Annotated in this window: 62 protein-coding genes (2 of these 62 cut by a window edge); 30 read left to right on the top strand and 32 right to left on the bottom strand. The window is 63.2% G+C overall.

The features are described 5' to 3' along the window. The 6 genes in view from F1609_RS18075 to F1609_RS18050 are tightly spaced (at most 29 nt apart) and all read left to right on the top strand, a layout consistent with a single transcriptional unit that may run on beyond the window. Positions 1-630 carry the end of an EAL domain-containing protein gene (locus F1609_RS18075; protein ID WP_167077789.1) on the top strand. 1,899 nt of this gene lie to the left of the window's left edge, so the window shows 630 of its 2,529 coding nt (coding positions 1,900-2,529); its start codon lies beyond the left edge, outside the window; it ends in the stop codon at positions 628-630. Further along, on the top strand, positions 627-977 hold the full coding sequence (locus F1609_RS18070; RefSeq protein ID WP_167077788.1) for a hypothetical protein: 351 nt from the start codon (positions 627-629) through the stop codon (positions 975-977). The genes F1609_RS18075 and F1609_RS18070 overlap by 4 nt, the downstream gene beginning before the upstream one ends. Continuing rightward, positions 974-1,837 carry an HDOD domain-containing protein gene (locus F1609_RS18065; protein WP_229421935.1) on the top strand — a complete coding sequence of 288 codons (864 nt, stop codon included), beginning with the start codon at positions 974-976 and terminating at the stop codon, positions 1,835-1,837. The genes F1609_RS18070 and F1609_RS18065 overlap by 4 nt, the downstream gene beginning before the upstream one ends. A gap of 29 nt (positions 1,838-1,866) precedes the next feature. After that, positions 1,867-3,330, top strand: a complete 1,464-nt coding sequence (locus F1609_RS18060; RefSeq protein WP_167077787.1) for a PAS domain-containing sensor histidine kinase — start codon at positions 1,867-1,869, stop codon at positions 3,328-3,330. After that, positions 3,327-4,658, top strand: a complete 1,332-nt coding sequence (gene nosR, locus F1609_RS18055) for a response regulator c-di-GMP phosphodiesterase, NosR family (protein ID WP_167077786.1) — start codon at positions 3,327-3,329, stop codon at positions 4,656-4,658. Before F1609_RS18060 ends, nosR begins: the two co-directional genes overlap by 4 nt. A 1-nt stretch (position 4,659) precedes the next feature. Continuing rightward, on the top strand, positions 4,660-5,187 hold the full coding sequence (locus F1609_RS18050; RefSeq protein WP_167077785.1) for a response regulator: 528 nt from the start codon (positions 4,660-4,662) through the stop codon (positions 5,185-5,187). A 247-nt stretch (positions 5,188-5,434) separates the two neighbouring features. Here F1609_RS18050 and F1609_RS18045 read toward each other — a convergent pair whose 3' ends face one another. The 4 genes from F1609_RS18045 to F1609_RS18030 form a co-directional block, all read right to left on the bottom strand. Continuing rightward, positions 5,435-6,754, bottom strand: a complete 1,320-nt coding sequence (locus F1609_RS18045; protein ID WP_167077879.1) for an ATP-binding protein — start codon at positions 6,752-6,754, stop codon at positions 5,435-5,437. A 68-nt stretch (positions 6,755-6,822) separates the two neighbouring features. Beyond that, positions 6,823-7,719, bottom strand: coding sequence for a M90 family metallopeptidase (locus F1609_RS18040; RefSeq protein ID WP_167077784.1), 897 nt, complete (start codon positions 7,717-7,719; stop codon positions 6,823-6,825). Positions 7,720-7,807: 88 nt separating this feature from the next. Beyond that, entirely contained in the window at positions 7,808-8,560 is a 753-nt protein-coding gene (locus F1609_RS18035) for a glutathione peroxidase (RefSeq protein WP_167077783.1), read from the bottom strand. 361 nt (positions 8,561-8,921) lie between these two features. Beyond that, complete coding sequence (locus F1609_RS18030; RefSeq protein WP_229421934.1) at positions 8,922-9,533, bottom strand: winged helix-turn-helix domain-containing protein; 612 nt, start codon at positions 9,531-9,533, stop codon at positions 8,922-8,924. Positions 9,534-9,871: 338 nt separating this feature from the next. On the opposite strand from F1609_RS18030, the gene F1609_RS18025 reads away from it, so the two are divergent. The 4 genes from F1609_RS18025 (at position 9,872) to F1609_RS18010 (ending at position 12,811) form a co-directional block, all read left to right on the top strand. Then, positions 9,872-10,189, top strand: coding sequence for a collagen-like protein (locus F1609_RS18025; RefSeq protein ID WP_167077782.1), 318 nt, complete (start codon positions 9,872-9,874; stop codon positions 10,187-10,189). Between the two features lie 238 nt (positions 10,190-10,427). Beyond that, the gene (locus F1609_RS18020; protein WP_167077878.1) at positions 10,428-11,450 is read left to right on the top strand and encodes an OmpA family protein; all 1,023 of its coding nucleotides are present in this window, start codon (positions 10,428-10,430) and stop codon (positions 11,448-11,450) included. A 61-nt stretch (positions 11,451-11,511) separates the two neighbouring features. Further along, a complete protein-coding gene (locus F1609_RS18015; protein WP_167077877.1) occupies positions 11,512-12,441 on the top strand; it encodes a YihY/virulence factor BrkB family protein in 930 nt (309 codons plus the stop codon). Positions 12,442-12,451: 10 nt separating this feature from the next. Next, positions 12,452-12,811 (top strand): hypothetical protein, encoded by a 360-nt coding sequence (locus tag F1609_RS18010; RefSeq protein ID WP_167077781.1) that lies wholly within the window; start codon positions 12,452-12,454, stop codon positions 12,809-12,811. A 20-nt stretch (positions 12,812-12,831) separates the two neighbouring features. On the opposite strand, the gene F1609_RS18005 is transcribed toward F1609_RS18010, so the two are convergent. The 8 genes from F1609_RS18005 to F1609_RS17970 form a co-directional block, all read right to left on the bottom strand. Further along, entirely contained in the window at positions 12,832-13,263 is a 432-nt protein-coding gene (locus tag F1609_RS18005; protein WP_167077780.1) for a hypothetical protein, read from the bottom strand. After that, positions 13,256-13,600 carry a hypothetical protein gene (locus tag F1609_RS18000; protein ID WP_167077779.1) on the bottom strand — a complete coding sequence of 115 codons (345 nt, stop codon included), beginning with the start codon at positions 13,598-13,600 and terminating at the stop codon, positions 13,256-13,258. The genes F1609_RS18005 and F1609_RS18000 overlap by 8 nt, the downstream gene beginning before the upstream one ends. A gap of 50 nt (positions 13,601-13,650) precedes the next feature. Further along, positions 13,651-13,983: a hypothetical protein gene (locus F1609_RS17995; protein ID WP_167077778.1), complete on the bottom strand. Its 333-nt coding sequence runs from the start codon at positions 13,981-13,983 to the stop codon at positions 13,651-13,653. A gap of 36 nt (positions 13,984-14,019) precedes the next feature. Then, positions 14,020-15,279, bottom strand: a complete 1,260-nt coding sequence (locus F1609_RS17990) for a lipoprotein-releasing ABC transporter permease subunit (protein ID WP_167077777.1) — start codon at positions 15,277-15,279, stop codon at positions 14,020-14,022. 6 nt (positions 15,280-15,285) lie between these two features. Further along, positions 15,286-16,233, bottom strand: a complete 948-nt coding sequence (locus F1609_RS17985; RefSeq protein WP_167077776.1) for a polysaccharide deacetylase family protein — start codon at positions 16,231-16,233, stop codon at positions 15,286-15,288. Positions 16,234-16,336: 103 nt separating this feature from the next. Then, positions 16,337-17,587, bottom strand: a complete 1,251-nt coding sequence (locus F1609_RS17980) for an AI-2E family transporter (RefSeq protein ID WP_167077775.1) — start codon at positions 17,585-17,587, stop codon at positions 16,337-16,339. A gap of 69 nt (positions 17,588-17,656) precedes the next feature. Then, positions 17,657-17,971 (bottom strand): BON domain-containing protein, encoded by a 315-nt coding sequence (locus F1609_RS17975; RefSeq protein WP_166880422.1) that lies wholly within the window; start codon positions 17,969-17,971, stop codon positions 17,657-17,659. 72 nt (positions 17,972-18,043) lie between these two features. Further along, positions 18,044-18,592, bottom strand: coding sequence for a hypothetical protein (locus tag F1609_RS17970; protein ID WP_167077774.1), 549 nt, complete (start codon positions 18,590-18,592; stop codon positions 18,044-18,046). Positions 18,593-18,800: 208 nt separating this feature from the next. Between F1609_RS17970 and F1609_RS17965 the strand changes: the two genes are divergently transcribed. The 3 genes from F1609_RS17965 (at position 18,801) to F1609_RS17955 (ending at position 19,953) form a co-directional block, all read left to right on the top strand. Further along, entirely contained in the window at positions 18,801-19,262 is a 462-nt protein-coding gene (locus F1609_RS17965) for an outer membrane lipoprotein (RefSeq protein WP_167077773.1), read from the top strand. 74 nt (positions 19,263-19,336) lie between these two features. Continuing rightward, positions 19,337-19,489 carry a DUF3309 family protein gene (locus F1609_RS17960; protein ID WP_166880428.1) on the top strand — a complete coding sequence of 51 codons (153 nt, stop codon included), beginning with the start codon at positions 19,337-19,339 and terminating at the stop codon, positions 19,487-19,489. Between the two features lie 71 nt (positions 19,490-19,560). Continuing rightward, on the top strand, positions 19,561-19,953 hold the full coding sequence (locus tag F1609_RS17955) for a hypothetical protein (protein ID WP_229421933.1): 393 nt from the start codon (positions 19,561-19,563) through the stop codon (positions 19,951-19,953). 57 nt (positions 19,954-20,010) lie between these two features. On the opposite strand, the gene F1609_RS17950 is transcribed toward F1609_RS17955, so the two are convergent. From F1609_RS17950 to F1609_RS17920, 7 genes are all read right to left on the bottom strand, one after another. Next, a complete protein-coding gene (locus F1609_RS17950) occupies positions 20,011-21,162 on the bottom strand; it encodes a patatin-like phospholipase family protein (protein ID WP_167077772.1) in 1,152 nt (383 codons plus the stop codon). Between the two features lie 220 nt (positions 21,163-21,382). After that, positions 21,383-21,775, bottom strand: a complete 393-nt coding sequence (locus tag F1609_RS17945; RefSeq protein WP_187363052.1) for a hypothetical protein — start codon at positions 21,773-21,775, stop codon at positions 21,383-21,385. A gap of 26 nt (positions 21,776-21,801) precedes the next feature. Continuing rightward, positions 21,802-22,188 (bottom strand): phage holin family protein, encoded by a 387-nt coding sequence (locus F1609_RS17940; protein WP_167077771.1) that lies wholly within the window; start codon positions 22,186-22,188, stop codon positions 21,802-21,804. A gap of 18 nt (positions 22,189-22,206) precedes the next feature. Next, a complete protein-coding gene (locus tag F1609_RS17935; protein WP_167077770.1) occupies positions 22,207-22,545 on the bottom strand; it encodes an ElaB/YgaM/YqjD family protein in 339 nt (112 codons plus the stop codon). 55 nt (positions 22,546-22,600) lie between these two features. After that, positions 22,601-23,140, bottom strand: coding sequence for a ferritin-like domain-containing protein (locus tag F1609_RS17930; protein WP_166880439.1), 540 nt, complete (start codon positions 23,138-23,140; stop codon positions 22,601-22,603). A 45-nt stretch (positions 23,141-23,185) separates the two neighbouring features. Then, positions 23,186-24,121, bottom strand: coding sequence for an OmpA family protein (locus F1609_RS17925; protein WP_167077769.1), 936 nt, complete (start codon positions 24,119-24,121; stop codon positions 23,186-23,188). Between the two features lie 150 nt (positions 24,122-24,271). Further along, entirely contained in the window at positions 24,272-24,664 is a 393-nt protein-coding gene (locus F1609_RS17920) for a DUF4398 domain-containing protein (RefSeq protein WP_166880443.1), read from the bottom strand. A gap of 185 nt (positions 24,665-24,849) precedes the next feature. Between F1609_RS17920 and F1609_RS17915 the strand changes: the two genes are divergently transcribed. The 3 genes from F1609_RS17915 (at position 24,850) to F1609_RS17905 (ending at position 27,636) form a co-directional block, all read left to right on the top strand. Next, the gene (locus F1609_RS17915) at positions 24,850-26,934 is read left to right on the top strand and encodes an AsmA family protein (RefSeq protein ID WP_167077768.1); all 2,085 of its coding nucleotides are present in this window, start codon (positions 24,850-24,852) and stop codon (positions 26,932-26,934) included. Positions 26,935-27,077: 143 nt separating this feature from the next. After that, on the top strand, positions 27,078-27,389 hold the full coding sequence (locus F1609_RS17910; RefSeq protein WP_167077767.1) for a BON domain-containing protein: 312 nt from the start codon (positions 27,078-27,080) through the stop codon (positions 27,387-27,389). Positions 27,390-27,414: 25 nt separating this feature from the next. Continuing rightward, positions 27,415-27,636, top strand: a complete 222-nt coding sequence (locus F1609_RS17905; protein ID WP_099881030.1) for a YMGG-like glycine zipper-containing protein — start codon at positions 27,415-27,417, stop codon at positions 27,634-27,636. An 85-nt stretch (positions 27,637-27,721) separates the two neighbouring features. On the opposite strand, the gene F1609_RS17900 is transcribed toward F1609_RS17905, so the two are convergent. Continuing rightward, positions 27,722-28,279, bottom strand: coding sequence for a hypothetical protein (locus tag F1609_RS17900; RefSeq protein ID WP_167077766.1), 558 nt, complete (start codon positions 28,277-28,279; stop codon positions 27,722-27,724). Between the two features lie 118 nt (positions 28,280-28,397). Next, entirely contained in the window at positions 28,398-29,129 is a 732-nt protein-coding gene (locus tag F1609_RS17895) for a Crp/Fnr family transcriptional regulator (protein WP_126075729.1), read from the bottom strand. Between the two features lie 237 nt (positions 29,130-29,366). Here F1609_RS17895 and F1609_RS17890 point away from each other — a divergent pair, with 237 nt between their 5' ends. The 4 genes from F1609_RS17890 (at position 29,367) to F1609_RS17875 (ending at position 31,638) form a co-directional block, all read left to right on the top strand. After that, the gene (locus tag F1609_RS17890) at positions 29,367-30,224 is read left to right on the top strand and encodes a glycine zipper 2TM domain-containing protein (protein WP_167077765.1); all 858 of its coding nucleotides are present in this window, start codon (positions 29,367-29,369) and stop codon (positions 30,222-30,224) included. Between the two features lie 171 nt (positions 30,225-30,395). Then, positions 30,396-30,626, top strand: a complete 231-nt coding sequence (locus F1609_RS17885; protein ID WP_166896042.1) for a hypothetical protein — start codon at positions 30,396-30,398, stop codon at positions 30,624-30,626. Between the two features lie 91 nt (positions 30,627-30,717). Then, complete coding sequence (locus tag F1609_RS17880) at positions 30,718-30,864, top strand: lmo0937 family membrane protein (protein ID WP_103170603.1); 147 nt, start codon at positions 30,718-30,720, stop codon at positions 30,862-30,864. Positions 30,865-30,972: 108 nt separating this feature from the next. Next, complete coding sequence (locus F1609_RS17875; RefSeq protein WP_167077764.1) at positions 30,973-31,638, top strand: YiaD family glycine zipper/OmpA-like lipoprotein; 666 nt, start codon at positions 30,973-30,975, stop codon at positions 31,636-31,638. Between the two features lie 288 nt (positions 31,639-31,926). Here the strand turns inward: F1609_RS17875 and F1609_RS17870 are convergent, their stop codons facing one another. From F1609_RS17870 to F1609_RS35370, 3 genes are all read right to left on the bottom strand, one after another. Further along, positions 31,927-32,910: a hypothetical protein gene (locus F1609_RS17870; protein ID WP_167077763.1), complete on the bottom strand. Its 984-nt coding sequence runs from the start codon at positions 32,908-32,910 to the stop codon at positions 31,927-31,929. Positions 32,911-33,216: 306 nt separating this feature from the next. Then, complete coding sequence (locus tag F1609_RS17865; protein ID WP_370661640.1) at positions 33,217-33,447, bottom strand: response regulator transcription factor; 231 nt, start codon at positions 33,445-33,447, stop codon at positions 33,217-33,219. Then, the gene (locus F1609_RS35370; RefSeq protein ID WP_167077761.1) at positions 33,393-33,665 is read right to left on the bottom strand and encodes a response regulator transcription factor; all 273 of its coding nucleotides are present in this window, start codon (positions 33,663-33,665) and stop codon (positions 33,393-33,395) included. Before F1609_RS35370 ends, F1609_RS17865 begins: the two co-directional genes overlap by 55 nt. Positions 33,666-34,137: 472 nt before the next feature. On the opposite strand from F1609_RS35370, the gene F1609_RS17855 reads away from it, so the two are divergent. After that, positions 34,138-34,269, top strand: a complete 132-nt coding sequence (locus tag F1609_RS17855) for a transposase domain-containing protein (RefSeq protein WP_167077760.1) — start codon at positions 34,138-34,140, stop codon at positions 34,267-34,269. Between the two features lie 302 nt (positions 34,270-34,571). On the opposite strand, the gene F1609_RS17850 is transcribed toward F1609_RS17855, so the two are convergent. After that, the gene (locus F1609_RS17850) at positions 34,572-35,345 is read right to left on the bottom strand and encodes a DeoR/GlpR family DNA-binding transcription regulator (protein ID WP_167077759.1); all 774 of its coding nucleotides are present in this window, start codon (positions 35,343-35,345) and stop codon (positions 34,572-34,574) included. Positions 35,346-35,430: 85 nt separating this feature from the next. On the opposite strand from F1609_RS17850, the gene F1609_RS17845 reads away from it, so the two are divergent. From F1609_RS17845 to F1609_RS17835, 3 genes are all read left to right on the top strand, one after another. After that, a complete protein-coding gene (locus F1609_RS17845) occupies positions 35,431-36,012 on the top strand; it encodes an NUDIX domain-containing protein (RefSeq protein WP_167077758.1) in 582 nt (193 codons plus the stop codon). Positions 36,013-36,064: 52 nt separating this feature from the next. Beyond that, complete coding sequence (locus F1609_RS17840) at positions 36,065-36,520, top strand: hypothetical protein (protein ID WP_167077757.1); 456 nt, start codon at positions 36,065-36,067, stop codon at positions 36,518-36,520. 84 nt (positions 36,521-36,604) lie between these two features. Then, positions 36,605-36,880, top strand: coding sequence for a hypothetical protein (locus F1609_RS17835; protein ID WP_167077756.1), 276 nt, complete (start codon positions 36,605-36,607; stop codon positions 36,878-36,880). Between the two features lie 84 nt (positions 36,881-36,964). Here the strand turns inward: F1609_RS17835 and F1609_RS17830 are convergent, their stop codons facing one another. Next, complete coding sequence (locus tag F1609_RS17830; protein WP_167077755.1) at positions 36,965-37,606, bottom strand: GAD-like domain-containing protein; 642 nt, start codon at positions 37,604-37,606, stop codon at positions 36,965-36,967. Positions 37,607-37,617: 11 nt separating this feature from the next. Next, on the bottom strand, positions 37,618-39,021 hold the full coding sequence (locus F1609_RS17825; protein ID WP_167077754.1) for a DUF6861 domain-containing protein: 1,404 nt from the start codon (positions 39,019-39,021) through the stop codon (positions 37,618-37,620). 228 nt (positions 39,022-39,249) lie between these two features. On the opposite strand from F1609_RS17825, the gene F1609_RS17820 reads away from it, so the two are divergent. Next, positions 39,250-39,831, top strand: coding sequence for a DUF3617 domain-containing protein (locus F1609_RS17820; protein ID WP_167077753.1), 582 nt, complete (start codon positions 39,250-39,252; stop codon positions 39,829-39,831). Between the two features lie 49 nt (positions 39,832-39,880). On the opposite strand, the gene F1609_RS17815 is transcribed toward F1609_RS17820, so the two are convergent. Next, positions 39,881-40,717: a branched-chain amino acid aminotransferase gene (locus tag F1609_RS17815; protein WP_167077752.1), complete on the bottom strand. Its 837-nt coding sequence runs from the start codon at positions 40,715-40,717 to the stop codon at positions 39,881-39,883. Between the two features lie 184 nt (positions 40,718-40,901). Here F1609_RS17815 and F1609_RS17810 point away from each other — a divergent pair, with 184 nt between their 5' ends. The 5 genes from F1609_RS17810 to F1609_RS17790 all read left to right on the top strand — a co-directional run bounded on the left by F1609_RS17810 (position 40,902) and on the right by F1609_RS17790 (position 50,698). Continuing rightward, positions 40,902-41,624 (top strand): hypothetical protein, encoded by a 723-nt coding sequence (locus tag F1609_RS17810; RefSeq protein ID WP_167077751.1) that lies wholly within the window; start codon positions 40,902-40,904, stop codon positions 41,622-41,624. Positions 41,625-41,715: 91 nt separating this feature from the next. After that, a complete protein-coding gene (locus F1609_RS17805; RefSeq protein ID WP_167077750.1) occupies positions 41,716-43,812 on the top strand; it encodes a site-specific recombinase in 2,097 nt (698 codons plus the stop codon). Then, complete coding sequence (cls, locus tag F1609_RS17800) at positions 43,809-45,203, top strand: cardiolipin synthase (protein ID WP_167077749.1); 1,395 nt, start codon at positions 43,809-43,811, stop codon at positions 45,201-45,203. The genes F1609_RS17805 and cls overlap by 4 nt, the downstream gene beginning before the upstream one ends. Positions 45,204-45,458: 255 nt before the next feature. After that, positions 45,459-49,292 carry an autotransporter domain-containing protein gene (locus F1609_RS17795; RefSeq protein WP_167077748.1) on the top strand — a complete coding sequence of 1,278 codons (3,834 nt, stop codon included), beginning with the start codon at positions 45,459-45,461 and terminating at the stop codon, positions 49,290-49,292. Between the two features lie 29 nt (positions 49,293-49,321). Continuing rightward, positions 49,322-50,698, top strand: coding sequence for a phenylacetate--CoA ligase family protein (locus tag F1609_RS17790; RefSeq protein ID WP_167077747.1), 1,377 nt, complete (start codon positions 49,322-49,324; stop codon positions 50,696-50,698). A gap of 2 nt (positions 50,699-50,700) precedes the next feature. Here the strand turns inward: F1609_RS17790 and F1609_RS17785 are convergent, their stop codons facing one another. The 4 genes from F1609_RS17785 to F1609_RS17770 form a co-directional block, all read right to left on the bottom strand. Then, entirely contained in the window at positions 50,701-51,555 is an 855-nt protein-coding gene (locus F1609_RS17785) for a hypothetical protein (RefSeq protein ID WP_167077746.1), read from the bottom strand. Between the two features lie 5 nt (positions 51,556-51,560). Further along, positions 51,561-52,739 carry a mandelate racemase/muconate lactonizing enzyme family protein gene (locus F1609_RS17780; protein ID WP_167077745.1) on the bottom strand — a complete coding sequence of 393 codons (1,179 nt, stop codon included), beginning with the start codon at positions 52,737-52,739 and terminating at the stop codon, positions 51,561-51,563. 92 nt (positions 52,740-52,831) lie between these two features. Continuing rightward, positions 52,832-53,668: a metallophosphoesterase family protein gene (locus F1609_RS17775; RefSeq protein ID WP_167077744.1), complete on the bottom strand. Its 837-nt coding sequence runs from the start codon at positions 53,666-53,668 to the stop codon at positions 52,832-52,834. 9 nt (positions 53,669-53,677) lie between these two features. Then, positions 53,678-54,473, bottom strand: partial view of a diacylglycerol/lipid kinase family protein gene (locus F1609_RS17770; protein ID WP_167077743.1) — the 3' portion only. The gene runs 95 nt beyond the window's last position; 796 of the gene's 891 nt are visible here — the last part of the coding sequence; the start codon falls outside the window, past its right edge — the gene reads right to left on this strand; its stop codon occupies positions 53,678-53,680.

Below are 54,473 nucleotides of genomic sequence, written 5' to 3'. Positions count from 1 at the left end.
GGCATGATCGGCGCCGATTTTTTGCGCGCGGCCAAGAACCTGTATCCGGACACGATCCGCATCATGCTCTCCGGTTACACCGAGCTGCAATCGGTGACCGACGCCGTCAACGAGGGCGCGATCTTCAAGTTCCTCACCAAGCCGTGGGACGACGACCAGCTGCGCACCCACATCGCCGAAGCGTTCCGCCTCAAGGAAATCGCCAACGACAACGAACGCCTGAACCTGGAGCTGCGCACCGCCAACCACGAGCTGGCGGCGGCCAACCGGCGCATGGAAGACGTGCTGCGCCAGAAGCAGCAGCAGATCACGCGCGATGAAATCAGCCTGAACGTGGCGCGCGAGCTGCTCCAGTTCGTGCCGCTGGCGGTGATCGGCCTGGACGACGAGGGCATGGTGGCGTTCGTGAACGACGCAGCCGAGCGCATGTTCCGCCAGAATGGTGCCATACTCGGCAATGAGGCGCAGATCGTGTTGCCCGAACTGTTTCCAGACGGCCTGGCCCCCAGCGGCAGCCACCAGGTCGACATCGACGGACGCTGCTTTCAGGTGGTGGCCCATCCCATGGGCGCGAACTCGCAGTCGCGCGGCAGCCTGATCACCATTAGCGTGTGCGAGGAAACAGCATGAGCACGATTGAAGAAAGCATCGGCATCGACGAGGCCAGCGAAGGCATGGTGCTGGCCTGCGACCTGCGCGACGCCGGCGGCGCCGTCCTGCTGCCGGCCGGCGCCACCCTCGGCGCCGCCTCATTGGCCTCGCTGCGGCGACGCGGCATCGAGCGCCTGCAGGTGGTCGGCGCGCTCGACTCGGCAGACGCCGCACTCGACGCGGCGGCCTTGCAGGCCGAACGCGAGCGCCAGTGCGCGCGCCTGCAGCACCTGTTCCGGCGCTGCCTGAACGGCGCGGCCGGCAATGCCGGCGGCGCCAGCGCGCTGCTGCTCGAACGCCTGCTGGCCTACCGCGCGAGCGCATGATGCCCGCCACCATGCCCACCACGCCCACCTCGCTCGACGATGTCGTCAAGCGCATCCGCGACCTGCCCTCGCTGTCGGCGGTGGTGGTCGAGCTGCTCTCGTCGATGGACCAGGAAGACATCGATGTGCACGTCCTGGGCGGCAAGATCGCGCTCGACCAGTCGCTCACCGCCAAGACCCTGCGCCTGGCGAACTCCTCGTTCTACGGCATGTCGTCCAAGGTCACCACCATCCACCAGGCCATCGCGGTGCTCGGCTTTCACAGCATCCGCACCCTGGTGACGGCGTGCGCGGTGACCAGCAGTTTTCCGTCCAACGCGGCCGGCGGGGTCAATTTGCAGGCCTTCTGGCGCCATTCGGTGGCCACCGCCGTGTGCGCCAAGCTGCTGGCGGTGCACCTGAAACTCAATCCCGAGACGGCGTTTACGGCCGGCCTGCTGCACGATATCGGCACCTTGGTGCTGGCCACCCGCTTTCCGGCCGAATACGCGGCCATGCTGGCCTACCGCAAGGAGCACGATTGCTACATCATCGAAGCCGAGCGGGCCGTGATCGGGATCGACCATGCCGCCGCCGGCGCGGCCCTAGCGGCTTACTGGAAGTTCCCGGCCGACATGCAGGAAGCGGTGGCCTGCCACCACCAGCTCGGCGCGACCGGCACGCCGACCCTGCCGCTGCTGGTGCACGCCGCCAATATCATCGCCCACGCCCTCGATCTGTCGGGCGAGGAAGACGACCTGGCACCGCCGATGCCGCAGGCGCTGTGGGTGACCCTGGCGCTGAGCGAAGCCGACTGCGCCAAGCTGTTCCGCGATACCGAGTCGACCTTTGTCGACATGTGCAAGATTCTCGTTAGCTAGTCCGACCAGTGCCATGGAGGCCGATCAAGATGTCCAGCCGCGAACACCTGCCTGCCAACAGCCCGCCCGACGAGGGTGATGCGTTTGCCCTCTCGGAATTGCTCGACGGGCATCCGGTGGCGACTTTTGTGATCGACCACGAGCACACCATCACGCACTGGAACAAGGCCTGCGAACACCTGCTCGGCTGGAGCACGGAAGCGATGATCGGCACCCGCAACCACGGCGTGGCGTTCTACGCGCATGAGCGGCAGATGCTGTCGGACATGATCGTCTCGGGCGACGCGGCCGGGCTGGGCGCGCACCGCCAGTCGGCCCTGATTCCCGGCGCCTACGAGACCGAAGGCTTTTTCGAAAACCTGGGCGTGGGCGGGCACTGGCTGCATTTTACCGCCGCGCCCCTGCGCGACGGCGCCGGCAAGGTGGTCGGCGCCATCGAAACCATGCGCGACGTGACCGAGCGGCGGGTCGCCGAAAACGCCCTGCGCCGGGCCCACGACAACCTCGAACACCTGATCGAAAAGCGCACCGCGCAGCTGGCCGAAGCGAACGAACGGCTGGAAGACGACCTGCGCCAGCGCCAGATCGCCGACGCCGAACTGCGCGCCAAGCACCTGGCCCTGACCGAACTGAACGCCAAGCTGTCGATGGCCCAGGAGCAGCTGGTGCAGTCGGAAAAGCTGGCCTCGATCGGGCAGCTGGCGGCCGGCGTGGCGCACGAAATCAACAACCCGATCGGCTACATCTTTTCCAATTTCGGCACCCTGCAAAGCTACCTCGACCAGCTGTTCGACATGCTGCACGTGTACCAGGATGCGGAAAGCGAGGCCAGTCCGGAAACGGCGGCGCGCCTGGCGGCCATGCGCAAGACGCTCGACCTGGATTTTTTGCGCGACGACATTCCGGTACTCATGAGCGAATCGAAAGAAGGCATCGCCCGCGTGCGCCACATCGTGCAGGACCTGAAGGATTTCTCGCGGGTCGACGCCAACCAGGAATGGGTCTGGGCGAACCTGCACGGCGGCATCGATTCGACCCTGAACATCGTCTCCAACGAGGTCAAGTACAAGGCCGACGTGGTCAAGCAGTACGGCGCCATTCCCGACATCGAGTGCCTGCCGTCGCAGATCAACCAGGTGATCATGAACCTGGTGGTCAACGCGGCACACGCGATGAGTGAGCGGCGCGGCACGATCACCCTGCGCAGCGGCACCCTGGGCGAACCGGACAGCGACGCCGAACAGGTGTGGATCGAGATTGCCGATAACGGCAGCGGCATCCCGCGCGAAAACCTGACGCGCATCTTCGACCCCTTCTTCACCACCAAGGCGGTGGGCAAGGGAACCGGCCTGGGCTTGTCCCTGGCCTACGGCATCATTCAAAAACACCATGGCAGCATCGACGTCGACAGCGAGATCGGGCGTGGCACCACGTTCCGCATCGTCCTGCCGGTGCACCAGAGAACCGCAGCAAGCGAGGAGAACAGCCCATGACAGAGCCCCTGACCGACGATACCGCCCCACCCCCGGCCACCGTGCTGTGCGTTGACGACGAACCGAACATCCTCTCGGCTCTGCGCCGCCTGTTCCGCCCGGAAGGCTACCGGGTGCTGGTGGCCGAGAGCGGCGCGGCCGGCCTGGCCATCCTGGAACAGGAAAAAGTCGACCTGGTCATTTCCGACATGCGCATGCCCGAAATGGACGGCGCCCGCTTCCTGGAACACGTGCGCGAGCGCTGGCCCGACACCGTGCGCCTGCTGCTGACCGGCTACTCGGATGTGTCCTCGATCCTGGCGGCGATCAACCGCGGCGAAATCTACCGCTACATCACCAAGCCGTGGGACGACACCGATATTTGCCTGGTGGTGCGCCACGCCCTCGAACGCCGTGCCCTGGAGCAGGAAAAGGCGCGCCTGGAAGTGTTGACCGTGCGCCAGAACGAGGAACTCAAAACCCTCAACCTGAGCCTGGAAGCGAAGGTCGAGATCCGCACCGAAGAGCTGCGCAACTCGCGCGACACCATTTTAGAGACCAACAAAAAGCTCAAGAGCAATTTCATCACCACCATCAAGATCCTGTCGAGCATGATCGAAATGCGCGGCGGCAACCTGGCCGGGCATTCGCGCCGGGTGGCGGACCTGGCGCGGCGCCTCGCCGTCAAGCTCGGCCTCGACAGCAACGCGACCCAGGAAGTGTTCATTGCCGCGCTGCTGCACGACATCGGCAAGATCGGTTTCACGGACGACTTGCTGGCCACGCCGGTCAATTCGCTGGCCGGCGACATGCTGGGCGTGTTCCGCAAGCATCCGCTGCGCGCCGAACAGCTCCTGATGCCGCTGGAAGACTTGCAGGGCGTGGCGGCCCTGCTGCGCGCGCAGATGGAGCGTTTCGACGGCGGCGGCTTTCCGGACGGCGTGGCCGGGCCCCTGATTCCGCTCGGCGCGCGCATCCTGGCGCTGGCCTCGGACTACGACAATCTGCAGATCGGCGCCCTGATCCAGCGCCGCGTGCTGGTGCCCGACGCCAAGCAGATCATCTACGACGCGGTGGGCAAGCGCTACGACCCGAACGTGGTGGCGGCGTTCCGGGCGCTGATGGATGGCGACAAGATGGAAAAGGTCAAGGACCTGGCCACCATGGCCAAGTACCTGGCCCCGGGCATGACCCTGTCGCGCGACCTGGTCAGTCCGGAGGGCTTCATGCTGCTCTCGGCCGACCATGTGCTCGATGAACGCATGATCCAGCAGGTGCAGGATTTCGAGAACAAGAACGAGGTCCGCCTGAATATCTGGGTCTGGCCTTTACCGGTGAAGGGGGCTTGAGATGCGCCGCATATTATTGGTTGACGATGAAGTCAATGTGCTCAATGCGCTGGTGCGGGCGATGCGCCAGCACCTGGACATTCCCGATCTGCAGATCGAGACCTTCAGCGATCCGTTCGACGCGCTCACGCGCTGCGCCGAGGTGACGTTCGACGTGGTCATTTCGGACTACCGCATGCCGCAGATGACCGGCGTGGAGTTCTTGCACGCGATCATGGAGGTGGCGCCCGACACGGTGCGCATGATTTTGTCGGCCTCGACCGAGTTCGAGACGGTGATGAGCGCGATTAACGAGGCGCAGGTGTTCCGCTTCATTCCGAAGCCATGGCAGGTGGGCGATCTGCGCGAGAACATCCGGCTCGCGCTGGAATACCGCGACACGCTGCACGAACAGCATCGGCTGGCGGACCGGCAACGGGTGCAGGACGGCACCATGACCCGCGAGGAACTGGCGATCCGCCAGATGGAGGAAGAGGAACCGGGGCTGCTCAAGGTGAAGTGGGGGCCGAACGGGGAGATTATTATGTAAGCTGGGGCAGCCGACCTTCGGCAATCGCCGTGGTTCTCTCACCGCGAGCATTGTTTCCGACCACTAGCTCGTCGTTCCCGGCCACTAGCTCGTCGTTCCCGCGCAGGCGGGAATCCATAGCACCGTCGATTCGCGTAGGTGCGATGGATTCCCGCCAAGGGGCCGCCGAGGCCGGGAAAGACGGTTTTAGCGCTATCGTTACAATGGATTCCAGAAGGACCGCGAACAATCCAGCCTGTGGCTACCCTTACCCCCCCGCCCCCGGCGGCAGCACCGGCAAACGCACCGTAAACGTGGTCCCCTGCCCCGGCGCCGACGCTACGTCGATCCGCCCGCCATGCTTGTTCACGATCCCGTACGACAGCGACAAGCCCAGCCCGGTCCCGCTGCCGACCGGCTTGGTGGTGAAAAACGGCTCGAAAATCCGGTTCAGGTGTTCCTGCGCGATGCCGCAGCCGGTGTCGCCGATCGCCACCCACACCCAGCCATCCTCGGCCCCGGTGCGGATCGTGATCACGCCCTTCTCCTTGATTGCGTGCCCGGCATTGACCAGCAGGTTCATGAACACCTGGTTCAGCTGCGAGGCCAGGCAGGTCACCGGCGGCAGCTGCCCGTAGTGCTTCTCGACCGTGGCCTTGTACTTGATCTCGTTGGAGACGATATTCAGGGTGCTGTCGAGCCCGTGATGCAGGTCGGCCACCTGCCACTCGTTCTCGCCCACATGCGAAAAATCCTTGAGCGCCTGGACGATATCCTTGACCCGCTTGAGCCCGTCCATCGACTCCCGGATCAGGTCGGTCGCGTCATCCTGCAGGAAGGCCAGGTCGGCGCTCTTGCCGATCTGGGCGATGCGGCTGGACAGGTCCGGCGGCGGGCTGTGCGCGGCGATGGCGGCATCGTACTGGCTGACCACGCCGAACAGGGTCGCCACGTATTTCTGCAAGGTACCCATGTTCGAATTGACGAAGCCGACCGGGTTGTTGATCTCGTGCGCGATGCCGGCCGCCAGCTGGCCGATCGAGGCCATTTTTTCCGATTGCAACAACTGGTTCTGCGCTTCCTGCAGACGCCCGATCAGCAACTGCTGTTCCTGGCCCTTGCTGTGCAGCGCTTCTTCCATGGTCTTGCGGATCGTGATGTCGGTAAGCGAGCCGATCACTTCGAGCGGCGCGCCATGCTCGTCGCGGATCAGGCGCAAGGTGTCGTGCATCCACAGGTAGGCCCCGTCGGCGGCGCGGAAGCGGTACTCGTAGGCGCGCTGGCCCTCGACGAACACCAGCGCCAAGCTGGAAAAGATGGCCGGCGCGTCGTCCGGATGAATATGATCGAACCAGAAATTGGGATCGGCCACCATGTCTTCGGGCCGGTAGCCGAGCACGTTGTAGGCGTTGTTGCTGACGAAGGTCATCTTGAAGTCACCGCTGGGCACGGTGCAATAGATGATGGCCGGGGTGTTGTCGATCAGGTACTGCAGGCGCACCAGCGGCGAGGCGGCGTCGGCGCCCGGCGCGCGCACCGGTGCGGGCGGCGTGTCGGACGCGAAGGATTCAAATTCCTCGAACTGCATCGCCATGATCAATCCCGTGGGAAAGTACTTCAGGCGATTATGACCGAGTATTCAGGCATACGCCAGCATCATCGCCACTGGCCGTACACGGTACCGTAGGAGGCCGGCGGCTCGGGTTCATCGAAGCGAGGTTCAGGTGCCAGCACGGGCGGCGCCAGCCATTCGCGCGGGTCGACCCGGTAGTATTGCTGGAACTGCTCGTACAGCGCGGCGTGGCGTTCGGCCAGCTGCCAGGGCTTCTCGAAAAAGGTTTCGGTGGCGACGGCGAAAAACTCGGCGGGACTGACCGCGCCATAGTGGTCCAGCACGCTCTGGCGATGAAACATGGCTTCGTGGCGCAGGTTGTTGAAGTCGCGCAAGAGCACCTCGGACCAGTTGCGGTAGCTGCCCGGATGGCCGAGGAATGGTGCGCCGTTGTTGCTGCCCGACTCGCTGTCGAGCTGGTGGGCGAATTCGTGCAGCACCACGTTCTGGCCATCGGTCCAGTCGCCGGCGCCGCGCTGGACGTGGTCCCACGACAACACGACGCGGCCGTCGACCCACGATTCGCCCAGCAGTTCCTGGCGCGCCGGATGCACGATGCCGGCCTCGTCGGCATGGTTGCGCGGCACCAGGAAGGCGCTCGGGTAGACCAGGATGGTGTGCAGCTTGCGGTACACGCGGGTAAAGCGGTTCAGCAGCAGCAGGCAGGCCTGGCCGGCGATGGTGACGCGGATCTCGTCGTCCACCTCCAGCCCTTCGCAGCCGACAAACTTTTTCTGGAACAGGAATTGCTGCACCAGGCGCTGCAATTGCGCTTGCAGGTCGGGCTGCATGCGCTGATAAATGGGGATATTACGTTCAAGAATATCGCGCCAGGCAGGCGGGAACGGCTGGGCCAGCGCGCGCCTGAGGCGCCAGCCGGGATAGCTCATGCCGAGCGCGATTGCCACCACGATGGCGGTGGTCCAGAGCAGCGCTTCCATCTTAGTCCTTGTCGGGTGCGATACGAAAACGAGGAAGCCGCGCCGCAGCTCCGCGCGCCGGTCCGGCGCGCGGAGCTGCGGGCTGGGCTTATGCCGCCTTGGCGGCGCCGAAGTAAGCGTCGACCGCGTCGGCGTTGCCGATCAGCTTGCCGCCGATGAAGACCTGCGGCCAGGTCGACTGGCCCGAGACTGCGCGCAGCACGCTGGAATTAATCTTGCGGTCCTGCGAAATCTCGGTGAACTGCAAGCCGTGCGCCTTGAGCGTGGCCTTGGCGCGCGCGCAATGCGGGCAGCCGGGCTTGGAAAACACCACGACCGGCTCGGGAACCTGGGCGTCGGGACTGATATGGCGCAGCATGGTTTCGGCGTCCGACACTTCAAACGGATCGCCTTCCTTGTCGGCCTCGATGAAGATCTTCTCGATGATGCCGTCCTTGACCAGCATGGAATAGCGCCACGAGCGCATGCCGAAGCCGATGTTGCGCTTGTCGACCAGCATGCCCATGCCTTCGCTGAAGTCGCCATTGCCATCCGGGATCACGGTGATGTTCTCGGCATCCTGGCCGACTTTCCACTCGTTCATGACAAACGCATCGTTGACCGAGATGCAGATGATCTCGTCGACGCCGTGCTGCTTGAACACGGGGGCCAGTTCGTTATAGCGCGGCAAATGGGTGGAGGAACAGGTGGGCGTGTAGGCGCCGGGCAGCGAGAACACGACGACGGTGCGGCCCTTGAACAAGTCATCGCTGGTGATGTCTTTCCACTGGTCGTTGGGCCGGGCCTTGAATGTGACATTCGGTACGGGCTTGCCTTCAAGCGATTCTGGCGTCGGTAACATGGCGTTCCTTTGGGTGAGTGGGTGGGACGAGCGAACATCCCCGCACCGCCACAAGTGGGGCTGGTTCGGGGGTTTTCAATTGGGGACAATGACAGAAAAACAGCAGACGTGCCGAAACACACGCATCCTGGCAGGAAAGCGTGAAGGCAAAGCTGGGCTGCACGGGCCAACTGGCACGGCCTAAGGGACGGCCGAATAGCGCGGCCGAACGGCGCGGCCGAATAGAGAGCGAAACAACAGAGTCCGGGGCTGGACCGTTCTACGCCGGTCCTGCCTGGAAGATAAAACGCGCGGGCGGCCCCTGCCCCGCAGTCCGACCGGATGGCGGACGCAGGCGCAGCGGGCGCAGCTCAGCGCAGGATCAAGCCTGGTCTTTGGCCGACGGCGCTGCGCCGAACAAGGCGGCGACCAGCGGATCGCGCGCCACCGGGCTGCGATTGACGCGAATGGCATAGTGGGTGTCGTCCGCCAGGATATGGAAGTGACGGCCCGTGCCAGCCATGCTCTGCTCGCGCAGGCCCGGACGCTCTTTGCGCGGTGCGGCGCCTTCGCGTTTCGGCTGGACGATCGCGGCCAGGAAAGCCTTGACGCGTTCCGGATCCGGCGAAATCTGGTACACCGCTTTGCCCAGGTAGGTGGCGGTACCTTCGATATAGCGCGCCAGTTCGATCACGCCCGCTTCGCGCAGGTCGCGGATGTACTTACGCGCGCCGGATGGCGAGAATTTGAGGAACCAGGCGATCTCGTCAGCCAGCATTTCGTGGGTCGACAGTTCGCCGATCAGCTTTTGCATGTTTTCGATGCGGCGCTGGGTGGCCGACGTCGAACGCACGCGCTCGATCGGAGCCATCGAGATCGGGGCGCGCTCGGCCGGCTGCGGCGCGACGCGCTCGATCAGCGAAGAATTGGCGTTGGTGTGCAATGTGGTCATTTCGCCTTGGGCCGCATTGTGGTGCTGTGTCGTTGCATGCATGTTGAGTACTCCATGAGAGAAGATTCATTTCGTCCGGATCCGGTACATGTCGTTTGACAGCCTGACAATAATTCGGTTCCGCACAACTGAGTGCAAGATTGCCTGTGCGGACCGCGATGGTCTGTGCGCCATCGAACATTTCGCACAATTTACTTCCTATGATCATCTTTTCATCGTTGCAATTTTGCTGACGGGTTCTGCTGTGTGCGTTGGCGTACAGATTCCAACTAAACAAGACCGTATTCTGGGTCCGTTCGCACAAATTCGTGTGTGCAATGACTTCACTGACGTTCAGTCTGGTTGCCGCCGGCACCAGACACATATAAAAGGAAACCACCATGAAAACGACTATCCTGGCAGCACTGCTGGCAATCGCCGGCCTGACCGCATGCGAAAAAACCACTGTTAACCCACCTGCAACGGTTGTTACCCCAACCGTTGAAGTTCCAGTAGCCGTACCTGGCCCGGCTGGCGCTCCTGGCGCAACCGGCGCGACCGGCGCTGCTGGTACCGACGGCAACTCGGGCGCCACCGGCACCCCAGGCGCCGCTGGCGCAACCGGCACCCCAGGTGCCCCTGGCGTAGACGGCGCCAAAGGCGACCAAGGCAAGACCGGCGGCGACACCGTGATCGTCGTACCGGAAAAAACGAACTAATAGCCCCTGGCTATTTTTCGCGCGATAAGTCGCGCCGCACCAGGTTCGCCTGGTCCGGCGCGATTTTTCTTAGCAAGCGCACAAATTGTTGTATTAAAAAGACAAGGCCAGAATCACAGTGCGCTATCGAACGGTTGCATTGAACTCCCCCACTTAATCTCAAGTCGAACGTCACACTGCTGCATTTCAGTGATGACAACTCAACTGACCTATCGAATAGGAGTTCCCTGTGAGCAAAATGAGAAAGACGGCCCTGGCTGCGGCACTATCGTGCAGCGCGTCACTGGCCTTTGCGCAAGATATCAATCCCTCGTGGTATATCCAGCCCAGCGCCAACGCGTTCCGGCCCGACAAGGATTTCGGCGTTGACGAACGCGACTACGGAGGCGGCCTCAAGATCGGCAGGCCGCTGTCCGAGATGTGGGACGTGCAGATGGGCGTCACCCATGCGCGCAGCAAGGAAGGCCTGGCCAACTATCGCCAGACCCTGGTGGGCGCGGACGCGCTGCTGATGCTGTCGCGCCAGAATTTCCGTCCCTTCCTGCTGATTGGCGTCGGCGCCGAGCGCGACCGGGTCGACAATCCGCTGCGCCGGGTCAGCAAGACCTCGCCCTACGCGACCGCCGGCCTCGGATTCCAGCTGGGCCTGACCGACCAGTGGTCGATGCAGGCCGACCTGCGCACGGTGCGCGGGCGCCTGCGCGGCGACGACGCCTTCGGTTTCGACCGCAGCAACAACAAATACCTGACGATCGGCGTCAACTACGCTTTCAACAAGCCGGTTCCTCCTCCGCCGCCGCCGCCACCGCCAGCGCCGACCCCGCCGCCGGCACTCACGCCGCCGCCGGAACCGGTGGCACCGCCGCCGCCGCCGGCCCGCTTCGAAAAAATCACGCTCACCGCCACCGAGCTGTTCGCCTTCAACAGCGCAACCCTGAACGTCACCCAGACGCGCCTGGACGAGATCGCCGCCGCGCTGGCGGCCGACCCGAGCATCACCGACGTCGACATCACCGGCTACGCCGACCGGCTCGGTTCGGAGCAATACAACCTCAAGCTGTCGGAGCGGCGCGCCAATGCGGTGCGCGACTATCTGGTGGCCAAGGGCATCGACGGCGCGCGCCTGAAAGCCTACGGCAAGGGCGAGGCCAATCCGGTAGTCACCTGCACCGAGAAAAACCGCGCCGCGCTGATCACCTGCCTGGAACCGAACCGCCGCGTTGAAGTCGAGCAAATCACCATCGAACGACGCGTTCAATAACAAGATTCACTGTTTTGCGGGGAGCGCGTGCTCCCCGCGCAATTTAAGGAAAGTAATGACAATGGAAATCAAGGAATGGGCGCCGTACTCCAAACAACTGGTCAATGTGATGCGCTGCGCGGTCACCGAATGGTTCGCGCACCGCGCCGCCAGCAAGGGCGCGGCACTGGCGTTCTACACCCTGTTTTCGATGGCGCCGATCCTGGTGCTGGTGATCGCCATCGCCGGTTTTTTCTACGGCGCCGAAGCGGCCCAGGGCCAGTTGATTAACGAATTGCGCGGACTGGTCGGCAAGCAAGGCGCGGAAGCGATCCAGCTGATCCTGGCCGGCGCGCAAAACAAGGAAAGTGGCATCTGGGCCACCGTCATCGCCACCGGCCTGCTGCTGTTCGGGGCCACCACCGTGTTTTCGGAGCTCAAGGACAGCCTGGACGAGATCTGGGCGGTGCCGGCCTCCACCGACGCGACCTGGTGGGACATCCTGCGCACGCGTTTGCTGTCGTTCGGGCTGATCCTGGTGCTGGGTTTCCTGCTGATGGTCTCGCTGGTGGTCAGCGCCGCGCTGGCCGTGCTGGAAAATTACATGAATGGCTTGTGGAAAGACGCGGCCGTGCTGCTGTCGTGGGTATCGTGGGCGATCAGCTTCCTGGTCATCGCGGTGCTGTTCGGGGTGATCTACAAAATGCTCCCGCGCATCAAGCTGTCATGGCGCGACGTGACCATCGGCGCGCTGGGTACGGCTGCCTTGTTCAGCCTGGGGAAATTTGCAATAGGGCTGTATATCGGTAACAGCGGCGTGGCCAACAGTTTCGGCGCGGCCGGCTCGATGATCGCCCTGCTGCTGTGGGTGTATTACTCGGCGCAGATTTTCTTCCTGGGCGCCGAGTTCGCCCGGCAATATGCGCTGCAACTGGGCAGTCTGAAGCACAAGCCGGATGAAGTCACCGGTGGCGGGCAGACAACGGCGGCGAAGGTGACGCGGATTCGGTGAGCGGGACCACATGTCGATACCAAACGACTACAGGGAAATTGTAAAAGCGCTTTCTGTCAAACCCGAGGAAGGCAATGCCGGTTGGCGCAAAGACAAGTACACAATATCCGTCACTGTCAACAACACGAAACTTGCGCTGTGGGCTGACAACGACGAAAAATCGGACTTGCCATTCGTGGCGTTTGGTTTATACGGGCCGAATGGGATGGTGATGGACACCTGGTACCTTGACGAATCGGATAGCGATTACGCGCACGTGTTTCAGCTTTATCAGTCAGCTCATCGGCATGCCCAGGGCGTACCTGCACGCTTAAAACAATTTGCAGGTCTCATTTCCGATTTGAAATTTATTGGATCGCCAAGCCAATAGTTCGTCCGATCCTCCCTTGGTTAACTGTCCGGTGGCATCAGCGGATCGTCCGCCACAATCAAGCAGTAGGGGCCCGCAACGTCGATGCCATCTGCCAAATCAATGATTGAAACGAGGGTCGGAACGCCGCCGCCAGGCACTGCAAGAAGCCACTCTTCCGCACTGGTGTCCGCGATTGATGATTCCGACTCGAAAAGTATCTCGGTCGCGAACTCGTCGGCAAAAATTGGGGCCAACTGGGCAAGCGACTTGTCAAGCACGGGCCCTTCGCGCCAGAACAAATAGACATAGTGCCGAAACCCCTCGTCGTGCTCGATCGTCATCAGAAAGGCGAGCGCTGTGTCCTTTTGGTGCAGTATGCTCTCGCAGGACAAGCCAAGTTCGCGCTCGAAGAAGCGCAGCAAATCGCGTTGGTCGATCTGCCGCCTCACAAAAAAAGGCACTTCATTCATGGTTCCATCCCTCATGCATGCGCATGGTCGCGTCATCCCAAGTCGTCCCCGGCCGACACTGCACCAGGCGTACCGCGCCAGCCTCAATTCCGATCAGGTCGCCGGATTGCATTTCTATCTCGAACTGGCCCTGGACGCGTGTCGACGCCGAATGAATGGACTGCGATGGGCCCCAAGGGTGGGTGCGTGGCACGCTAAGGCGGGTTACCTCTGTGAACAGCAGGATGCAATCGGCCAGCGAGGTGTGCCTGATTCGCACGACACATTGACCGCTGGCCCACGCGAAATCAATCGCCAGCAGCGTCGCATCGTGAAGGCCGAAGTCTTCAAGCATCATGACGCTGCCATCCGTCGTGCAGCTGCACCGGCCGATGCGGCGGCGAACAGCTACTGAATCGGCCGATTTTCAAGCTCTGCATCATGGTAGTAGGTCGACTCGGAGATTTCGGCAAACGCCATTTCGTCCACCATATCGAATTCGACGTATCCGCTATGCTCGGTAAACACAACCGCCTGAGCCACGGCGGGCCGCACCAGGAAGAACGCCAGGTCGAAGCGGACCGTCATGCCGTACGGCGTCCTCACTTCCACTGCTCTGGAAAAATCAGTCGCCATCAGCCCGGATGTGAGCAGCTGGTCGACTGGCCTGTCGAAGCGCAGCGCGAGTTCATTTGCCCACTCGGCGAGCACGGCTGACTGTTGACGCAAGGGTTTCATCATTGTCGGTCCTGGTTCATCAAGCCAATTGCGGATGTGCTACTCGTAACGCAAGGACTCCGCCGGATTGATCCGCGCCGCCCCATAACTCGGATACAAGGTCGCCACGAACGACAGCGCCACCGACACGCCGGCAATCATGACGATATCCTGCCATTGCGGGTCCGACGGCACCGAACTGAGGAAGTAAATCTCTTGCGACAGCAACTTGCTGCCGATCAGTTTCTCCACTACCGGCATGATGACATGGACATTCATCGCCACCAGCACGCCGGCCGCCACCCCGGCCACGGTGCCGATCACGCCGACCAGCGCGCCCTGCATCATGAACACCGCCATGATCGAGCGCGGCGAAGCACCCAGGGTGCGCAGGATTGCAATATCGGCCTGCTTGTCGTTGACCTTCATCACCAGGGTGGATACCAGGTTGAACGCCGCCACGGCAATAATCAGCACCAGGATCAGGAACATCATGCGCTTTTGCGATTGCAGGGCGGCGAACCAGACTTCGTTCTGGCGCGTCCAGTCGCGGAACATGAGTTCCTGCGGCATGCTGGCGGACAATTCCTGCGCCACCCGCGGGGCCTGGTGCAGGTCATGCAAACTCAGGCGCAGTCCGGTCGGCAAGGCCAGCTGCTCGACCGAACGCGCATCGTCGATATGCGCCAGCGCCACGGTGGAATCGTAATCGTTGTGCCCCACGTTGAAGGTCCCGGTCACCGTGAAGACTTGCCGGCGCGGTGCCCAGGCGGTGGTTGATGCGCCCTGCGGCGCCACCAGCAGCGACAATTTATCGCCCGCTTTCACGCCCAGCTTGGCGGCCAGCGCGTAGCCGAGCACGATGTTGAAGCGGCCCGGCTGCAAATCGTCCAGGGTGCCGCCGGTAATACGCCCGGCAATGCTCGACACGGTTTTTTCGGCCGCCGGCAAGATGCCCTGCACCGCCACCGGGCGCATGGTTTCGTCGTACAGCAGCATGCCCTGCAAGGTGACGAACGGCGCCCCGCCGGCCACGGCCGGATTGCCGCGCGCCTGCGCCAGGGTCTGCTCCCAGTCGGGCAGGCCGCCGCGCTCGTCCATGACTTCAATGTGCGGAACCATCGACAGCATGCGCGCCGCCACTTCCTTCTGGAAGCCGTTCATCACCGACAGCACCACGATCAGCGCGGCCACGCCCAGCGCAATGCCGCTGACCGAAATGAGCGAAATGACCGACAGCATCGGATTGCGTTCGCTGCGGCGTTGCGCGCTGGTGTAACGCAGGGCGATCTGTAATTCGTAAGGTAAATTAGCGAGCATGGTTTCCTAGTATCCTTGTGCTTTCAGGCGGACGATATCGGCCTCGCCATCGTCTTGCAGGCGTTTCTTGTCGTCCAGCTTGTCCATGCCGAGGCTGCGCGACATCGACAGCAGCAGGCTTTGTCCGTGTGCCGGACGTTGCGGCGAGAACTGGTACACCGGGTCTTCGAAGGCCTTGGCCGGCGCGACGATGGTCCAGCCCATCTCCTTGAACATGCCGATCACGTCGTCGAGAAACAGCGCGTTGATCAGATTGTGGTGTAGCAAAATCACCTGAGCAATATCGCGTCCCTGTAGCCGCTGCGACATGGCGCGGTAGGCCAGCGCGCGTTCGCGCACATGCGCGAGGTACGCTTTTTTCAGGGGCGCCAGGTCGGCCTTGCTGTTCTTCGCCAAGGTCTCGGCAAGGTGTTCGTCGAGGCGCCAGTCGCTGGTGTCGAGCGTGACATAGGCGTTGCGGTAGCCCTGCGCGGCGAGAAAGTCGCGCATGCCCTCGCGTTTGCCGGGTTCGCTGCCTTCGCGCAGATAGGTGTAGCGGAACCATTTCTGGTAACCGGGCAAGGTGGCAGTGATCTTGTCGCACTCCAGCACTTCCTGCTGGTATCGCGCCAGGCTGACCTTGGCGCTGTCGAGATCCGGATGGGTCATCGTGTGGTTGCCGATGACGTGGCCAGCCTCGCCCCAGGCGCGTGCCAGCGCGTAGCCGGCCGGCTTGTCGGCGCCATTGCCGGCGGTAACGAACAGCGCTGCCTTGACCTTGTGCCTGGCGAGGGCATCGAGCATCGCCTGGTTGCGCTGCTGCGGCGTGAAACGTGGTGTGTCGGCCAGCGAAGGACCGTCATCGAAGGTGAAGGCGACCGATTGGGCGCAGGCGGCGCCAGCGACGATGCCGCAACAGAGCACGGCGAGCGCGCCCCTGGAGAGCGCGAGCGCAAGATTTTTTAACTGGAGCATGGACAAGGCGCGCTTCTGAATTGACGATCTGCAAGCCTAACATACGGCGGCGCGGGCGCAAAGGCATCGCCCCCGCCCCGCCGCCGCCGCCGCCGACACCGGCTTACTCGCCCAGCAGCTCGGCCAGCACTTCCATGCCTTCGACCCGTTCGGCCACGACCTTGATCATCACGACCACCGGCACGCCGAGCAGCAAGCCCCACATGCCCCACAGCCAGCCCCAGAACAGCAGGCTGACGAACACGGCGGCCGGGTTCATCTTGGCGATCTTGCCGGTCATCCAGGTGGCAATCACGGTGCCGACCAGGGTGGCAATCGCCAGCGAGGCGCCGGCCACCAGCAGCACCATTTCCAGCGATTCGAACTGCATGAAGGCAACCAGGCCGGTCAGCGCAGTGATCAACAGCGGGCCGAAGTACGGCATGATGTGCATCAGGCCGGCAAAAATCGCCCAGGCGCCCGCATTTTCGAGGCCGATGGCGCGCAGCGCGACCCACATCAGCAAGGCCAGCAAGGTATTCGTGACCAGCAGCATGAACATATAGTTCTGGATCGAGGTATTGATGTCGTCCAGGATGTGCACGGTCACCTTCTTGCGGCTCAGCGACGGTCCGGTCAGTTTGACCAGCTTGCGCTTGAAGGTGTCTCCCGCAAGGAGCAAAAAGAACACCAGGAACACTACCATGGTCGCCTGCGTGACAAAACCGATGAAGCCCATCGACCCGGCCAGTACCCAGTCCATGATCTTGAAACTGCCGCCGGCGGCCGCCGCGGCCGGCATGGCCTTGCGCGCCGCCGATTTTTGCCCGCCGACGCTGGAAGTGGCTTGCTCGATCTGGGAGGCGGCCGCCTGCATCTGCTGGATCGTGCTCGGCTGTCCGCCGCTGGCGCGGGTCAGGATGCGCGTGACCTTTTGCGTAATCGTCGGCAATTCGTCGATGATGTTGAAAAACTCGCCCTGCACCCGGTTCAGCACCCCGCCCATCAGCACCAAGATGACCACGGTGACGATGGTGGCGCCGATGGCGCGCTTGATGCGCATGCGCCGTTCGAGGAACAGCACCAGCGGATTGAGCGTGTAGGCGATAAAGATCCCGAGCAGCAGCGGGACCAGGAATTTTTGTGCCCACTGGAGCGCATAGACGAAGGCAATCGTCGCGATAATGCCCAGCGCCAGCCCGCGCGCGTTGACATGAATCGGGATGCGCAGCGCGTGCGCGGCAGTGGAACTGGCAGTCAGTGGGTCGTGATGCTCCGCGCCGGCGTCGGCGGGGGCTGCCTTGACGGCGCCGCTCTCGGTGGAAGGAGCGGGATTGGGATTGGCGGGGGCCGGAATCGGATCTGCAAGCTGCATAAAATCTTCACATATTATTAGAGCCGGCACCGCAGGCCGGCCACTGCGGGCCGGCCTGAAGAGCTCAGCTTACTTCACACGTACGTCGTTCTTGACCGATACTACACCTTTCACGCCGCGTGCCACATCGGCCGCTTTGGTGGCATCGGCCGGATCGGCCACGAAGCCGGACAACTGCACGTCGCCCTTGAAGGTTTCAACGTTGATTTCCGACGCTTTGAGGGTAGGCTCGTTGAAGATCGATGCCTTGACTTTGGCGGTGATCACGGTGTCATCGATAAATTCGCCGGTGCCTTCTTTGGTGGCGGTCGAGGCGCAACCAGCCATGGTGGCGACGAGGGTGGCGGCAAACAGCATGGTCGACAGACGTTTTGCGATTTTCATAGTGGACTCCTTGGTGGGTGGTTCAAAAAAAATTGCTCTATATGAGCTGTTGCAGCATAGCTTGCTTGTTACTTATTTACCATACTGCGATTTCGCGGCCGAGACACACGTGTCCTTGACCGCACCGGCAAACGCATCGCACTTTTCAAGCGCGACTTTGTACTCGGCCGTCCGTTTGTCGTCGCGCGCATCGGTGCGCGCTTCGATCGCTTTCTTGTCGGCCCTGGCGTCGGCCTGGGCCGCGATCAGGGTCGATTTTGCCTGCTGCATGCAGACATCCTTGTCGTTGCCGGTCAGCGCACGGCACTTGGCCTTGTCGAGGTCGAAGTTGGCCGAGGCGATCGTCTGGCGCGACTGGGTATAGGCTTTGAGCGTGTTCTTGTAGATGGCGCTCGCTTCTTCCACGGTGCGCACGCGCGCTGCCTTGGCTTCTTCCACGCACACCTCTTTGGGGTTGCCGGTAATCACGTCGCATTGCGCACGCGCCGCCTTGTAGGTGGCGGTCGCCGCCGCTGTGGCCTGCTTGTAGGCCGCCTTCGCTTCCGGGGTCGCCGCACTGGCCGACAAGGCGGCCGACATCAGGAAGGCGCCGATCAAGGCGGGGGTGACTGCTCGTTTCATCTTGCTTTTCTCCGGTGACAATACATCGCTGCCTTCCGTTTTACGGGAAGTACCGCCCAACATCTGTACGCTGGCGAACACAGCGAGATTAGTGGCAAAAACCCAACAGTTTAAGCCAAACTCAACTGAATTAAACTGAGTGCGGCAGCGCACAGACCCCATGGTGCTTGCTGATTATGCTGGCTTCACACTTTGTCAGGAGAACAACATGAAATCGAACCAGACTATCGCAGCAATCGTCATCGCCACCACTGCCATGCTCAGCGGCTGTGCCAGCACCTCGTCCCAGCCTGTCAACAATGGCAGCTACGACAATCCAGCCTCCTCGTCGGCGGGCTACGGCACCATCGAATCGATCCAGGTCACCCGCAATGACGGCCAGACCAACGGCGCCGGTGCGGTTGTCGGCGGTATTGTCGGCGCACTGGTCGGTAATCAGGTCGGCAGCGGCAGCGGCCGTACCGCAGCGACTGTCGCCGGTGCCGTCGGCGGCGCCGTGGTCGGCAACAAGGTCGAAGCCAACCGCAATGCCGGTAATGGCCAGGAGATGTACCAGATTAACGTTCGCCTGCAAAACGGCGAAACCCGCACGGTTGTGCAGGACAGCGTGTACGACCTGCGCGTCGGCAACCGCGTACGCGTGGTCGACGGCCGCGTCTACCGTTACTAATTATTTAACAGCATCCCCACCATTCATATAACTCACGATCTGCACAGACAGATCGACTTTTAAAGGAGCCCACCATGGGTACCATTCTTCTCGTTATCCTCATTCTTGCCCTGATCGGCGCCCTTCCTACCTGGAACCACAGCCGCAGCTGGGGATACGGCCCAAGCGGCATCACCGGCCTGATCGTGGTGGTGCTCATCGTGCTGCTCCTGACCGGGCGTCTGTAACAAGTCGACAACCGGCGCCGCGTGCGCCGGTTTTTTTTACCCCACCATCAACAACCAGAAAAGGAGCTGCCATGCGCAAGCCCGACAACAACACGCCACGCACCAGCGGCCCATTGACCGGCCTGCTGCGCGCCAGCGTCGCCGCCGCCTGCCTGATGGGCATGAGTATCGCCAGCGCCCAGCTGCCGCAAACCTCGACCGACCAGAACGTGCCGGCCGCCACCGCGCGCCAGCAAGCGGCCGAAATCGCCCGTGGCGATCCGGCGCGCTGGTCGCAAGAAGACGCTACCCCGGAGGCACGCCTGCGCACCTTGCGCAAGGAAATGGGTGCGGCCCTGCAGGAAGCCAAAGGCGCATGCCGCGCCCTGCCGGCGTCCGAGCGCAGCGCTTGCAACAAAGAAGCGCAAGCGAACTACCAGAAAGACATGGCCGGCGCGCGCGCCCAGGCTGCCATGGGCGGCTGACCGGACCTGCCTGCCGGGCGCGCCGCATCGACGGCCGACGCTCCCGGCAGCAACGCTTTATGCCGCCGCGACCCAGTCATCCTGGTCCGGCGGCAATTCGTGCACCACCACGGCCGTTTCTTCGGCCACCATCAGCAGCCAGCCCGCGTGCTTGAGCGCGCGCAGCGCATCGCGGTAGCCCTGCTCCCAGCGCCATTCGATCGACCCCCTGGAAAAATTGACGTCCTTGGACGCCATATGCCAGTCGTGCCCCGCATAGGGAATGCGCACGATGTGCAGTGTGGCGTCGCAGCCGAGCGCTGCGAGCTCGCGCCGGTCTTCCTCGGTGCGCTCGGCCTCGGGCATGCGCGCATACATCTGGCGCAGCTTGTGCTGCAGCGCATGGGTGGCGCTGTAGTCTTCGATATGGCGTTTCGAGCGTGACGCGTAGGTCACGTCTTTCTGGCGCGTATTGACCTGGTCCATCGTCACCGGCTCCTCGCCTTCCGCACTCCACAGGTCGACCATGAAGCAGATGGTGTCGCCACCGGGCAGCTCGCGCAGCACCGATTCGAGCGGGGTGTTCGAATACAGGCCGCCGTCCCAGTACAGCTCGCCATCGATGCGCACCGGGGCGAAGGCCGGCGGCAGGCTGCCGCTGGCGCGCACATGGTCGGCGCACAGGTCGCCGCCCTGGCTGTCGAAATGCGCCAGTTCGCCGGTGCGCACATTGACGGCGTTGACCGTCAGGCGCATGCCGCCCTCTTCGTTCAGATAGTCGAAGTCGACCAGTTCGCGGAGCGTGTCGCGCAGCGGCGTGGTGTCGTAAAACGAGGCTTCTTCCGGCGCAACCGTCATCCCGAATGGAAAACCGCTGAACAGGCGCGGCTTGAAAAAGCCCGGCACCCCGCGCATGACGGTATCAAAGGTGTTGAGCCAGATATTCGAGCGCCGCTGGCGGTCGTCGACCCGGGTCATGTCCAGCGTGTCGGCATGCGACACCCGGTCCCAGAAAGCCTTGATTTTCTCCAGCCGCACCGATTGTTCGTTGCCGGCGATCAGGGCAGCATTGATGGCGCCGATCGAAGTGCCGACGATCCAGTCCGGCACCAGGTTGTGCTCGTGCAGCGCCTGGTACACGCCGGCCTGGTAGGCGCCCAGCGCGCCGCCCCCTTGCAGGACCAGCACAATGCGCAGCTTGTCGGGGTTGAGTTTATTTGGGTCAGTCATAGGATGGCCGGAATCGAGTCGGGAATGGGAATGGAAGAAGTGAATATACGAAAAACGACCAGGGATGAAAACGATACCAGCAAAAAAAGACGGCGTCGAATCCGAAGATTACGACGCCGCTCAAGCCCCACCATATCTTTCCGTTCTTATTGCGAGGCCGGGTTCGCTTGCCCGGCATGGTAACTAAACAGTTCAGACGTATTGCGGCGCGCTGTGCGCGTCACAGTTGTTGCGTCTGCCCTGTGCGGCGCTGTTGCAAGTACCACGCCACGCCGCCCAGCACGGCCGCCACGCCGAGCGCGGGCTTGATCAGCCGGCGCCGCGTGATGAAGCCGATGATGGTCGCGGCGTACGGCATGATCGACGCGACACTGATGCCGGTCGGATGCAGCACGCTGTCGATCCGCGAACGGACCGCAAAGGTCGCATGGTCGAGTGCCGAGTGAAACAGCACGTCGGGACGCGCATCGTGCTTGATCCGGGCTTTGGCGTGGGCAATGCCGACACGGTAGAAATCGCCCTGGCGCAGCAGGCGCGCCTTGCGTTCGGCTACCGATTCGGTCTTGTCGCCCCCTGTGCCAGGGGATTTTTCGAGCCCGATAATGTTATCCATCGTAATACTCCCGTCTGAAGTGCCGCTTACAGCAGCATGTCGCGATCGTTCTTGAGTTCGTTCATGGTCTCGGGGAAAGCCAGCTTGCCCTCTTTGAGCATGGCCTTGGCCTTGAGCACGAGGCCGATCGTCACGGCGATGAACACGGCAAACATGATGAGGAGGATTTTCCAGCCCATGCTTTCCCAGGCCAGCGCAACAATTGTCGCGCTACCGTAGGCCAACGCAAACATGGCGCACAGCACTGCCAGCGAAAAAACCACCAGCAATTCAAGCACATGATTGCGCACTTCGGACAACTCGAGTGCCGCCAGTTCCACGCGCGACACCACGAGTCCGAAGACATTTTTTGCCAGCCCTGTCAGGCCGCCCATCAGGCCGGGGCCATGTACTGCCGCTGTTGTTTTGTCCATGGCTTCTCCCGGCTTGAATTATTTACGGCCCAGGATCACACCGACCAGCAAGCCGACGCTGGCAGCGGCGGCGATGGTGCGCCATGGGTTGTCCTTAACATAGACATCGGCGGTGTGCGCCAGTTCCTTGCCTTTGACGATAGCTTGACCTTGCACTTGCGATGCCTTGCCCAGCGCCACGTCCAGCATTTCCATGCCGCGTGCGCGCATGTCTTCGGCTTTCTCTCCGGTCAGTGCGGCCGCTGCGGACAGCAGGGTCTGGGCATCCTTGACCAGGGTCTTGACGTCGGTTTGCACGGCGTTCACATTGCCGTTCAGGTTGGAAACGCCGTTCGTGCGGGTGTTGGTATCTAACATGATGAACTCCAGTGGTGGGTTGAAAAAAGTCTGTAAAGTGTTACCGTTTTTGCTTTTAGTGCGCCAGCAGGTCGCGCATGTCGTCCGCGTGCTCTTCTTCGACCGCCATGATGCTTACCAGCAGCGCCTTGGTGGTCGGGTCCTTCTCGCCAATGGCGGCAATCATCTGACGGTATGACTCGATCGCCACGCGCTCGGCGATCAGGTTCGAGCGGATCATCGCTTGCACGTCGTCCGAATCGTCGTATTCGGCATGGCTGCGCGCGGTCAGGGTGGCCGGATTAAAATTCGGCGAACCATTGAGCTGGACGATGCGTTCGGCCAGCGAGTCGGCGTGTTCCTGCTCCTGTTGCGCGTGCTCCAGGAACTCGGCCTTGATCGGACCGTTGCCCACGCCGCTGACGGTGTAGTAGTGGCGCTTGTAGCGCAGCACGCACACCAGTTCGGTGGCGAGCGCGTCGTTCAGCATGTTGATGACCGCTTCACGGTCGGCTGCGTAGCCGTCCGTGACGGCGCCGTCGTCCAGATTGGCCGCTGCCTGGCGGATGGCTTTCACGTCGAATCCGTGCGCCAGTGGCTTGGTATTGTCGTCCATGATGATTCCTTTTACTATTAAGTTGCTACTGCAGTGTGTTCGGTATTAACGGCGCGGCGCGATCGCGGCGCCTTCGTTCGACAGCACGATTTCAACGCGGCGGTTCATCTGACGGTTGCCGGCGTTGTCATTCGGCGCGACCGGGAAGGCTTCGCCATACGCACGCATTGCAACGCGGTCGCGGGCAACGCCCATCTCGACCAGCGCGGCGCGCACGGACGAGGCGCGTTTTTCCGACAATTGCTGGTTATGCGCGGTGCTGCCGGTACTGTCGGTAAACCCTTCGACCAGCACGGTGCGGTTCGGGTTCTGTGCCAATGCATCGGCCAGCTTGCGCAGGGTGGCCTGGCCGTTCGCGGTCAGGTTGGCCTGGTCCACGCCGAACAGCACATCGCCGATCGTGATGACCAGGCCGCGTTCGGTTTTCTTCGCTTGCAGGTCGGTCATCAGCGCTTCGAGCTGGGCGGCGCGAGCCTGGGCTTCGCGGGTCTGGGCTTCGGCGGCGGCGACCTGGCCTTGAGCGGCGGCAGCCTGGTTCTGGGCGGCGGCGGCATCGGCCGAAGCGGCGGCGGCGGCGGCCTTGGCGGCGGCGGCATCCATCTTGGCGCGGTCGGCTTCGACGGTGCGCGCTTCGAGGCGCACGGCGTCGCGTTCTTTGCCGGACGAGGCGATATCGGCTTCAGCCTGTTTCTGCTTGGCGATTTCTTGTGCGGTGGCGATTTTTTGCTTGGCCAGATAGGCCAGCTTGTCGATCTGTTCCAGGCTGTCCTTGCGGGCGGCGGCGGCGTTGGCTTGATCCAGCGCTTCGCTGGCCTGCTTGAATTCCAGCGGGGCGAAGGTGGCGACGCGCGAATTATTGTTGGCGGCGACGAAATCGCCACGGGCCTGGTCCAGCAATGGGGTGGTGGTCGGCACGCTGCTGCAAGCGCCAAGGGTCAGGACGGCGGCGAGGATAGCGGTTTTGATCAGGGTATGTTTCATGGAATTGTTCCTTTTGTTGTCATGGCGCCATGTGGCGCGGAGTTCAAACGTTTTCTTGTGCTCTGGGTACTGCTGTGCGCGGCCATTCGGCCTGCGCTGCCGCTGTGAGGGCGCGCGGCATCTGTCTGCTGGGCAGACTTATTATTCTTATTATTGTTGCGGCTTGTTGGCGCGGTCGACTTCTTCGCGCAGCACGCGCAGGTCATCCTGGAGTGCATTGGCGGCGGTGGTCGCCTTGGCCGAATTGGCCTTGCTCTGGGCCAGCTTGGCGTCGGCCTGCGCCTGGGTCGCCAGTTCGCGCGCCAGTTTGTAATCTTTAGCGGCCAGGGCCTGGTTGGCCTGCATCATCTTGGTGCGGGCGGCGTTGATTTCTTCCGGGGCCAGATCGGCGGCGCCGGCGCTCACAGCGTTTTCGACGGCATTCTTCGACACGGCAACATCAGCCGTTGCCGGTGCTTTTTGCGAACTGGCGCAAGCGACCAGTGTCATAACCAGTGCGGCGCAAAGAACTTTACTGACTTGATTCTTGATTTGTGCATTCATCGTGTTTCTCCATGAGGTGTAGTGATGTCGTGATAACGTTATAAGCTGATTTATTGGCAAGTTCGGTTCGCTGCCGCACATAGCAAATGTTTTACGTGCAAGGGGCTGGCCGACCGTGCGCTAACGTACACAAAAGTGCCACCCATATCGCTTAAAGTGACCCTATTCTCACAATAAGGATAATCATGAGCCAAGCCGCCCCGGTCCCGTCCGGCCGTCGCACACCGATCGCGCGCCGCACCAAAATTATTCTCGCCATCGTGGCCGTGCTGGTCGCCATTCCACTGATCGCGCTCGCCATCCTGCTCACCTACGACTGGAACAAGGCCCGTCCGTGGCTCAACGCCAAGGCCAGCGAAGCGATCGACCGTCCGTTCAACATCAAGGGCAACCTCGACCTGAGCTGGGAAAAGCCGTCCGCCGTCATGGCCGAGCGCGACCGCACCTGGCGCGATCTGGTGCCCTGGCCGCACCTGGTCGCCAACGATGTGCACGTGGGCCAGCCGGGCGGGATGGGCACGGGTGACATGGCTTCCGTCAAACAGTTCTCGTTTTCGCTCAACCCTTTCTCGCTGCTGCACAAGACCATCGCCATTCCGGTGCTGCGCTTCGACGCCCCGGCCGTCGACCTGCGGCGCGACAAGGATGGCAAGAACAACTGGACCTTCCGCAATGAAGACAAGCCGGCACGCTGGAAGCTCGACCTCGAACGCGTGGTGTTTACCAAGGGCGTGGTCAAGTTCAACGATGCGATCGAGGACATCGACCTGAGCGCCGACGTCGACACCGTCAACGCCGACCCCGCCTACGGAATCAGCTGGAAGCTGCGCGGCACCTATAACAACGGCCCGGTGACCGGCGGCGGCAAGGCCGGCGCAGTGCTCTCGCTCAAGGAGCAGAGCACCCCCTATCCGCTCCAGGCCGACCTGCGCGTCGGAAAAACCCACATCGAAATCGAAGGCACGATCACCAAGCCGACCAAGCTGGCGGCGGTCGATGTGCGCCTGAAGCTCTCGGGCGCCAGCATGGCGCGCCTGTACACCCTGACCGGGCTGCTGCTGCCGGAAACGCCGGCCTTTCGCACCGAGGGCCGCCTGACCGGCGAGCTCGGCGAGGCCGGCAGCCGCTGGGTCTACGACAAATTTACCGGCAAGGTCGGTTCGAGCGATATCGCCGGGCATATGGAATACCAGACCGGCAAGCCACGCGGCAAACTGAGTGGCAAGGTGTCGTCGAAACTGCTGCAGTTCGCCGATCTGGGGCCGCTGGTGGGCGCCGATTCGAACGCCAGCAAGGAGGCGCGCGGGGTCGAGGCGGTGCAGCCGAGCGGCAAGGTGCTGCCGGTCGAATCGTTCCGCACCGAACGCTGGACCGCGATCGACGCCGACGTGCACTACGCGGCCGAGCGCATCGTGCGCGAAAAGCAGCTGCCGATCAGCAAACTGTCGACCCACCTGATCCTCAAGGATGGGGTGCTGACCCTGGCGCCGATGAATTTCCAGATGGCCGGCGGCAGCGTCACCTCCACCATCAAGCTCGATGGCAGCGGCAATGGCAAGCAAGCCATCAAGGCCACCGCCAAGGTCAGCGCGCGCCACATCAAGATCAAGGAACTGTTTCCCTCGGTTGAAGGCATGAAGGCCACGGTCGGCCAGATCAATGGCGACGCGCAGTTGTCAAGCACCGGCAATTCGGTGGCGTCCTTGCTGGCGGCCTCGAATGGCGAAGTCAAGGCGCTGATCGACGAAGGCACGGTGAGCAAGATGCTGCTCGAACAGGCTGGCCTGAACATCGGCAATATCGTGCTGACCAAACTGTTCGGCGACAAGCAGGTCAAGCTCAATTGCATGGCCAGCGATTTCCAGGTCACCAACGGGCTGATGCAGACGCGCACCTTCGTGGTCGATACCGAAGAGGCGGCCATCACGGGCGACGGCACCATCAACCTGGCCAACGAACAGATGGACCTGACCTTGAATCCCAAGACCAAGGGCTTGCGCATCTTTTCGCTGCGCTCGCCCCTGCACCTGCGCGGCAGCTTCTCCAAGCCGGAGGTGAGCGTCGACAAGGGCGTGCTGGCCCTGAAGGCGGGTGGCGCGGTTGCGCTGGGCCTGGTCGCAGCCCCGGCCGCCCTGCTGCCCCTGGTCAATACCGGTCCGGGCCAGGAAAGCGGCTGCGCTCGCTTGCTGGCCGAAGCGCGCGAAAAGCCGGTGGCGCCGCCGCCGGGCAAGAGCGCACCCTCGGCCCAAAACGTCCGCCCGCGCCGCTGATTCCAAAAAAATTGCGTTTTGTCACTTATGTGCGTTGCCGAACAGACCACGAGCTCGGCAAGCCCTAATCTAGACGTATCGGTTGGGCGACATGCACCGCCGAACGCATAACAACATAGACCACCACCATAGAGGAACACACCATGAAAAACCTGAAAATCGTATCGACCCTCATCGCCGCCCTGATGCTGACCACCGTTGTTGGCTGCGCCTCGACCGACAAAAAAGAAAGCGTGGGCGAATACGTTGACGACAGCGTGATCACCACCAGCGTCAAAGCGGCCATCGTCAATGAGCCGACCCTGAAAGTTTCGGAAATCAACGTTGAAACCTTCAAAGGCGTTGTTCAGCTGAGCGGCTTCGTCGCTGCGCAAGACAGCATCGCTACCGCCGGCAAAGTCGCCCGCAATGTCAAAGGTGTGAAGTCGGTGAAAAACGACATTCGCATGAAGTAAGCTTTACAATTAAAGAGGCACTATCATGAAAACAATCAAGCAACTGGTAATGAGCGCGACGCTGGTAACAGTAGCGCTCGGTTTGGGTGGCTGCGCAGGCATGTCGGCCCAGGATAAGAACACGGCCATCGGCGCCGGCGCCGGCGCAGTTGTCGGTGGCGTATTGACCGGCGGCAGCGCTGTCGGTACCGTTGGCGGCGCAGCCGTCGGCGGCGTCATCGGCAACCAGGTCAAGCCACCGAAATGATCCGGCTTGCCTGATTGGAGAAAAAACCTCGCCAGCTGCCCCGCTCGCGGGGTTTTTTTACGTCTGCCTTTTCTGAAAGCGGCAATCAGCCGCCTTTCGCTTCTTTCAATCTCGAACGCAGGCCCGTCAGGGGAGCCTCGAGAACGTCTTTCGGGCCGCGCACCTCGATGATGTTTTCATCCGCGATGCGCAGCTCGACATCCTGGTCGGGTGAGTCAAGCCAGGACAAGCCGTAACCCGGTGTGGGACGCCATCGGATGCATTCGCCGCTTGGGTCCACCTGCCTGCGCACATAGCCCAGATCGCACACCAGCGGTTCCAGGATGGCCATCAACTGGCGCGCCGGACCACGCGTGGTGGCAATGCTTATTTTTCCGGGCAGTTGCTTGTAGAGCGTGCCGATCAGCATAAAGAAGAAACAGAAGAAGACCGCCATCCTGGCGTCCGCGGCGAAGGTCCGAGGCAGCACTTCGATGCAGACAAGCGCCGCCACGACGACCAGCGCCAGCGCGGTGATCAATTGTTTTGCGGAGAGAAACGGCCAGAGATAACGCCACAGGCTGTGGTCATCCGTGGAAAAGAAGACATAGCGCGGCGGCGCTACCGACCGGGCAGAGACAGGAGGATTAAGCGGCACCGGCATGGCAGGCTCCTTGAGATCGTCATCACCACGCACACGACGTGCTTGTGTGGTGATAGATCTCTGCCTGCCAGACAAAGTTCCCTCTTTTTTGACTGCGCCGAGCGCACCGCCCGCAGCGTCAGACGAAGGCGGTCGACAGCGCGCTCGCGCCCGCTTCCTTGACGATCTCGTAGCATTTACAGGAGGCCGCCGCCAGTCCCTGCACGTCGAGGATCTCGATATTGCCGCGGCTGTAGATGATCAGCCCCTGCTGCTGCAAGGCGCTGGCGGCCTTGGTCACGCCGACCCGGCGCACGCCGAGCGCATGCGCAAGGAATTCGTGGGTCAGATGAAATTTGTCGGACTTGAGACGGTCGCGCGTAATCAGCAGCGAGCGCGCCAGGCGCGCTTCGAGCACGTGGAAGCGGCTGCACACGGCGATCTGGATCGCCTGCGCCAGCAAGGTGTCGGTATAGCGGTACAGCACCCTCTGCAAGGCAGGATTGCGCGCGAATTCGGTGCGGAACTTGGCGCTGTCCATGCGGCTGGCGCACCCGGCGCGCTGGACGATGGCGCGCGTCTGCGCGGTATCGTGCCCGAGCGCGACGGTGGCGCCCAGCATGCCTTCGCGCCCGACCAGGCCGACCTCGAGCGTCATGCGCCCTTCGGCCACGCCCAGCAGCGAAATCAGGCTGTCGTGCGGAAAATAGATATGGCGGACCGGCTCGGCCGGCTCGTACAGCACCTCGCCCACTTCCACCTGTACCGGTTCGAGCAAGGGAGACAGCCGCGCAAGGTCGTTGTGCGGCAAGGCGGCGAGCAGCTGGTTGCCGTTCGGGTGGTCGAACTCAACGGCGGAAACGTGATTCATCGCTCCCTCCGGTGGGCAGGGCGCGCGGTCGGCCATGAGACAAAACGGATAGCGATCATTAGATAGGTAAGGCCAGGTTGGTATGACAGATACATTTACAAACAATTTCAATCAGCGTAACGTCAATAATAGGCAAAGTATGTACGGTGACGCACGGAAGGGCCGCCCCATCCTCGGGAGAATGGCGTCCATCAACCCGACCGTGCACGACCACACATTCACCAACAAGGAATCATCATGACGACGCCCTCCTCCCCTGCGCCCCGCAGCGCCCAGCATCCGCTGCTGATCGCCGCCGCCGTCGCGGTGATCGTGTTTTGCGGGGCCGGCACGGCCGCCATCCTCGGCTGGATTCCCTCATCGATCGGCGGCACGCCCGCCACCGCCGAGCTCAGTGAAATCGACCGCGCGGTGCTGGCCTCGACACTGCAAAGCGAGGGCAGCTCGGCTGGCGCATCGAACCTCGCGCCGCGCACCCTGGCCGCACTTGACGCGCAGGACACCGACGCCGAACGCAATGCCGCCCGCTACCGCGCCGCCCAGCGCGCCGATAACCAGCGCGAGGACGACCTGCGTGCCGCGCGCGACCGCGAAGAAAAGCGCGAGGCCGCAGAGGAAGCCAGGCGCATCCCGACGCAGCAGGAGCTCGACCGCGCCGCGCTGCACAACGGCGGACCGGCAACGACACGCAAACCAGCCGAGCGCAAGCCGGCGCCGGCGCCGCGCCACGCCGCTTCCGAGCCGGCGCCGGAGCGCTGGTGCAACCATTGCGGCAATATCGAATCGGTGCGTGAAGTGACCCAGCGCGCGCAAGGCAGCGGCCTGGGCGCGGCGGGCGGCGCGGTGCTGGGCGGCTTGCTCGGCAACCAGGTAGGCGGCGGCAACGGCCGCAAGCTCGCCACCGTCGCCGGTGCGGTCGGCGGCGCGGTAGTCGGCAACCAGGTCGAAGGCAATCTGAAAGCGACGCGCAGCTACGAAATCCGGGTGCGCCTGGACGATGGCGGAGCGCGCACCTTCCATCAGCAGAGCGCGGCTGGCTGGCGCACTGGGGACCGCGTCAAGGTCGTCAACGGGACCTTGCGTTCGGCCGCCTGATCCGCTCCCGCTGTACAAAAAAACAACGCCTCGTGGTTATTTCCACGAGGCTTTTTCTTTTCTTCTTTGCAATGTGCGCCAACGAACCGATTTGCTGATGAGCAAGCGCGAAAATAGCTTTACGCCTGCAGCAAAAGGCGCGGCAGTATCACCAGAGACGAAGGAATTATCATGAACCGCATGGTTTGGATCGGCATTTTAGCTTGGGGCATTATCGTAACGCTGTTTGGATTCAGCGCCGCGGGACCTGTCGCGGCGGGCAGCAGCGCCACAATGCAGGCCCAGGACGTGGTGTTTCTGATTGCCGGCGGCCTGGTGGCCTGCCTGATCGGTTTGGTTGGCCTGGCAGGCGTATTGGGCTGGTTGCCTGCATTGCAAAACGAACAAAAAACTTATTCTTAATGTACGCCAGCGTACGGAGCGGCATGCAAGAGTTCTGCATACTGCACTCACGACATCAAGTCGTCTATAAAAACCCACCGAGGACAAAATCATGCTCTATACAATCGCCGTCGTACTCCTGATCCTGTGGCTGCTTGGCTTGGTCACTTCCTATACAATTGGCGGCTTCATCCACATCCTGCTGGTTGTTGCTGTTATCATGATTCTGGTTCGCCTTATCAGCGGCCGAGGTATCTAGCTTACACAGCATCCGGCCATCGACTGATGTCCGATCCGTTTCGCGGTCGTGCCTGGCTTAGCCTGGTGTGACAGCGAAACGGATTTTATTACTTTTAGGAGCCACACTATGAAAAAGAACCTGACTAAATCCCTGCTCGGCATCACCGTCGTCGCCATGATGGCAACCGGTTGCGCCGACATGTCCGCCACCCAGCGCGGTACGGCAACAGGCGCTGGTGTCGGCGCCGGCCTGGGCGCGATTATTGGCGCGACCTCCGGCCACGGCGGACGTGCCGGCAAGGGCGCCATCATCGGCGGCGCCGCTGGTGCGATCATCGGCAATATCTGGTCGAACCGCATGGAACAGCAAAAGCAAGCCATGGAACAAGCCACGCGCGGCACCGGCATCCAGGTCAGCCAGACCCACGATAACCGCCTCAAGCTCGACGTGCCTGCCGACGTCTCGTTCGATACCGGCCGTTCCGCCATCAAAGCCAATTTCCGTCCTGTGCTCGAGCGCTTCGCCACGACCTTGCAAGACAATCCGTCGACCACCGTGACCATCATCGGCCACACCGACAGCACCGGCAACGACTCGGTCAACCAGCCGCTGTCGGTCGACCGTGCGGCCCAGACCCGCGACTACCTCGCGGCGCGCGGCGTCTCGCCGAACCGCATCATGATCGACGGCCGTGGCGAGCGCGAGCCGGTCGCGTCGAACGACGATGCCAACGGCCGCGCGCGCAACCGCCGCGTCGAGATCTACGTCGCCGAGCCGAACCGCCAGGGTTAATTCCCGCGCTATACCGTTGTAGAACATGGAAAGCGGCCAACGCCACAAGCGTTGGCCGCTTTTTTCATGTACCCGCGCGAACGACGTGGCGCAGCCGCTTCCCCTGTCGTGCAGCAAACGCTGGGCCGGCCACCTTGCGACGGCACTCGCGTCCGGATGTGCTTGCGCCGTCTGCACCGTGGCCAATTCGCCTGGCCCCGGGTAGACGATGAAGGAGGTCACCCGGGATGCGTTGCGGTGCCGGGGCGGCACCGCCAGCTAGCCGTGCGCTTCCCCGCTTTCAGCCGCTTATTGAGGCAATGTCACGCGCGTCTCCTGCAACTTCCACGTTTCGCCCCCCATGTTGAAGGCCTTGTCCTTCACCGCTTTTTTGAGCGCATCGTTAACTGCGGTCTCGTAAACATCCGGCCCAAGGGCGGACAGGATTTCCGCGTTTTTCGGATCGGAGAAATTCACTGTCACGCTCTTCCCGTACAGCGTCACCGAGATGCTGCTCGGCTTGAGGTTGGAACTGAATTTGTTGATCAGGTGGCTGCCGAGGTAAGTTGCCGCCGCAGTCGTCATTGCAACGCTCAGGGTGGCCGTCACGGCGACCACGATAGGATTGCCGCCCCTGTTGCTCAGTGCTTCGCGCACCTCCTTGTCTGCTGGCGCACCATCCTCCCAAGCTTGGTTCGCGGTGAAGCTGATGGATTTGTCCGTATCGCTGTCGGAGAAAGTGACGGTGCCTACCACGCTCTGGTTTGACGCGATAATCGTACCGGTATCCTGCAAATTCGCGAACCAGACCTGATATGTGTCGACGGGCTGCATGGTGGATGGTTGCCCAGTGATATCCATACCACTGGTATTGAGGAAGATTGGATTCCCCTCGTTGTCTAGAAGAATTGCATGCGGGTTGTTGGATTTCTGATTTGTGATACTAACGGCCAGAGCAGTGCCGTTGTTGCCCGGTTCGCTGAAGATCCCGTACTTATCCAGCGTGACAATTTGACCCAATTCGATCGGTGTCGAGATCCCGCTGGTAGTGAGCGTCACCGAACCCTCCACGATGGGGTCGTCCGTATAGTTGACTTGGTACGAAGGAAGGGCGATGTTGAAAACGTTCTTCGGCCCATAGGCGTCTGGATCGGTCGAGTCGGCGACCAACGCTTTCCAGATCACATTGCAGTTTCCGTTGACCATTTTGGCCAAGTAGAGACTGTAGCCGTTATTTGACTGTGCCACTAATTGGGTGGGGTCGATGTAGACGGTGATGGTTTCTGCTGCCATTTTGAACTCCCTTAGATGGGTTGGTTAGACTCGCTACCGGCGGCAACGAGTGACTCCATAGTCCGGCAACCTTGTGCGTCACGATATGGCTCCGGTGTCGTATGGACTTGCAAGTGAGACCATGCTAAGTACCCGCCCCTAAATAACTGTGATTTTTGTCTTCCATAGCCGGCGCGCTGTGGCGTTGCCCTCCACTCGCAGTGCTCGCACTGCGTCGCGTCGGGCGCCTTGCATCGCATCCGGCTCTGTTTGCCAAAATCTCACATTTATTTATTGGCGGGTACTTAGTGACCGATCCGGGAAGGCTTAAGGCGCCGACAGAAGCAAGCGAATCAACTGACCCGTGTTGACGAGTCCAAGCTTCGCCAACAGGTTCTCCCGGTGTTTGCGAACGGTGAGGTCGCTGATGTTCAATCGCCGTGCGATTTCCTTGCTGGTCAGACCATCCAGAAGGAGCGTGGCGACCTGGGCCTCACGCGGCGTCAGGCCGCTCTGAGGCAAACCGTGCTGCGGGAACTCGGCGGATCTGGCCCCCACTTCTGCCGGTCCATGGCCCGCGCATCGCATCGCAACGCATACGCGGTGAGCTCGGCGGGGTTTCTCAACTGCATTTTGCGCAACAGGTTGGCCCGGTGCTTGCGCACCGTGAATTCGCTGATTCCCAGCCTTCGAGCAGTGGCCTTGCAGCCAAGCCCGGCGGCCACGCAATCGAGGACCTCCCGCTCACGAGGAGTGAGGGATACCTCGTCCCTCATTCGGGTTCTACACCCGGAGCGCCGATTTTTTCCGTCGGTCCTTTTTGGGCTGAATAGGATCGATTACCACCAAGATTGTTGCTCGATTGAAGGAAGTTGACGGTGGGGCGCATTTTTTCTCACATCGGAATCGGCCATTTTCGGCGCCAAAACAGGGAATAGGAGCAAAACAGGTCCACGAAAAAAATCGGCGTTCCGGGCTTGGAACCCCAGTCAGCGGTCACGGCTTGACGCGCCGCCAAGCCCTCGCGCCACGCCCGCAATGCGGCATCAGGCGGGCTTTCGGGGGCTTTCGCCGGCGGACCGGCTTGAGGACTGGCGCGTTTTCATGATATCGCAGATCCCCCGGTCAACCGGGGTCGACCACTGCCTGTCCTGGAACTGCGCCGTGCACCAGAAAACATGCTGCTTCCCAGCCTGCCTGTTTGCCGGATCGGCTCGCGCTGGCCACCGCGCTACGGCCATCCGGAGCGTGCCCGCTACCGCCGAACTGAACGGACTCGATCCCACCTGCTGGCGTGCCGACCCGCTCGAACGTTTGCCGACCTGCCGCAACAGCGAGATCGATTCGCGGCTGCCGTTCGGCAGTTCTACCCAGCACTAAGCTGGTCTCGCGCGTTGCGGGAATCGCGCCAGCGTCCACGGCGACGATCGCCCAGGAGTTGCACGATCTGCTAAATGGCAATGATGAGATATTCCACGCCAGGCGTTTAGCAATGCAGTGCTATCTAGCCGAGGAAAATGAACGGCAAGCTGCGTTTCAACTCCACGCAGCCAAAGGCACCGTCCGACGCTTCGGCAGCGCTTGGTGAGAAAATTCCCCCGATCAGGCCACGTTGATAAGTCGCCCGACCCGGCATCGACCACGCAAGGGGATGAGGTGAGAATGGCGAAGGTACGGGAACCTTACTCCGGCTGCGCCACGTGCACGCCCACTCCCAGCGCCCGGTAGCGCGCCAGCAAGCCCTCATCGGTGCCGTGCGCGACCACGATTGCCCCGATCTCATCCGCACCGGCGATCCGGAAAGGCGAGCTCGTCGCCAGCTTTTCCGGCGAGGCCAGCACCACCGTGTGCGCCGCCGCCCGCCACATGGCGCGCTTGACGGCCGCTTCCTCGAAGTCGCCGGTCGACAAGCCCGCTTCCGGATCGATGCTGCTCACGCCCAGGAAACACAGGTCGGCGCGCACCTGGCCAATCGCCTCGAGCGTGGCCGCGCCCACCCCCACCACCGAATGGCGGTACAGGCGCCCGCCCAGCATGATCACCTCGATCCGTTCGTGCCCCAGCAGCGCCAGCGCCACCGACGGACTGTGGGTGACGACCGTGGCGCGCAGGTCGGGCGCCAGCGAGCGTACCAGATGGCCCGAGGTGGTGCCGCCGTCGACCAGCAGCACCTGCCCCGGCACGACCAGGGCGGCGGCGGCGCGCCCGATGGCCGCCTTGGCGTCTTGCGATATCCGCTCGCGCGCACCGAAGTCGGCCAGCGCCGGCGACGCCGGCATGGCCGGCAGCGCGCCGCCGTGCACGCGCTGCAACAGGCCCTCGCGCGCCAGTTCGCGCAGGTCGCGCCGGATGGTGTCTTCCGACAGCCCCAGCGCCTCGCTCACAGCCTTGGCCACCACTTGCCCGTCGCGCCGCAACAGGTCCATCAGGTATTGCTTTCGCTGGGTCGTCAGCATGATTGCCTTTGCACGTATTTTCTTGACATTGCACGATTTTGCACGATATTCTAAAAAACACCAAGCACAATCACGAAGGAACATCATGCAAGCAGAACGGGTACGGATCGACAAGGAAGAACTGCTGTCGGACAACTGGTACACCCTGAAACGCCTGACCTTCTCGCTGCGCCGGCGCGACGGCAGTTGGCAAAGCCAGACGCGCGAAGTCTACGACCGCGGCAACGGCGCCGTCATCCTGCTGTACAACCTGCGCCAGCGCACGGTGCTGCTCACGCGCCAGTTCCGCATTCCCGCGTTTGTAAACGGCCACGACGGCTTTCTGATCGAAGCGGCCGCCGGCCTGCTCGACCATGCCAGCCCGGAACAGCGCATCCGCGAGGAAGCCGAGGAAGAAACCGGCTACCGTGTCGAGAACGTGAAAAAGATCTACGACCTCTTCATGAGCCCCGGCTCGGTCACCGAACGCCTGCACTTTTTCATCGGCGCCTACGAGCCCGAGCACAAGGTGGGCGACGGCGGCGGCCTGGCCGCCGAAGGCGAGGATATCGACGTGCTCGAACTCGGTTTCGGGCAAGCGCTGGCGATGATGGACAGCGGCGAGATCATGGATGGCAAAACCGTCCTGCTGTTGCAATATCTCCAGTTGCATCTGATGTCGGCGTAAAGCTAGCGCCAGATCAATACATGCGCGTGGGAGGCACGCGATAGTTGCACACATGAATGCACATTCTTCCCTCCCAGACACCCAGGCAGCGCATGCCGGGCACCGCGCGGCGCTGTGGAATCCGGACGCCGCCGCTTGCTGGAGCCTCCTGTTCACGCCGCTGTTCGGCACCATCCTGGTGATCCGCAACTGGGAAGCGCTGGGCGAGCCGAAGCGCGCCGTGCAGGCCTGCTGGTGGTTCGCCGCCTGTCTCGTGGCGCTCATTCTCAATGTCTATATTTCCCTGCTGCGCGAAGCACCCAATCCGTTGCAAACCGGTCCCATCGTCCTGCTGCTGGTCTGGTACATCGCCGTGGCCAGCCCGCAGGAGCGCTTCGTGCGTGAACGGTTGGGCACCGACTATGCGCGCCGCTCGTGGGCGATCGCGCTGCCTTGCGCGCTGGTGTTGCTGCTCGCGTACTTGCTCGGCTACGCGCATCTGCTGGCCGTGCTTCAACAGGTTCATTGAACGGCGCTGCCGGCCCTGCCGCAGCGCCGTTGTTGTTTGCAGTACCCACTTTTCGCAGGTTGACCATTCGCACAGGAGCATGGTATGAGCACGGAGCGTTTTGCCCATTTTTTGGATTCTCTGCAATCCTGGAGCGCCGAAGCGCCAGCGCCGGCCCCCGCGCCGCCCAGCGCCACCGGCCAGACCAACGCCAACCAGAGCGCGCGGGTACGCCGCGTCAAGGGCTTGCTGGAAGCGGTCGGAGCGGACTCGGCCTGGCGCGCCCAGGGTAATGTCCTGGCCGGCAACGACAGCCAGGCCGACGCCGCCGGGGAACTCGACGATGACCTTGACGACGAGGAAGATGACGATTTCAAATGACCAGCTCGCCTGTGCCGGCGCCGGACAAGTCCGGCGCCGGCACAGGCAGGTTCGGACATTCTTCTCATCGCCCAAGCTTCACGATCACGAAATTGGAGAACGCATTATCTGCAAAGGAGCGAGTTGAGCAAGAAACACCAGATGTTCAACCGCTTTCACCTTCTGTAAGTTTTTTAGGGTAGCCGAACCGCCGAAAGCGAGTGCGGGCACAAAACCATACATCTCATCCGGTTTTAACGGCCCCAGCTTCTTTAATGCGCGGGCGAAAAGTGGCTTCTCCGCGTCATCTTCCATATCAAAATACTCACGCTTTTGGGAACTAAAAAACCATTTTGCCGCATCATCCGCCTTCCCTTTCAAGATGTACTCTTCCGATCCCTCGGACGGAAACGCTAGCGCATGCCAAGGCAGAATCGATAAGCTATCGCCGGATTTTTCACCCCAAAAAACGAGCTCGCCAAATGCACTTCTGGCGATAAGATGATAAGCGTCCCGCTCCATAAATTCCGTGTCGCCTATCCATGCTTCCAGCACTGGTTCATACTCTTGCGGATCAACTGTCCAGAAAAGGCCGTCGGCGTAGCCGCACCAGCCGCTCTCTTCCCAATACAACATCAGTTGGTCCGGCAATTTTCCACGGTAGCGCTCAATAGATGACGAGGGCACATATCTCGTGCTGATTTCCGGACCAAATTTTTCTCTAAAACTGGCAAAGTCTTCGTCCATGTCGCGCTCCTTTATTTGCATCGTTCAAGTTTGACGTTCATTTTTGTGCTGCCTCGTATTGATTTCCCAATCTCTTTTGCCGCTTCATCCAATTGCATCAAACGTTGACTTTTTTTCCACTGCGCACCAATGCGTGAATTGATATTCCTGTCCCCAAAATTGCTTATTTTGTCCTTGCCTGCAGCCACCATATCGGGGTTGTGCAACGCTGCCAACGTTTTCATTTTACTTTTGGCACCTTCCTGTGCGGCTGCTTCGGCTTGGGCAGTCGTCATTCCACTTTCACGAAATTGCTTGAATAAATTGCGTTCCATTTCTTTTTGATAACTCGCTCTCGCTGCGCGCGCCACGTTCGGATCCCGCACCGTCGCCCCCTTCTCGAACGCCTCCCGCCCTTTGAGATACTCATCAACCGTCATCTCATTGATGCCCATTTCTTGCCCGGCAAGCTGACGGTCGAACTCCGGAACCTTGCCCTGTGGCAGGCCATTCGTGTTAAAACAAGGCACTTCCTTCTTTGGCATGCCCTTGGGAACGGTGGGCTCGTCCTTCCGATCTGGCCTGCGCTTCGGCGCCGGCGCCGGCGCCGATCCGCCCGCCGCGCCACCGCGTCCGCGTGACTGGAGCGCGGGGTGCTGAGCGAGCCTGCGCTCGTTTTCCTCGATCCACTTCGCCACGCGCGGCCCCAGGCGTGGACTGCGGCGAATATCGCTCAATAGCGCAGCCTTGCCGCCCTTGCCCCGTGTGAAATAGGCCAGCAGCGTCGTCAGAATGGCCAACACCATGATGACGTGGCCATTGGCGAAGTCCAAGGCGGCAAACGCCGGATCACCGGTCGCACGGCTGACAAAGCCGTGCTGGCGATCCTGCCGCAGCGGCCCCCACGCTTCCAGGAAGCCGCTTTCGTAATAGCGCAGGGCTTCCGGAACGGCCTGGGCCAAACCTTCCACCAGGGACTTCAAGCCCAGCATCGCCAGTACCCAGCCGCCCGCATAGCTCCCCGCCGCCGCGCCCGCCGTTGCGCCAGGAACCGCACCGACGCCACCAAGCAGCGCCCCGCCAACGCCGCCGATCAGCCCGCCCGCGACCACCGTCCCGCCGTAGTAGAGCGCAATATCCTGGCATGCCGATACAAGAATCGGCCAGATGGCGGACAGGTCGATGCCGGTCAGTCTCTGCGCAATCATCTGGAACGCCAACGGCCCCGAGTCGTGCAACGCTTTGCGTACCCGGCCCACCCGCCCCATCCGCTCGTACCTCCAGCCCATATGCCCATGGTCGGATGAACTGAGCAGGCGCCCGATGCTGTCGTACTGCTGACCGGCATTGCCCTGGCGGCCGCCCCATTTCAACGCATCTTCTTTGTGCTGGAGCATGCTCCAGACGCGCCACATGTCGTCGATATCATTACCCATCGAATGCCTCAATTGGTAAATAGAGCGGATCAGTCTGTTTGGATAAAACTCCGATAGGTTAGCAATGCGTAAACACGCGCGGCTTGACTGTTATCAAGCTCGGCGTTACATGTGGGAATAATGAACAGTGTGATAGACCGGACAGGAAAGACTTATCCGTCAATATTGAAATAACAACATCCAATGCACGATTCGCGCTAAACTAGCGGATTGACACTTGGAGTAACTATGAATCAACGTTTCCGCCTGAGCGCCCTCGCCCTCGTTTCCGCAGCAGCAATGGCCATCACGCCTGCCTTCGCCCAGACCATGAAGCCAGGCCTGTGGGAAAGCACCGCCAAAACCACCTTCGCCGATCCGGCGACCAACAAGGCGATGATTGATGCGCAGAAGCAAATGACCAAGCTGCCTGCGGCCCAGCGCAAGGAAATGGAAAAGGCCATGAACAAGCCGGGCGGCCCGGTAATGACCATGAATGCCGACGGCGGCTTCACCGTCAAGAACTGCGTCTCGCAGAAACAGATCGACGCCGGCGCCAACATGGGCGTCGATGACGGCAACTGCAAGTACAAGCAAGGCGCCAACGTGGGCGGCACCCAGACCTACTCGTTCGCCTGCGCCAACCCGGTGTCGTCCGGTGAAGGCAAGACCGTGTATCAGGGCAACGATTACACCTCGGTCATGAAGACCACCACCACGACCAACGGCAAGAAGGAAGTCATGACGACCGAGTCCAAAGGCAAATGGCTCGGCGCCGATTGCGGCACCATCAAGCCGATCGACATTCCGCCGGCGGCCGCCAAGAAGTAAGCGCGACGCTGTGGGCGCCGCCGCTTAAGCAGCGCCCGCCTGCCGCCGCTTAAGCGGCGCCGCTGAACGCCAGGTAGCGCTCGCGCGCCAGGGTCGCCACCGGCCCGATGGCGAGCGTGCGCTGCTCGTAGCGGATGCAGGGCGTGACCTTGCCGTAGTTTCCAGTATTAAAAATTTCCAGCGCCGTCAGCAACTCCTCCGGATGGACGCTGCGCTCCTCCACCGCTACACCGGCCTCGGCCAGTAAACCAATCACCCGTGCCCGCGTAATTCCCGCCAGGAACGTGCCATTCGGCACCGGCGTCACCACCTTGCCTTCCGGCGTGACCAGGAACAGGTTCGATGTCGCAAATTCGGCCACGTGGCCATCGCTGTCGACCACCACGGCGTTCTCGAAACCGCGCGCACTCGCTTCGCGGATGGCGCGCGTGGTGTTGGCGTACAGGGCCGAGGCCTTGGCATCGGTCGGCGCCATGGTCGCGTCGGGCCGGCACAGGGTCGACAGGCAGGCCGAAAAGCCGGTGAACGGCGGCATCGGCGCATCGAACAGGGTCAAGGCGAAGCCGCTCTTGTCGGGCACCGGCACCAGGAAACCCTCGGCGCCGAACACCAGCGGGCGCACATACAGTTCGGCATCGGCCGGAAATTTGGCGACACCCTCGCGCACCAGCGCTTCCATCTCGTCGACCGTCAGCGGGCACTGCAAGCCAAGCCGCTCGGCGGAACGGATCACCCGTTCCAGGTGCGGGCGCAGGTCCGGCAACTGGCCGCGGATGGCGCGCGCGCCATCGAACACGGACGAGCCGAGCCAGACGCTGTGATCCATCGCCCCGAACAAGGGCACATTACCTTCGGCCCATTGCCCCTTGAAATAAGTCAGATACATAATCGCTCCCTTGTCATTGTTGTGCAGGAAGTTTAACCGAACTTGCGCGACAGGTCCGGCCGCCGCCGACGCCGGTTAGAGGCCGGACTCCAATGCAGCACAGCAATAATCCGACCATACCTGTTAGCATTGAAAATGCTGCAATCATATATTTAACCCAAGATTTAACCTAAGGTATTTCATTTTGCCGACGCTGCACCCTTCCACCGACATCGCGTTTTCCCGGCCGCCAGGCCGCTGGCTCACCATCGGCATCGTGATCGGCCTGCACGCCGCCCTGTTGCTGGCGTGGCACCACACGCGCGAACAAGCCCCGCTGCGCGACGAGGACAGTGGCCCGCGCATCCAGTGGATCGACACCGTTGCCCCCAAAGCGGGCGAGCCGGCGCCGCAAGCGCGTCCCGTACCGGCGGCCAGCGCCAGCAGCGAACCGGTGCGGGCCGCGCGCACGCGACGCGATGCGCCCGCCACGCCACCGGCGCCGCCCGCCCCTGCGATTTCCGTGCCCGCCACGCCCGAGAGCGAGGCACCGGCCATCGCGCTGCTGCCGCCCGACCCGTTCGCCACCGAACCGGCCCCTGCGGCACCCGCCGGCGGCGCCGACGCCATCCGCAAGCGCGCCCTGGCCGACTTGGCCAAGATCGACAAGGAGTTGCGCAAGGCATCGCTCAACAAGTTCGCCGTGCCCGACGATTCGCCGCAAAAACGCCTGATCGCCGGCATCCAGTCGGCCCGGCGCAACCCCACCCTGTTTGAAAAAGCCGAGATCGAGGAAATTACAACCGGCAATAGCGATAGAGGCGGGCGCATGTACAAGATCAAAACCGCGCTGGGAACCTATTGCGTCACCTATCCATCCGCCACCGATCCCATGGGTAGCAAGAAATACACGCTGTGTCCCAACTAGCCGCGTAGCCAGTCTGTTCGCTAGCGAACAAAGTTTCCGCGCAACACCACGTACACTACGTCTTTAGTATCTGCTGCTCCGGCACTATTTCATGCTTTCCACCCTAGAACGAATCGATCCCCATAGCGACCGCATTGATGTGCTGGTCGACCTGGTGGAAAAACTGCGTCCGCGCCGCCGCGCCGAGATCGCCACCAGCACCGAGCGCGTGCGCACCCTGTGCCAGCTACTCAAGGGCAATCCCGAGCAAGCCTCGGCCCTGCGCAGCTACCTCACGCGCCTGCTCGACAGCCGCCGCCACGCCAGCCTGTACACCGACATCGGGGTGCTCTCCAACGACGGTTTCTTTACCGAACTGAAACGCCGCATTTCCTACCGCTTCCTGCCGCCCGCACTGGGCGATGTGTACCTGAGCGACGCCATCGACCAGGTCCTGTACGTCCAGACCGACTACCGCTGGATCCGCACCGTGCCCGCCGCCGACTGGCTGGAGCTGTTCGACGTGGTCTCGAACGCCCCTCCCGCGCCGTTCACAAGCCCGGCCAACGCCGAGCGCACCACCGTGCTCGGCATGCTCGAAGCGATCCGCACGATTTCCTGCCGCGTCTGCGCGCTCGGTTTCGAGCCGCGCCTGATCAGCAGCCATGCGGACATCGAAAACTTCGATTCGCCGTTCCTGATGCAAAACATCGAGGTCAACAACTACCTCGACGGCTATGCGCGCCTGCTGGCCGGCGACGTGGCCAGCGTCGACGACGCACGCCACCTGCTCGTGATGCTCGACCAGTGCGACAGCGTGGTCGCCAAGATCCGCAAGAACGCGCTCAGCCACGGCACCAGCGTGGCCCTCACTTACCTGCTGGTGGCGCTGACCCAAAGCATCGACCGCCTGCGCAAACTGCTGTTCCTGGTCGATGTGAGCGGTCACTTGCCGTCCGCCCCCGGGGTCGACCTGGCCACCCTGGCCAACGACGCCACGCCCGACTATGCCCCGCCGACCAGCCTGCGCCGCGCCGGCGGCATTGCCCTGGCGCAGGAACTGGTCGAAGCGCACAACAACAAATACACCGTCCGCGACTTGTTTGCCGACAATATCGACTTGCTGGCGCGCAATGTGACCGAAAACGCCAGCCGCACCGGCGAACACTACATTGCCGACAGCCGCGTCCAGCTGCGCAGCATGTTCAATTCCTCGGCCGGGGCCGGTTTCATCGTCGGCTTCATGGCGCTGTTCAAGATCCTGCTCGGCACCCTGCGCGCCGCGCCACTAGTTGAAGCCTTTTTGTTCAGCCTGAACTACTCGCTCGGCTTCATGCTGATCCACGTGCTGCATTTCACCGTGGCCACCAAGCAGCCGGCCATGACCGCCTCGCGCATCGCCGCCGGCCTGTCGAGCAAGGATGGCAGGAACATCGACCTCGACAGCATGGCGGCGCTCATCAACAAGGTGTTCCGCACCCAGTGCGTCGCCGTGCTCGGCAACCTGGCCACGGCGATTCCGACCGCCTGGCTGATCGCCACCGGCTACCACTACGCCACCGGGCGCCACTTGGTCACACAAGAGAAAGCCGCGCACCTGCTGCACGACATCGATCCGATCCACAGCCCGGCCCTGTTCTACGCCGCCATCGCAGGCGTGTGCCTGTTCGTGGCCGGCCTGATCTCTGGTTATTTCGACAACAAGGCGCTTTACACGCGCATGGCGCAGCGCGTCTACCAGCTGCGCGGCCTGGGCCGTTTGCTGGGGCCGGAGCGCTTGCTGCGCCTGTCGCTGTACATCGAGAACAACCTCGGCAGCCTGATGGGCAATCTGTACTTCGGCGTGCTGCTGGGCACCATCGGTACCCTCGGCTTCCTGTTCGGCCTGCCGCTCGACATCCGCCACGTCACCTTCTCGTCGGCCAACTTCGCCACCGCGCTGGTTGCGCTCGACCACCAGATGAGCTGGCAAGTCGCGCTGACCTCGATCGGCGGTTTTTTATCGATCGGCACGGTCAATCTCGTGGTAAGTTTCGGCTTGGCACTGTTGGTTGCGCTTCGCGCGCGCAAGATTCACTTTGAACACGGTATCCTGTTGTTGAAAGCACTCGGACGGCGTTTCCTGGCCGCCCCCATCGATTTTTTCATCGGACCCAAGGACTTGCCGTCCGAGTCGCCCGACGCTGTACCACTTAAGGGATCAAAATGACGAAATCACGTGTCGCTGCCTGGCTGGCCGTGCTGGCCCTGGCGGTCGGTCTGGCCTCCTGCGCTTCCCTGCCCTCGATGGACGGGGTGGGCGACACGCCGGTGGCGCAGAAGACCCCGACGGTGGCCACCGGCAAGGGCCGGATGGACAAGAAAAAGGCCGCCGACCTGCTGGCGCGGCGCTGGGCCAAGGCCACCCCCGACATGAAGGCGCTGGCGGTGCTGGAAGAAGCCGCCACGGGCGTGCCGCTGGTGGCGGGCAACAAAGTCACCCTGCTGTTCGACGGCCCGGCCACCATGCGCGAAATGATGGCGGCCGCCAGCAACGCCAAAACCTCGATCAACCTGGAAACCTACATTTTCGACCAGGATGAAATCGGCCTGCAGTTCGCCAACGTCCTGATCGACAAGCAAAAACAGGGCGTCACCGTCAACGTGCTGTACGACAGCGTCGGCACCTTCGGCACGCCCAAGGAATTCTTCGAGCGCATGCAGCAGGCCGGCATTGCCATGGTCGCCTTCAACCCGGTCAATCCGGCGGCGCGGGTCGGCAAGTGGGAATTGAACAACCGCGACCACCGCAAGCTGATGGTGGTCGATGGCAAGGTGGCGTTTACGGGCGGCATCAACATCAGCAGCACCTACGCCAACAGTTCCTTCTTCCGCTCCAAGCGCCGGCCGGACGCGACGATCGACAGCAAGAAAGTCGGCTGGCGCGACACCCACATCAAGATCGAAGGCCCGGCGGTGGCGACCCTGCAATATCACTTCATCGACGCCTGGGTCAACCAGGATGCCGGCGAATTGCCCGAGCGCGAGTACTTTCCGGCGCTGGCCCCGGTCGGCGACAAGATCGTGCGCGTGCTCGCCACCGATCCCGAGCGCGAGTCCGAGATCTACAAGTCGCTCATGCTGGCGATCCAGGAATCGAAGAAGTCGGTGCACATCACGGCCGCGTATTTCGTGCCGGACCGCCAGTTTGTCGACGCCCTGAGCGCGGCCGCCAGGCGCGGCGTGGACGTGCGCCTGGTGCTGCCGGGCGTGACCGATCACGGCCTGGTGTTCCACGCCGGCCGCGCCTTCTACGACGAACTGCTCAAGAACGGGGTCAAGATCCACCAGTTGCAGGTGGCGATCCTGCATGCCAAGACGGCGGTGATCGACGGCACCTGGTCGACGGTCGGCTCGGCCAATATCGACCGCCGCAGTTTCCTGCACAACTACGAGCTCAACGTGGTGGTGCTCGATGCCGGCTTCGGCGCCGACATGGAAAGCGCGTTTTCGGAAGACATGCGCGATTCCAAGGAAATCACCCTGGAACAGTGGCGCGACCGGCCGTGGAGCGACCGCATCAAGGAATGGACGGCGCGCCTGACCGAATACTGGATCTGAGTCTTGTCGATGTGGTACCACGGCTGCGGGGGGTCATCCCGGCCGTGGCTGAAGTGTTGTTCTCGGACTTGATTCCCGTCTGCTTCCGAACGAAACGCATTTACACAAAAATCGTTGTTCTCTATATTCAATACATACACATAGGGATCAGCGCGGCTTGAGATAGATCAAGCAATGCCTTGATTCATCCGGCGCGCGCACCTTCTCTTCCGGCGCCTCCCACAACTGTTGCGGACCTGACCGGGAATCGATCTCATGCCGAATTACACCTTTCAAAAAAAACAAATGGCGGTGCTGGTGGCCGGCGCCTGCCTGATGATGGCCAACGCGGCGGCAATCGGCAATCCTTGCCCGGCCGCCAGCGGCGGCATCATTACGGTGGACAACACGACCATCGATAGCACCTGCACCATCGGCGCCGGCGAGAGCCTCGCGGTAAGCGCCACCGGGGTGATTACCGTGCCGTTGGCAAACACCCCCAACAATGGGGTCCAGCTCGGCAGCGGCGTCAGCGCCGTCTCGATCACCAATGCCGGCACCATCAACCCGGCCACGGTCGCGCTCAACATCGAAGGCACCCTCAGCGGCGGGATCACCAATACCGGCACCATCGCGTCCACCGTCGTGTTGGGCGGCCTGACTCTGGAAGGCATACGCCTGAACGGCGCTAATGTTACCGGTGCCATCAGCAACGGTCCGGCCGGCGTGATCAGCGCCGCCAACGGCACCGCGATCCACATCGTCAACAGTACTGTGCAGGGCGGCATCACCAACGCCGCCGGCGGCAACATCAACGCGGCCGCCGGTTTTGCCGCACTCGACATCAGCAATTCCCAGCTCGGCGCCAGCATTATCAACCAGGGGCACATCGGCAAGACGCCAGGGCAAAACGCGCGCGGCATCGCCCTGGCGAGCGTCACGCTCACCGGCGACATCCTCAACAGCGGCAGCATCGACACCCAGGGCGGCAACCCGGCGCTGGCACTGGCGGGAAGCACCGTGAGCGGCAAAATCAGCAACAGCGGCACGATCGCCGGCGCCAATTCGAGCATGGTGGTGGTGGGAAGCGGCTCGACCGTCGGCATGATCGAGAATACCGCGACCGGCATCATGAGCGGCGGCCGCACCGCGATCATCGGCGTCGCCGCTTCGACGGTCACCAGTGGCATCGTCAATGCCGGCAAACTGACCGGCAGCCACCCCATCGACCTGAGCAGCGCCACCATCAGCGGCGGCGGCATCCTGAACGATAGCGGCGCCGAGACCCACGGCGATCGCTCGATCAACCTGAGCGCGTCGCAGATCAGCGGCGACATCATCAACCGTGGCCTGATGGACGGGGCCGAAGGCGGCATCGCCGCCTACAATGGCAGCACGATCACCGGCAACGTCAATAACGCCGGCACCATCACCACCACCCTGTCGAGCGGCAGAAACAGCATCGACGGCGCCGGCATATTCATCAGCGACAATTCCACTGTCACTGGCCAGATCGTCAACAGCTCGGTCATTACCAGTAGTAACGGCAATGGCATCACCTTGTCCAACGGCGCCACGGCGGGGTCGGTCAGCAATACCGCAAACGGCGTCATCACCAGCAAGAACCACGCCATCAATGTCAACGGCACCGGCGCCAGCGTGGCCACCGGCATCGTCAACGCCGGTGCGCTGGACGCCCCGCGCGGCATCCGGATCGGCAGCGGCGCCAATATCGTGTCCGGCGGCATCGTCAACCAGGCCGGCGCCACCATCACCGCCACCGACATCGGCATCACCGTGCCCAACGCGCAAGTGCATGGAGGCATCACCAACGATGGCACGATCAGCGGCACCAACACCGGCATCGCAATCACCGGCACGAGCGTTCTCGACGGCGGTATCCTGAACAGCGGCACCGGCGCCATCAGCGGCACCAATTCGCTCAACTTCACCAACAGCGGCAGCGCGTTTATCGTCACTAACCGGGGCAGCCTGACTGGCGCGCTCGCGCTCGGCATCAATACCTTGAATATCCTGGGCACCAGCGCCAGCGTGACCGGCACCGTCAGCGGCGGCGCCGGCAGCGTGGTCAATATCGGCACCGGTACGCTCAACAGCGCGGCGATGACCGCCGGTGGCAATTTTTCCGGCTTGAGCCAGATGAATATCAGCGCCGGCAGCACCCTGCGCTCAAGCAGTGCGCTGGCCATCGGCGCGACGACCATGAGCAACAGCGGAATCCTGTCGGTCGCCGCCGGCCATACCGTGACCTTGACCGGCGACTATCTCCAGCCCGTCGGCGGCATCTTTCGCACCGGCCTGACCAATGCCACCACTTACGGCAAACTGAACGTCACAGGCAATGTCGACATGTCCGCCAGCAGCAACATCGATGTCGATGTCAGCGGCGCGCCGGTGCTGGCCAACGGCACCGTGCTTGCCAATGTGATCAAGGCTGGCGACACGCTGACAACGGCGGCCATCATTCCCGTTACCGACAACAGCTTCCTGTTCAACCTGACTGGCGTCAAGAACGGCAATGCCATCGACCTGGTAATCGCCTCGGCAACGCCGACGCCGACGCCGACGCCAACGCCAACCCCGACCCCGACACCGACACCAGTGCCGGTACCAACACCTGTTCCGACACCGACACCGGTGCCGACGCCGGAACCAACACCCGTCCCCACACCTGTTCCTGTGCCGACGCCGGTGCCGGTGCCGACACCGGTGCCGGTTCCAGTGCCGACGCCGGTCCCGGTCCCGGTCCCGGTCCCGCCGCCGACGCCGGTGCCGGTCCCAGTGCCAACGCCAGTGCCAGTGCCGGTTCCGACGCCGGTTCCGGTTCCAGTGCCGACGCCGGTTCCAGTGCCGACACCGGTGCCGGTCCCAGTGCCAACGCCAGTACCGGTTCCAGTGCCAGTGCCAACGCCGGTCCCGACCCCGGTGCCGACGCCAACGCTGCCGCCAATCCAGCCGCAGCCGGCCAATACCGCCATCTCGGCCATCGTCGCTACCGGCAACTCGTCCGGCGGGGGCGCCGCGCGCGTGTTCGACAGCCTGATCGCCAGCGGTACCGGCGGCGACATGGGCCAGGTCATCACAGCGCTGGGCAAGCTGTCGACCGCGCAGGAAGTCTCGGATGCCGTCGGCCAGACCCTGCCGCTGGCAGGCGGCGGCATGGCCTCCGCCGTTGCCCACAACATGAACCTGACCGGCCGCGTGGTGCAAGCGCGCATCGAATCGAAGCGCGGCCTGTCGGCCGGCGGCGGCTACGACAGCGAGCGCAACTTATGGGCCAAGCCGTTCGGGGCCTGGGCGCGCCAGAGCGAACGCGATGGCACGGCCGGCTATAAAGCCGACACCGGTGGCCTGATCGTCGGCGCGGACGGCGGCGTCGGCAGCGCCGACCGGGTCGGCGTCGCGCTGACCTACGCCCGCACCAATCTGGACGGCAACGGCGTAAGCCCGCAGTCGGCCGATATCGACCTGCTGCAACTGATGACCTACGGCAGCCACAGCCTCGATGCCGATACCGACATCAACTGGCAGCTCGATGCCGGCACCAACAAGACCGAGGGACGCAGGCTCATCAGTTTCGGCGGCCTGACGCGCATGGCCGGCAGCGACTACCGCGGCATCAGCCTGCATGCCGGCAGCGGCATTGCGCGCGTCGTGGCACTCAGCGAGCAAACCAGCCTGACGCCATCAGTGCGCCTGGACTACACCACCGTCAAGAACAAGGCCTACGCCGAAACCGGCGCCGGCGCCCTGAACCTGATGGTAAACAGCCAGCGCGCCAAACAGTTCACCCTGTACGCCGACGCCAAGTTCAATCATTCGCCATCGAAGCAATTGACGTTCTCCGGCAACCTCGGGCTCGGCTATGATTTCCTTGCCGAGCAAACCACGCTGGTGGCGGCGTTTGCCGGTGGCGGACCGGCCTTCACCACCTACGGGGTCGATGCCAAGCCGCTGTTCGCGCGCGCCGGCGCCGGCGTGACGCTGCTGCGCGACGGCAACACCGAACTGACGGCGCGCTACGACGCCGAAGCCCATCGCGGCTTGCGTGCGCAAAGCGTCTCGTTCAAGCTGCGCAAGCAGTTCTGAACGCCGCCGCGCCTGATCCAGACAGAGCAATGCCGACCGACGCACCCGCATGGCGTTTGAAAAGCAGCCTGGCCGGCATCGCGTGGCCGGCCGTTCCGGACATGCGGAGCGGCCTGGTCTGCTCCCTGTTGCACCAGATGGAGAGCGAGCAATGGCTGGCCCCGCACGAGATCGCGGCGCGCCAGTCGCTCCAATTGGCGCAGATCGTGCGCCACGCCGCGCGCAGCGTGCCCTGGTACCGTGAACACTGGCCGCCCGGCCTGGTGGCGCAATGGAGCGAGGGCGCGCCCGTGCGCGCGGACGAGTTCGCACGGCTGCCGTGCTTGTCCCGGCGGGAACTGCAAGCGCAGTTCGACCAGCTTCAGAGCAGCGCCGTGCCGTCCGAACACGGGCCGCTGGCCGACGGCGGCAGTTCCGGCTCGACCGGCACGCCGGTGCGCTTTCGCAAAACCTACCTCAACCAGCTGGTGTGGGAAGCGCTGACCCTGCTCGACCATGCGTGGCATGCGCGCGACCTGCTGCAAACGCTGTGCATCATCCGGCGCGGCGAGGCCGCCGAGGCCGACAACTGGGGCATGGCGACCCGCATGTTCCACACCGGCCCAGCCTGTCTGTGCCCGGTCAGCGTCGATGTCGAGGCCCAGCTGGCGTGGCTGGTTGAGCGCGCGCCGGGCTACCTGCTGACCTATCCCTCGCTGGCCCTGCAACTGGCCACCCTGGCGCTTGAGCAAGGCGTGCGCCTCCCAAGCCTGCGCGAAGTGCGCACCTTCGGCGAACCGCTCGACGCGCAGGTGCGCCAGGCCTGCCGCGAGGCCTGGGGCGTGCCGGTCAACGACACCTATTCATCGGAGGAATTCGGCTACCTGGCGATCCGTTGCCCGCACAGCGGCCACTATCATGTGCAGTCCGAAAACGTGCTGCTCGAAGTGCTCGACGACGATGGCAATGCATGCGCGCCGGGCGCCTGCGGACGCGTGGTGGTCAGCGGTTTGCTCAATTTTGCCATGCCCCTGATCCGCTACGAGCTGGGCGACATGGCCGAAGCCGGCCCGCCCTGCCCCTGCGGGCGCGGCCTGCCGGTGCTCACGCGCATCCTGGGGCGCACCCGCAACATGCTGGTGACGCCCGATGGCAAGCGCTACTGGCCCACCTTCGGCTTTCGCGACAGCGGCGCCACCGGCATCGTCCAGCGCCAGGTGGTCCAGACCGCACCCGGCCGGGTGCAGGTCCGCTACGTCAGCCGCAGCGCGCTGGCGCCGCAAGAAGAAGCGAGCCTGGCGGCACAGGTGGCGCAGCGCCTGCCGCCGGGCATGCGCGTCGACGCCCTGCGGGTGGACGGTATCGGCCGCAGCGCGAGCGGCAAGTTTGAAGAGTTTGTCTCGCTGGTGGCGACGCCAGCGCCCTGAGTTCAGCCGGCCCGCCGGCCCTGCACCATCCATTTGACGTAGCGGCTGTCCGGTGTCGCGGGCCGGTGCCCTTCCAGCGCGCGCGCCGACAGGCGTTCGCAGCGCACCGGGTCCAGGCCGGCGGCGCGGGCAGCGGCGGCCAGCTCCTCGCTTGACGCGACCGCGTGGGTGACCTTGGCGGCGCAGAAGGCGCGCACGATGTGTTCGAGCTCGGGCTCGCCCAGCAGCGCCAAGCGCAGCGCCGGCGTGCGCTGGGCGGCCAGGCTGGCACCGACCATGCGTTCGACCTGCTCCGGCGCATACGCCAGCGGCGCCGGGCCATGCTGCGCGCGCACGCTCTGATACAGCAGCAAACTGCCGGACGGCGCCAGCCGCGCCGCCAGCTGCCCGAACAGCGCGGCGCGCTCGCCCGGAGCGATAAAACTGAGCAGGGAATGGGCCAGCACCAGGTCGGCGCGCGGCGCGGCCGCATCCGCCGCCAGGCGCAGGTCACTCAGCTCCGGCGTCAGCGCAAAGCCCATCGCCCCGGCGTAGCGGCGGCACAGCGCCAGCGGCACCGGCGAGCGGTCGGCGATGCGCACCTCGAGCGCCGCGATGCCGTCGCCGAGCGCCTCGTGCAGCACCGACAGCAGGCCGCAATCGGCGCTGCCGGCGATGCAGACCGAGGCGAGCGGCCGCGCGCGCGCCAGCTGGCGCAGGTGGCGCACGATCTGCGCGCGCTCGCTGGACAGGCCGCTGATCACGCCCAGCAGTTGCAGCACCACCCAGCCGCTATGGTAGGCCGAGGCCATCGGCAGTATCTCCGGCAAGGCTTGCAGCAGCAGGGCGCGGCGTGCATCCTCGCTGAAAGCCGGCACCCGCGTCACCGGGCCAGCGCCAGGTCGGCGCCGGCAAGGCAGAAGCGCGCCACGGCCGCCTCGTCGAGCGTGACGCCGAAGCCGGGGCCGGGCGGCAGGCGCGCCTGGCCATCGCTGATGTCAATGGTTTCGTTGATGATGTCGCCGGCGAAACGCTCGCGCGCGGAGCCGTAGCCGACGACCTCGCCCACCGCGGGGTGGGCGGCGGCAAAGTGCAGCAGGGCCGCGCTGCCCACCCCGAAGGTGTGTTTCGAGCCCAGGTTGCACTGGAGTCCGCCGGCCGAGGCGATCTCGACAATGGCGGCCGAGGCGCGCAAGCCGCCCGACTTGGCCAGCTTGACGGTGATGATGTCGGCCGCGCGCGCGCGCACCACGCGCATCGCGTCAGCCGCGCTGAGCACGCTTTCATCGGCCGCGATGGGTGCATGCGCACGCTCCGTGATCAGTTGCATGGCTTCGATATCCCACCACGCGCAGGGCTGCTCGATGCATTCGAGGTCGCATTCGCGCAAGGCGGCATCGACCGCCAGCGCCGCCTTGCACTGCCAGGCCTGGTTGGGATCGATTTCGAGGCGCGCCTGCTCGCCCACGGCGCGCTGCACCGCGCGCGCCATGCGGATATCGTGGCGCCAGTCGGCGCTGCCTTTCAGGGTCAGCAAGCGGTATCCCTGCTCCACCAGGGCGCAGGCCGACCGCAGCGCCGTGCGTTCGTCCGGCATGGCCATGCTGCGCGAGAGGGCAAAGCGCTCGCGCGTGGCGCCGCCGAGCAGGTCGGCCACCGCAATGCCGAGGTGGCGCGCCTTCAAGTCGTGCAGCGCCAGGTCGACCGCGCACAGGGAGGTGGGAAAGGCGTACCGTTCCGACGACAGACCGGACAGCATCTGCAACAGGGAGACGATGCGCGCGCCGTCCTGGCCCAGCAGCAGCGGCCCGCTGACCTCGGCCAGGCGGCGAAACACGGAGTCGGCGCTTTCGCCGTCGCGCGCGGGAAAGATGATCGAGGCCTCGCCCAGGCCCACCGTGCCGTCGCGCGCAGTCAGGCGCAGCAGCACCTTGTCGCCCACTTCCAGCCGCCCGCGCGAGGACTGCATGGGCGCCAGGTATGGAATGCGCACCTTCCACACCTGCACCCGCACGATCGTCAGCGGCGCGCCGCGCGCACTTGCAGAAGACATATCAGCCATTGAGCCAGTCCGTAGATGAAGTCGTGCGGGCGGAAATTGGCTGCGGCCGCCACTCAAGGGCTATTGTACTGTCCGGCAGCGCGCCGTGCGCCCTAAATCCCGCTGGCCATCAAGCCTTCGGTGTGGCCCGACCAGATGTTCCCGCTGCGCAGGAACGGCTCGGTCTTCATCAGCGAAAAGCGCAATCCCACCTCATCCCAGCCGTAGCGGTCCACTTCCACCCGCTCGCGCTCGACCCGCACCACGTTGAACGAGTTGACCTCGCCGCGCCCCCGGGTCGAGGTCGCCGTGCCCGCCTGCACCACCAGCGCCGCGTACTCGCTCATCTGGTAGCGCTCGGCCGTGCTGCCCGCGTGGCTGGCGTGCATATGCCCCGACAGCAGCAAGTCGACGCCGCATTCGGCGAACGCCTGCATGGCCGCCGGCGCGCGGTCGACCAGGTCGTCGTCGTCCGCCGTTTTCGGCAGGTCGAACGGGTGATGGGTAACGATGATGCGCGTAACCGCCGGGTCCAGCCCCGCGAGCTGCTGCCGGATCATGGCCACCTGCTCGTCGTTGACCCGCCCGTCCTTGAAGGTCAGCGAACGCGCGGTATTTACACCCAGTACCGCGATTTCCTCATCCACGAAAATCGGATCGAGGTCGTCGGTGATGTAGCGCTTGTAGCGCGTGAGCGGCTGCAGGAAGCGCCGGAACACGTTATACAGCGAAATGTCGTGATTGCCCGGCACGATGATCTGCGGCCCCGGCAAGGTGTCGAGCCAGGCCTTGGCAGCCTCGAACTCTTCGCTCTTGGCGCGCTGGGTCAGGTCGCCCGAGACCACCACCACGTCCGGCGCGATGCGTTCGACCAGCTCGCGCAAGGGAGCGAGCAATTTTTCGTCGACGCGGCCGAAGTGCAAATCCGACAGATGAACCAATGTACGCATGCTAATTCCTCAAGTTGGGACCACGACCGTCAGCGCGGCCGGACGGATCCGGTAGCGCAGCGGGGTCGTCATGATGGTGACTTCGCCATCGGTGGCCACCCGCAAGCGCGTGTGGCGGGTGGCGATTTCCATGTTTTCCACAGTGAGCACGTCGAAGTCGCGCTCCTGCGCCAGGCTGCCCCACAGGGCGCTCCAGCCCAGCCGCAGCAAGCCCAGGCGGCCGGGGCGCTGCGCCACGTAAAGGCTCAGCTTGCCGCCGTCGAGACGCTGGCGTTCGCCCACGCTCAAGCCCTGCATCGTGTATTCATTATTGCCGATGAACACAAACGGCGTGCGCCGCGCATGCTCGTCGTCGCCCACTTTCAGGCGCAGGCTCAGGAATGGATAGCGGCGCAGCGCGGTGATCGTGGCCCAGCCGGCGGCCAGCCACTTGCCGCGTCCCAGCCGGCGCTGCTGCTTTTCGCGGTCGCGCACGATGTCGGGATACAGGCCGAGGCTGGAATTGTTCAGGAAAATCGTGCCGTTCACCTCGCCCACGTCCACTTTGGTGCGCCGTCCCTGCGCCACGTTGCGGATGGCCTCGTCGAGGGCCAGCGGAATGCCGAGGTCCTTGGCGAAGTGGTTCAGGGTGCCCATCGGCAGCACGCCGAAGGCGACATCGCTGCCGACCAGCTGCGAGGCGACCGCGTTGATGGTGCCGTCGCCGCCGCCCGCCACCACGATCTGCTTGCCGGCCTCGCGCGCCGCCCTGGCCGCGCCGATCAATTCGCTGCCGCCGCGCGCCAGGGTCACGTGCGCCGCCATG

Source organism: Massilia aquatica (assembly GCF_011682045.1).
GTDB lineage: Bacteria > Pseudomonadota > Gammaproteobacteria > Burkholderiales > Burkholderiaceae_D > Telluria_A > Telluria_A aquatica.
Note: the sequence above shows the minus strand (reverse complement) of the source record. Positions and strands in the feature narration are given on the sequence as shown.

What these genes read in the sequence shown, in the direction of transcription:
- F1609_RS18070 (WP_167077788.1), top strand. Translation starts at nt 627, where the DNA reads ATGAGCACGATTGAAGAAAGCATCGGCATCGACGAGGCCAGCGAAGGC.
- F1609_RS18065 (WP_229421935.1), top strand. Translation starts at nt 974, where the DNA reads ATGATGCCCGCCACCATGCCCACCACGCCCACCTCGCTCGACGATGTC.
- F1609_RS18060 (WP_167077787.1), top strand. Translation starts at nt 1,867, where the DNA reads ATGTCCAGCCGCGAACACCTGCCTGCCAACAGCCCGCCCGACGAGGGT.
- nosR (WP_167077786.1), top strand. Translation starts at nt 3,327, where the DNA reads ATGACAGAGCCCCTGACCGACGATACCGCCCCACCCCCGGCCACCGTG.
- F1609_RS18050 (WP_167077785.1), top strand. Translation starts at nt 4,660, where the DNA reads ATGCGCCGCATATTATTGGTTGACGATGAAGTCAATGTGCTCAATGCG.
- F1609_RS18045 (WP_167077879.1), bottom strand. Translation starts at nt 6,754, where the DNA reads ATGCAGTTCGAGGAATTTGAATCCTTCGCGTCCGACACGCCGCCCGCA.
- F1609_RS18040 (WP_167077784.1), bottom strand. Translation starts at nt 7,719, where the DNA reads ATGGAAGCGCTGCTCTGGACCACCGCCATCGTGGTGGCAATCGCGCTC.
- F1609_RS18035 (WP_167077783.1), bottom strand. Translation starts at nt 8,560, where the DNA reads ATGTTACCGACGCCAGAATCGCTTGAAGGCAAGCCCGTACCGAATGTC.
- F1609_RS18030 (WP_229421934.1), bottom strand. Translation starts at nt 9,533, where the DNA reads ATGCATGCAACGACACAGCACCACAATGCGGCCCAAGGCGAAATGACC.
- F1609_RS18025 (WP_167077782.1), top strand. Translation starts at nt 9,872, where the DNA reads ATGAAAACGACTATCCTGGCAGCACTGCTGGCAATCGCCGGCCTGACC.
- F1609_RS18020 (WP_167077878.1), top strand. Translation starts at nt 10,428, where the DNA reads ATGAGAAAGACGGCCCTGGCTGCGGCACTATCGTGCAGCGCGTCACTG.
- F1609_RS18015 (WP_167077877.1), top strand. Translation starts at nt 11,512, where the DNA reads ATGGAAATCAAGGAATGGGCGCCGTACTCCAAACAACTGGTCAATGTG.
- F1609_RS18010 (WP_167077781.1), top strand. Translation starts at nt 12,452, where the DNA reads ATGTCGATACCAAACGACTACAGGGAAATTGTAAAAGCGCTTTCTGTC.
- F1609_RS18005 (WP_167077780.1), bottom strand. Translation starts at nt 13,263, where the DNA reads ATGAATGAAGTGCCTTTTTTTGTGAGGCGGCAGATCGACCAACGCGAT.
- F1609_RS18000 (WP_167077779.1), bottom strand. Translation starts at nt 13,600, where the DNA reads ATGATGCTTGAAGACTTCGGCCTTCACGATGCGACGCTGCTGGCGATT.
- F1609_RS17995 (WP_167077778.1), bottom strand. Translation starts at nt 13,983, where the DNA reads ATGATGAAACCCTTGCGTCAACAGTCAGCCGTGCTCGCCGAGTGGGCA.
- F1609_RS17990 (WP_167077777.1), bottom strand. Translation starts at nt 15,279, where the DNA reads ATGCTCGCTAATTTACCTTACGAATTACAGATCGCCCTGCGTTACACC.
- F1609_RS17985 (WP_167077776.1), bottom strand. Translation starts at nt 16,233, where the DNA reads ATGCTCCAGTTAAAAAATCTTGCGCTCGCGCTCTCCAGGGGCGCGCTC.
- F1609_RS17980 (WP_167077775.1), bottom strand. Translation starts at nt 17,587, where the DNA reads ATGCAGCTTGCAGATCCGATTCCGGCCCCCGCCAATCCCAATCCCGCT.
- F1609_RS17975 (WP_166880422.1), bottom strand. Translation starts at nt 17,971, where the DNA reads ATGAAAATCGCAAAACGTCTGTCGACCATGCTGTTTGCCGCCACCCTC.
- F1609_RS17970 (WP_167077774.1), bottom strand. Translation starts at nt 18,592, where the DNA reads ATGAAACGAGCAGTCACCCCCGCCTTGATCGGCGCCTTCCTGATGTCG.
- F1609_RS17965 (WP_167077773.1), top strand. Translation starts at nt 18,801, where the DNA reads ATGAAATCGAACCAGACTATCGCAGCAATCGTCATCGCCACCACTGCC.
- F1609_RS17960 (WP_166880428.1), top strand. Translation starts at nt 19,337, where the DNA reads ATGGGTACCATTCTTCTCGTTATCCTCATTCTTGCCCTGATCGGCGCC.
- F1609_RS17955 (WP_229421933.1), top strand. Translation starts at nt 19,561, where the DNA reads ATGCGCAAGCCCGACAACAACACGCCACGCACCAGCGGCCCATTGACC.
- F1609_RS17950 (WP_167077772.1), bottom strand. Translation starts at nt 21,162, where the DNA reads ATGACTGACCCAAATAAACTCAACCCCGACAAGCTGCGCATTGTGCTG.
- F1609_RS17945 (WP_187363052.1), bottom strand. Translation starts at nt 21,775, where the DNA reads ATGGATAACATTATCGGGCTCGAAAAATCCCCTGGCACAGGGGGCGAC.
- F1609_RS17940 (WP_167077771.1), bottom strand. Translation starts at nt 22,188, where the DNA reads ATGGACAAAACAACAGCGGCAGTACATGGCCCCGGCCTGATGGGCGGC.
- F1609_RS17935 (WP_167077770.1), bottom strand. Translation starts at nt 22,545, where the DNA reads ATGTTAGATACCAACACCCGCACGAACGGCGTTTCCAACCTGAACGGC.
- F1609_RS17930 (WP_166880439.1), bottom strand. Translation starts at nt 23,140, where the DNA reads ATGGACGACAATACCAAGCCACTGGCGCACGGATTCGACGTGAAAGCC.
- F1609_RS17925 (WP_167077769.1), bottom strand. Translation starts at nt 24,121, where the DNA reads ATGAAACATACCCTGATCAAAACCGCTATCCTCGCCGCCGTCCTGACC.
- F1609_RS17920 (WP_166880443.1), bottom strand. Translation starts at nt 24,664, where the DNA reads ATGAATGCACAAATCAAGAATCAAGTCAGTAAAGTTCTTTGCGCCGCA.
- F1609_RS17915 (WP_167077768.1), top strand. Translation starts at nt 24,850, where the DNA reads ATGAGCCAAGCCGCCCCGGTCCCGTCCGGCCGTCGCACACCGATCGCG.
- F1609_RS17910 (WP_167077767.1), top strand. Translation starts at nt 27,078, where the DNA reads ATGAAAAACCTGAAAATCGTATCGACCCTCATCGCCGCCCTGATGCTG.
- F1609_RS17905 (WP_099881030.1), top strand. Translation starts at nt 27,415, where the DNA reads ATGAAAACAATCAAGCAACTGGTAATGAGCGCGACGCTGGTAACAGTA.
- F1609_RS17900 (WP_167077766.1), bottom strand. Translation starts at nt 28,279, where the DNA reads ATGCCGGTGCCGCTTAATCCTCCTGTCTCTGCCCGGTCGGTAGCGCCG.
- F1609_RS17895 (WP_126075729.1), bottom strand. Translation starts at nt 29,129, where the DNA reads ATGAATCACGTTTCCGCCGTTGAGTTCGACCACCCGAACGGCAACCAG.
- F1609_RS17890 (WP_167077765.1), top strand. Translation starts at nt 29,367, where the DNA reads ATGACGACGCCCTCCTCCCCTGCGCCCCGCAGCGCCCAGCATCCGCTG.
- F1609_RS17885 (WP_166896042.1), top strand. Translation starts at nt 30,396, where the DNA reads ATGAACCGCATGGTTTGGATCGGCATTTTAGCTTGGGGCATTATCGTA.
- F1609_RS17880 (WP_103170603.1), top strand. Translation starts at nt 30,718, where the DNA reads ATGCTCTATACAATCGCCGTCGTACTCCTGATCCTGTGGCTGCTTGGC.
- F1609_RS17875 (WP_167077764.1), top strand. Translation starts at nt 30,973, where the DNA reads ATGAAAAAGAACCTGACTAAATCCCTGCTCGGCATCACCGTCGTCGCC.
- F1609_RS17870 (WP_167077763.1), bottom strand. Translation starts at nt 32,910, where the DNA reads ATGGCAGCAGAAACCATCACCGTCTACATCGACCCCACCCAATTAGTG.
- F1609_RS35370 (WP_167077761.1), bottom strand. Translation starts at nt 33,665, where the DNA reads ATGAGGGACGAGGTATCCCTCACTCCTCGTGAGCGGGAGGTCCTCGAT.
- F1609_RS17850 (WP_167077759.1), bottom strand. Translation starts at nt 35,345, where the DNA reads ATGCTGACGACCCAGCGAAAGCAATACCTGATGGACCTGTTGCGGCGC.
- F1609_RS17845 (WP_167077758.1), top strand. Translation starts at nt 35,431, where the DNA reads ATGCAAGCAGAACGGGTACGGATCGACAAGGAAGAACTGCTGTCGGAC.
- F1609_RS17840 (WP_167077757.1), top strand. Translation starts at nt 36,065, where the DNA reads ATGAATGCACATTCTTCCCTCCCAGACACCCAGGCAGCGCATGCCGGG.
- F1609_RS17835 (WP_167077756.1), top strand. Translation starts at nt 36,605, where the DNA reads ATGAGCACGGAGCGTTTTGCCCATTTTTTGGATTCTCTGCAATCCTGG.
- F1609_RS17830 (WP_167077755.1), bottom strand. Translation starts at nt 37,606, where the DNA reads ATGGACGAAGACTTTGCCAGTTTTAGAGAAAAATTTGGTCCGGAAATC.
- F1609_RS17825 (WP_167077754.1), bottom strand. Translation starts at nt 39,021, where the DNA reads ATGGGTAATGATATCGACGACATGTGGCGCGTCTGGAGCATGCTCCAG.
- F1609_RS17820 (WP_167077753.1), top strand. Translation starts at nt 39,250, where the DNA reads ATGAATCAACGTTTCCGCCTGAGCGCCCTCGCCCTCGTTTCCGCAGCA.
- F1609_RS17815 (WP_167077752.1), bottom strand. Translation starts at nt 40,717, where the DNA reads ATGTATCTGACTTATTTCAAGGGGCAATGGGCCGAAGGTAATGTGCCC.
- F1609_RS17805 (WP_167077750.1), top strand. Translation starts at nt 41,716, where the DNA reads ATGCTTTCCACCCTAGAACGAATCGATCCCCATAGCGACCGCATTGAT.
- cls (WP_167077749.1), top strand. Translation starts at nt 43,809, where the DNA reads ATGACGAAATCACGTGTCGCTGCCTGGCTGGCCGTGCTGGCCCTGGCG.
- F1609_RS17795 (WP_167077748.1), top strand. Translation starts at nt 45,459, where the DNA reads ATGCCGAATTACACCTTTCAAAAAAAACAAATGGCGGTGCTGGTGGCC.
- F1609_RS17790 (WP_167077747.1), top strand. Translation starts at nt 49,322, where the DNA reads ATGCCGACCGACGCACCCGCATGGCGTTTGAAAAGCAGCCTGGCCGGC.
- F1609_RS17780 (WP_167077745.1), bottom strand. Translation starts at nt 52,739, where the DNA reads ATGGCTGATATGTCTTCTGCAAGTGCGCGCGGCGCGCCGCTGACGATC.
- F1609_RS17775 (WP_167077744.1), bottom strand. Translation starts at nt 53,668, where the DNA reads ATGCGTACATTGGTTCATCTGTCGGATTTGCACTTCGGCCGCGTCGAC.